A 57,671-nucleotide genomic window follows, 5' to 3' on the forward strand; every position below is an offset into this window, starting at 1 on the left:
GTTTCATTACCTAACACACCTGCATCCGCAGTTCCGTAGAGAGATGCAAAATCGTAGCAGGTATTTTGGGAACCAACTCTGTCGCCAACCAAACTCCGCCATTCTTCGCTGAATACTTCCCCAGCCATGACTAATTTAATTTGGTATTGCTGCCACTCTACACCACGGGCAATGCCAGTATCAATTACATCTTTAAGGAATGGTGGATATCCCAGCAACACAACCTGCTCAAAATTTGCACCCAGTTCTTGGACAACACGCAAAATTTCTTCTTTATTGTTTCCAGGAGTAATTACGGTGACGAGATAATCTTTGCTAGCAAGATAACGACAGCAGTTAGTAGTAAACATTCCCCCTACCCAAGTACCGAGGGTGAAACATATCACTGCTAAGGTACGTCTAGTATCTGCGTTAAAACTATCGTGAAATATCTGCTCAAAACGTGTAGCAATTTGCAGTTCATCTGTGAAGAAACGAGGCCAAAATGTTGGTTTACCTGTGGAACCAGAAGAAGCAGCAATCATATCACATGCTTGTAACTGCCCATCGCGGCATAACTCAGCCAAGGGATAACGCGATATATAATTTTCTTTAGTGATCGCTGGTAGTTGCTGAAAATCTTCAAAGCTTTGAATAGCATCAGGATCAATTTTTTGGGCTGCTAAAAAAGCCTTGTAAGCAGGTACATTGGCAGCCACATCGTAAAATAAACTTAAGGCTGCTGATTGGCTAGAAGTCTGAATATGTTTTTGGAGTAGTGTCTCTAAGGGGGTAGATACAAAATCTTTAAATGCTTTAATTGATCGTTGGCTTGGTAAATTGCAGTTCATAACGCTTGTTGCTTATCTTGAAGTAGAAACAACACCTTTCCCTGGGGGAATTAAAAATTAAAAATTAACATTCTCATAAATACAGCAAATTTCATTTGAATGAGGTACATTACGCTCGTCTCTAATCTCTAATCTCTAGTCCCTAGTCCCTAGTCCCTAGTCCCTAGTCCCTAGTCCCAACCCCTCTCTTCTTAAAAGACGTACTACACCCAACCGAGAAACGCTGTAAATTGACGCTCAAGAGGATGTCCGTAAATGAAACTGTATCCATTGTAGTAACTTAATAAAACCCATTCATCCTTCAGCACTATGCAGGTTTATTGCAGTAAACAACACGCAAATAATGGTATTAACCGCTTTTGTACTCATTGCGGTGAGCCATTACCTTTAGCTGTAGGGCAGGTTATAGATAATCGCTATCAAATTATACGTCATCTAGGACAGGGCGGTTTTGGTCGCACTTATTTGGCGGAGGATATTAATCAATTTCATCAAACTTGTGTACTGAAAGAGTTTGCCCCCCAAGTTAAAGAACCACAAGATTTACAAAAAGCTAAAGAATTATTTGAACGCGAAGCAAATGTTCTCAAAAAACTCCAACATCCCCAGATTCCCCGTTTTCATACCTCGCTGCAAGTAAAAGTAGGCAGTAAGGATTTTTTCTTGTTGGTGCAAGATTATGTAGATGGTAATGATTATTCTCAATTGCTAGAACAGCGTCAAAGTCAAGGAAAAACTTTTAGTGAAGCAGAAATTTTAACTTTATTACGGCAAATTTTACCAGTATTGGCTTACATCCACTCTTTAGATGTAGTCCACCGCGATATTTCTCCCGATAATTTGATTTTACGCAGTTCTGATCATTTACCAATTTTGATTGACTTTGGTGGTGTCAAGCAACTACCAGCTTCTCAAGGGTTTTGGTTCACAAAGTTAGCTGTGAATCACACTTTATTAGGTAAGAAAGGCTACGCGCCAGAGGAACAGTTAAGACAAGGAAAAGTATATTTAAATAGCGATTTATACTCTTTAGCGGTGACAACACTAGTATTGCTTACAGGCAAAGAACCGCAAAAATTATACGACAGCTATCAGGGACTGTGGTACTGGGGGAAAGAAATTAACGTCAGTTCCCAATTAGAAGCAGTGTTAAAAAAGATGCTAGCTTATAAACCGAGCGATCGCTATCAAAACGCTGAACAAATTCTCAAAGATTTACCCTTATCAACTGCGACTAAACCTCCAACTACTCAGATTACCAAGCTCAAAACAATGATAGTTGCGCCGGGACGAAAAAATGTCAATAATTTAGTCAGTAAATTCCACAACAAAACCCAAGCGGTAACTAAATCTATACCTTTGCCTGTTTGGATGCGCCCTTTTGCAGTTAGTCTTGGGGGAACAGCTTTAGTAGTTTTAATTGGTGCAGGTGCTTGGGCAGCAGTTAATGCCGTGATTCAGAGTGTGACATCAATTACTTTACCATCAATTTCATTACCGCAAATCCCACAGTTACCAAATCCTTTTGGGCAACCAGTAAGTGACAAAAATACTCAAGACAATGCCGAAATTTTCAGTCGTCGCCAACAGTTAGAAATTCCTGAAGTCTTCTTTATCAGAATGGTAGACGATTTATTTTATACTAAAAAACCAGAATTAAAAAGACGTAGCCTCACATCAAAATCAGAAGATGCCGCTTTACGAAAAGAATGGTACGAGACTGCCAGCAACTTACTAGATAAAATAGAACAAGCTAACCTCAGTACAGCAGTGCGTCAGCAACTAGGAAATTATAGTTCGCAAGATTACGAAACTTGGAGACAACAAGCAAGAACAGGACAATTAGGGAATTATACAATTAGTCAACTTAACAAAGAGACTAATGAAAAATTTGATCGCTTGTTTCCAAGACAGAGGCGTGGGAACATGAATCAACAAACTTTCGGTCAAATTTGGTATGCGATCGCAGCTGATAAAGTAAATCAAAAGGAAAGGGAGCAGGGAGCAGGGAGCAGGGGGAGTGGAAAAAGAACCAATCAAAAGTCATGAAGACCTAGAAGTATACAAAATGGCGTTTGATGTAGCCATGAAAATTTTTGAATTATCTAAGAAGTTTCCCCTAGAGGAAAGATATTCGTTGACTGACCAAATTCGTAGGTCGTCACGCTCTGTTTGTGCTAATTTAGCCGAGGCATGGAGAAAACGTCGTTATGAAGCTGCTTTTATTGCAAAGTTAAATGATTCTGAAGCTGAAGCAACAGAAACTCAAACTTGGCTTGAGTTTGCTGTCAAATGTAATTATTTAGACGTTGATATGGGCAGAGAACTTTATAGAGCTTATAACCGAATTTTAGGCATTTTAGTAACTATAATCAACTATCCATCACCCTGGCTCATAAAACGTTAATTTATAATCCCTCATGCCCCCTGCCCCCTGCCCCCCCCTGCCTAACTATGCATCCTCTTTATTGTTCTCAAGGACATGAAAATTCTCCAGGTAGTCGTTTTTGTCTCCAGTGTGGTGAAAAATTATTGGATACGCCCATGAGTTACGGTATTCAGCCAGGATTAACTTTAGGCGATCGCTATGTAATTGTACGTCAACTTGGTCAGGGCGGATTTGGACGCACTTATTTAGCTGAAGATACCAATCGTTTCCGCGAACTTTGTGTTTTAAAAGAATTTTCTCCCCAAGTTCAAACTGCTTACGTCGTCCAAAAAGCTGAAGAATTGTTTGAGAGAGAAGCTAATGTTCTTTACAAATTGCAACATCCGCAAATTCCCCGCTTTCGAGAATTGTTTCACATCAATCTTGAAGGCAAAGAATACTTGTTTTTAGTCCAAGATTATGTAGAAGGGCAAACTTATAACTCTTTATTAAATACTCGCCTTCAACAAGGTTTGCGATTTACGGAGGTAGAAGTTAGCCAACTATTACAGCAAATTTTGCCAGTTTTAGAGTATATCCACTCTATAGGTGTGATTCATCGGGATATATCTCCCGATAATTTAATGCTGCGCGCCGTTGATCAACTGCCAATGTTAATAGACTTTGGCGGTGTCAAACAAGTAGTGGCAACTGTTGCTTCTCAATATTACCAACCCGGTGCAGTTGCATCTCCCCCAGCACCAACTTTACTTGGTAAAGTGGGATTCGCCCCCCCAGAACAAATGCAAACTGGTTTGGTATCTCCCCACAGTGACTTGTATGCTTTAGCGGTGACAGTGCTGGTTTTACTGACAGGTAAACAGCCACAAGATTTAATTGATACTTATACCCTGACTTGGCAATGGCGACGGGAAGTTAATTTAAGTCCATTATTAGGACAAGTCATAGATAAAATGTTATCGCCTAGACCGGGCGATCGCTACCAATCAGCAACCCAAGTACTGCAAGCCCTCAACCCCCAGCCAGTTAACTCTTCTCCGACTTACTACCCTACGCCTCCTGCTTTAGATCCCACATCTGCGACTGTGGCTGTCTCTCCTCCCCCAATTCCCCAAAGTTTCAATTCTCCAACTCCTCCAATTCCCCAGCCTACAAGTTGGTGGACACCAACGAAAATCTTTGTAGCGGTGCTAGCTTTAGCCAGTACTGCGGGAATAATCTTGTGGGGATTAAATCGCGGTGGCGATCGCAATTCAGGAGTAATTGAGCCTACACCTACCCCGACTATTACTCAGCCTACCGATCCTTTAGCCAACTATTCACCAGAAGAACGCCAACGCAAAGAAAGATTAAGCGATCGCCGTCAACAATTAGGACTTGATCGAGGCTTCTATATTAATTTGGTAAATCAAATTTTCTGGGATAAAAATCCTAGTTTACAAGGACGCACTCTCAGCGATGAACCAGAAGATGAGAGTTTACGGGCGCAATGGGATCAAACCGCTGATCAATTGTTAGATAAATTGTCAGTACTGAGTACTAAAGCGCGGCGACAATTAGGTACTTATACTACAGCCGAACGCGATCGCTGGAAGGTGGAAGTCAATCAAATTAACGTTGGCAGTCGTTCTTTGTATGATTTAGGAGATGCTGCCTTTTTCAATCAATTTCCCGAACAGCGCGGCAAGACTTTTCTCGATCAACCCATCGGACAGGTTTGGTACGGGTTTGTTAGCGATAAACTCAGTGCAATCCTCGCTGGGAGTGCTTTCCAGAAACTTACCTTTGATCCAGGTGCTACGGGCAAAACAGTTAGTAGCACTCTGCAACCCGGAAGTGGCAAAATTTTCATTGCTGATTTAGCCAAAGAGCAATCTCTGGATTTAAAGCTACAAGCAAATTCTCAAGTTTTGTTGTCAGTTTATTCTCCTTCTGGCAAAATCACATTTTTAGAAGATTCCAAACGACGCACTTTATCAACTCAATTACCAGAAAACGGATTTTATGAATTTGTAGTTGTTTCTACAGCATCAGAACTTGTAGATTATCGACTCACCATCACAGCAGAAAGTCCTACACCCGAACCTACGCCTACACCAACTCCTACAGAAACCCCTACACCTGAACCTACACCAACTCCCACGCCTACACCGACTGAAACATCTACACCAATACCGACGGAAACAGAAACACCAACTCCAAGCAATTAAAAGTTCAATAAATGTTTGTAGTGAGTTAGCGCGGTCTTGGGGGTTTCCCCCATGAGCGACTAACGAACCCGTAGGGTGAAGACTTCAGTCCTCTCTAAGAGATGCGGCAAGTGCAACTACTTGACAAAAAGGCTTTAACCCTTACTACTAAAACATGTCGATACTTTTACGTTACTTAACATAGTTTGATTCCTACCAACTTACTAATTAGAATCTCCGCTACAAGTACGGCGATAAACTTAACCTAAATCCCAGCAAGAGATTTTCACCAGATAATACTGTAGGCAGGTTTCGCACTTCTACATCTTGCCCTTGACGATAAATTTCTACTTGTTGCTGTTGGGGATTAATCAACCATCCCAATTGCACCCCTGCATCTATATATTCTCGCATTTTGTCACGCAGCATTTGCAAATCATCCGTTGCTGACCTTAACTCAATTACAAAATCAGGCGCGATGGGGGGAAATTTGCGTCTTTGCTCTGGGGTAAGGGCTTCCCAATGTTGCTTTTGAATCCAAGCAGCATCAGGAGAACGATCAGCACCATTGGGTAACTTAAATATAGTGGAGGAACTGAAGGTATAACCGAGATTCGTTTGCCGATTCCAAATTCCCAAATCGATAATTAAGTCAGCTTCTCGATTGCCACTTTCACCGCCGACAGGTGGCATAATGATTAATTCTCCCTTGGCAGTTCTTTCAAACTGTAAATCGCGGTTGTGTTGACATAATTCATAAAACTGTTCGTCACTCAGATGAACCATATCTAAATTTAATGTCAAAGGAGTCATGACCTTGACTTCCTCATATTTAAGTCAGTAAATCAGCGCGGGGTTTGAAGGTTTCAATTTCTCGTAATTTTCCGTAAAGTTCTTGTTCTTGAGGACTAATGTTTTTGGGTGTAACTATTTGAATTTCTACCAATTGATCGCCACGTTTACCTTTGTCAGTGGGGTAGCCTTTATTCGCTAATCTCAGTCTTTGACCAGATCTGACTCCTGGGGGAATAGTCATTTTGACTGGGCCATCGAGAGTTGGGGCTTCTACTTGACCTCCCAAAACTGCTTCACTAGGAGTAACTGGTACTTGGCAGAAAATATTGCTGCCTTCTAATTTAAATAACGAATGAGGAATGACGGTAATTTTTAAGTATAAGTCGCCACCACCAATACCTTGATTTCGTAAACGAATAGTTTGACCTGTTACCATACCGGGGGGCATATTTACTTCTAGCGATCGCCCGTCTTCTAGGCGAATGCGTTCGTTACCACCTTGGTAAGCTTTTTCTAAAGGTAAGGTCAATCTAGCTTCGATATCTCGACGGGCTTGTTTTGGCGGGTTTTTAGGAACTGTGTACTCAACTCTGCTTTTAGGAGAACGAAATGGATCGCTACTAGTGCTGGTACTACCATTTTTAGTGTCTCTGCGACCACCGACACCAATAACTTGATTAATAAAGCTCTCAAAATCAGAATACTCGCTTGGGTCTACTGTCTGAGTGCTACTACGACTATTGGGGCGATTATCCCACTGTTTAGCTTTTGGTGCTTGTTTGCCAGCAAAACCTTTTTGCTTCCAGTAGCGACTAAACTGGTCGTACTGCGCCCGTTTAGCTGTATCGGAGAGGACTTCATAAGCCTCACCGATATCCTTAAATTTTTCTTCTGCTGTTTTATCCCCAGGATTGAGGTCAGGATGATATTGCCTTGCTAAACGTCGATAAACCTTTTTAATTTCTTCACCTGATGCTTCTTTCGGTACTCCCAAAATTTCGTAGTAATCGCGGAAATTCTGCAAATTTTGCATAGCCAGTTATTTAACTTTAAATTTTAGATTTTAGTTATCTAAGTTACGAGTTAGGAATTATGGGTTATGAGTTGAATTGTTAACTCCCAATTCCTAACTTCTAATTTCTAACTCCGAATGATTATTTCAGGAGTACTACAGCCAATCATCATCGTCATCCCAATTATCCTGATAGCTAGGACGAGATGATCTACGAGGAGGAGGGCTGTCATAGGAGGGATAACGGCTATCTCTGCCATAGTCTCTGCCATTATCTCTGCCGTAGTCTCTGCTGTATGGATCACGTTCTCGATATGGATCGCGGGAAAAATCACGTTCTCGTTCTTTTTCTTTTTCGCCTGTAAAGATGTCACGAATAGTACCAAATAAATCGTCGTCTTCGTCTTCAGCGTAATACTGACGAACTTCCCGATTTAGTTCATAGAGAGCATCTTGCAAGTCGGCGTAAGCTTGATCAATGCCGCGATCGTCGTTTTCTTGTAAACTCTCTCGTAATTCCCGGCAAATACTATCAATGCGTTGGCGGCGGTTACGGGAAAATTGCATCCCAAATTCCAGCGCTACTTCTCGGAGTTGGCGTTCTGCTTGTAAAATTAACGCCTCAGAACGCGTGCGTTTTTCTACTCGTTCTTTGCGTTCGCGATCAACATCAGCGTATTTTTGAGCATCGTGAATCATCTGATTGACTTCCGACTCGCTCAAGGTAGAAGCGCCTTGAATTGTGATACTCTGCTCTCGCCCAGTAGTTCTATCTAAGGCTGTTACCTGCAAAATTCCATTGGCATCTATATCAAACGATACCTGAACTTGGGGGATTCCCCGTGGGGCTGGTGGAATACCATACAGCTTAAATCTTCCCAAGGACTTATTATTTGCTGCCATTTCCCGTTCGCCTTGGACAACATGAATTTCCACAGTATTTTGATTATTTTCGGAAGTGGAAAAAATATCAGAACGACGAACTGGGATGGTGGTGTTGCGGGGAATCAATTTTTTCATCACGCCGCCAATGGTTTCTAACCCCATCGATAGCGGGGTGACATCCAATAGCAGGACATCTTTGAGTTCACCTCCTAAAATACCCGCCTGAATCGCTGCACCAACTGCTACCACTTCATCGGGGTTGACGTTTTCATTAGGTTCAATGCCAATTAAGTCTCGTACTAGCTGTTTTACCATTGGCATTCGTGTAGAACCGCCAACTAGTACAACTTCTTCAATATCTACGGGTGAAAGTCCGGCATCTTTGAGGGCGCGTTTAACTGGTGTACGTACTCGTCCTAGTAAGTCAACACATAAACCTTCAAACTGAGAGCGAGTTAAGCGAGTTTCTAGATGCTTAGGCCCGTCTTCAGTAGCGGTGATAAAAGGTAAATTAATCTCGGTAACACTCACAGCAGAAAGTTCAATTTTAGCTTTTTCTGCCGCTTCCATAAGACGTTGCAAAGCTTGGCGATCGCGTCTTAAATCTACACCCTCAGCTTCTAAAAATTGCTCTGCCAACCAATCTACTATTTGTTTGTCAAAGTCATTACCGCCAAGTTGGGTATCTCCACTGGTAGCTTTAACTTCAAATATGCCATCGCCAACTTCTAAAATTGACACATCAAAAGTACCACCACCTAAGTCAAATACCAAGATGGTTTCGGTGTCACCCCGATCTAAACCGTAAGCTAAAGATGCAGCAGTCGGTTCATTCAAAATCCGCAATACTTCCAAGCCAGCAATTCTACCAGCATCGCGGGTTGCTTGCCGCTGAGAATCGTTAAAATAAGCGGGAACTGTAATTACTGCGCCTGTAACTGGTTCACCCAGATAGCGACTGGCATCATCTGCCAATTTTTTCATTACCATCGCTGAAATTTCTTCTGGGGCAAATTCCCGACTCAAACGGGGACAGGCAATTTTAATATTTCCTACTTCATCTTTACGAATAGTGTAGGGTACACGCTTTGATTCTGGATTAAGTTCACTATATTTGCGCCCGATATAGCGTTTAACTGCGAAAAAGGTATTTTGAGGATTGAGGACAGTTTGCCGCCGCGCCATTTGCCCAACGACTCTTTCGCCTTCTTTACTAAAGCCAACCACGGAGGGGGTTGTTCGCATTCCTTCTGCATTGGCAATCACCACCGGCTTGCCACCCTCCATTACGGCGACTACTGAGTTGGTTGTACCCAAGTCGATGCCGACTACCTTGCCCATGCGTTACTCTTCTCCTAGTGCGACTTATACATTTATTATGATTGGGCGGGACTGCCTCTAGCAATTTGCTATTGGATAAAAACGCCTCAATGGTATAATAATCATCATTAAGGCCAGAAGTAGAGGAATTTAAGCTTGAGGAGCTACTTGCAAGACTAGGATAGCATTGACAATGCTTACTATGTCCAAGCTGCATCAATTTTCTATTCCAAATACTTACCGTCACAGTATCTTCGAGTTGGGAAATCCACCCTAATAAAACTTGCTTTTAATTGACTGAATAGATAACAAAGTTAATGTTGTGACTGTTTTAAACATTTGGATTTAAAAGAGCTATTACAAGTTCACCTCCTTGAAATAACGCGAGAACGCGACCCTTACATGGCAACAGCTGGACATTTTTTTGTTCAGGAATATATCCGCCAACAATTAACTCAATGGGGAAGTGTGGATTTCCACACCTTCCAAGTAGGCAGCAAAACCTGTAAAAATCTCATTTTAAATTTACCTTCTCAGTCTGTACAGAATAAAGCAAATTTACCACCTGTTTTAATTGGCGCTCATTATGATGCTGTACCTGGAACACCAGGAGCAGATGATAATGCCACAGGTGTAGCCGTATTATTAGAATTAGCCAGAAAATTTGCTGCTGAACCAACAAGATATCCCTTACGATTGGTTGCCTTTGATATGGAGGAATATGGCTTGCTAGGTAGCACAGAATATGCAGCCTTATTGCGTCAACAACAGCAACCACTTCGCTTAATGATGTCTTTGGAAATGTTGGGATATCGTGATGCTAATCCTGGTTCTCAAAGTTATCCATCACCTTTAGAACGTTTCTATCCCAATCAGGGTGATTTTATTGCTTTAATTGGTAATTTGCGGACAATTCCTGACTTAATTGGTATGAGTCGTAGGATTCGCAAAACTGGTATATCAAGTCAGTGGCTACCAGTACCGAATAGAGGTTTAATCGTGCCTCAAACTAGACAAAGCGATCATGCACCTTTTTGGGATGTGGGTTATCCAGCAATTATGGTGACAGATACAGCATTTATGCGAAATCCACACTATCACAAAGCTAGCGATCGCATCGCTACTTTGGATTTAGATTTTCTTACAGGCGTATGTGCAGGGTTAGAATTTGCTATTAGACGTTTATAAAAATTAGTCAATTATATAATTCAACACTAGGACTTAGACTAATTAAATCATCAATATTGCGTTTCATCGTGTTGCAAATTGCATCTAGTGGTAAGTCATTAGCATCATAACCAAAAGGGTTTTCTATCTCTAAACCGATAGCTTCAATACCAAATAAAGTAAAACTAATTAATGCCACAATTAATCCTGTCCACCACCCAAGACTTTCTACAACTTGAAAAGGTAATAGGCAACAATATAACAATAGTAACTGCTTGAGATGAATAGCGTAAGCTAAGGGTATTGGTGTTTTTAAAATTCGTTCACATGCTCCTAAGTTATCTACCAAATTATTTAATAGTTCTTGCATAGCTGTTAATTGGTAGCTATTTAAGCAATTGTGATTATACTGTCTTTGTAAATAATCTCCAATCCAGAAAGCCACTTCTAGGGGTGGATTATTCATATTCTTGAGTTTTCTATATTTAGAGTTAGGAATTAGTCCTTCTAACTCATCTGTTACCAACTCTCCGCGCAAATGTAATTTAGTCGCTACAGCAAAGGCTACTAATAAATGCAATGTAGCTATTTTGCCTTCTCTGTCTTCTGCGGATATTTCATCAATAGATACCCAAATTTGTCTTGCCAAATTTCGTACAGTATTTACTATCGCGCCCCAGCATTTTCTGCCTTCCCAAAAGCGTTCGTAAGCTGTATTGGTACGAAAAACTAGTAATAGACCTAAAACAATACTAGGAATAACACTTCCTAAAATTGGTTGGGATACAGATAAATTAAAGTAATAAAGTATAGAAACTAAAACACCAAACAAACCACAGACAATAACGCGTTTATAAATCGCTGAAATTACTGATCCTTTTAGCTGAAAAGCTATTTGGAACCATCTTTTTTTCTCGACTGTCATGCAACTAACCTAAAATAATATTTAGTGAACAGATCTACGAAACATCTGATAACTTAAAAATCATAACTCTGAAAGTAGTACAACTGTCATTGAAGAATTTACCATAACAATGGTATCAGAATCTTGTAAACTCAAAGAAAGTGGTAAGTATTTTAATGAGCGATTGGTGATTCATCAATTGTTATGAGAAAATCTTCATTCTAAATTGATGTAGCTGTGCGAATTATTTACTAAAAATTCGGAAATTATTGCTTTATGGCAATTACAGCAAATTAAATCGCATTGGCGAAGATGGGAATAACTCTGATGGCAAATGCACCGCTAGAAATAAAAGACGATGTTTTTAGCACAAACCAACTTCCAGACACCGTTTTATTCTTCGCCAAGGAATTTGACGATGAACCCTGAATTGCGTATTTAAATCGTTTTAACATTTCTGCTGTTGAAATTATGTTGCCAGAAATGCTATTACAAGTAGTTAATTGAGGTAGAGGAACGTTACAACACTCAAAAAGAGAAGTTAATAATTCTCAATATTGAGGCTGTTCGCTCCTAATTGTCAGCGGCATTTGATGATGGGATTTGTTTGTGTGCGATCATTTTCATGTACAGTTACCGCTATACCGCACATCAAAAGCGGGTATTTACCCTAGCACAGAGTATTTCTACTCAATCTTTAGTATCTCACGAAGTTAGTCTTTTAGAGAAATTTAATTATCCTGTTTTTGTCTCTCTGCTCTAATATATTGATTGGCTTGTTGTCTTAAACTCATCACACCTGCTTGGCTCAACGTCATTGCAATGATGTTGCCCATATCATCTTTTTCAAAGGAAATATTCGTATTCACAGCTTTAGCGAAAAACTCTAGCTCTGATGTGGGAAAGAACTGTAACGGTGGCTGCTGCCCACATTGTAGGAACAAATTCCCATCTTGACTCATTACTTTAAACTGTAATCCTGCTTTGGTTGAGTAAAACCCACAGTAGCTGTCAGTTTGTAACAAGGGAATAATTGTTTTTTGTTTAATAAACATATCAGGCCAATTATACTCAAGTGCGATCGCTTGCATTACTTCTGGTATCAGTTCAACTTGATTCGAGTTGAGCATGACTACAGCACCTTTGCCAATATGCGTGTAAACACGCATTAATGCTACAAATCCTTCATTTTTACCACTATGAAAAAAGTAGAAACCGTCGCCATCTCCACCACCTGCGAATAATCCCAATCCTACAAATAGTCCATTCCCTAATCCTACAAACTCCTTGTTAGCTCCTTGTATCTGCTCTGGCTGTTGAGGACGCAACATTTCTTCAATAGTCTCTTTACTCCACACAGCAGGAGATAAACCATGTAATACTCGCATAATTTCAACTGCGACTTTGGCTAAATCTGATGGGGTTGTCCACAAACCTGCTGCTGCCATCTCAGGATAAACGTGATGTTTGCCTTCGAGTGGGATGCCAGAAAAAAGATGAGCAGTTGCTGCCCTTGTTAAGCAATCATTCAACAATGGCTGTTGGTAAGTGCTATTTGTCATACCTAAGGGGTCAAGCACTAATTCGCGCATAATTTCTGGAAAAGGTTTGCCAAGCAAATCAACCAATACCTGTTGGGCAATTGTCGTGCCGCCACCCGAATAGCGATAATGTAAACCAGGAATAATATTGACCTCTACTCTATCGCTATTAGCTGGAGGTTCGCCGTTGAGAACTTGAACCGTATTTGGTAATGGGTCTGAATTTAGATAGCCACTAAAGCCATGTACAGTTAAGCCAGCAGTATGACTCAACAACTGGCGCAGAGTTATTCGGGGTTGCCAATCTGCGATCGCAGGCACACGCCATGAGGTGAGATAATTATTAACATCCTCATCAAGATTAAGCCGCCCCTCCTGCACAAGCCGCATAACTGCTAAAGCAAAAACAGGTTTGCTGATTGAGGCTGCTTGAAATAATGTGTTTGGTGTAATTTGACGATTTGTTCTGGCCTCACACACCCCAAATCCACGCGCCCATTCGATTTCAAAATTATTAATGACGGCAATACTGATGCTTGGTGTGTGGTAGTGCGCCAATCGCTCATACAAGTTTTTTGGTGAACCGAATTTTTCTTCTAGTGCTGTCGCTGGTAAAAGATTATTGATAATACTCTCAATGCGTTGCTCAACAGATTGCTGCATCAATATCACCTACTTCTTAGTTGAAAAGCGATCGCTGTTAGGTAAAATTAAGTGCGGCCATATTTACTTTTACTCAGTAGACTCAGCTGGAGGATGTTCTCCCATGACATACAAGACACGACGCAAGTTAACTATACCTTCCCGGTTCAACTGGAGTACTTCTACTGTGGCACGTCCTATTGGAGTCAACCCAATTACTAAAGTAAAAGTATCATTCCAAGCAAAATGTTCATTCCATAGTTGTTGGCGTGGATGATATAGCGACACAATATTACCACTGACTAGATCCTTAGCTTCAATCTTGTTGTACTTATGGTTGTTGCAACCTTGACAAGATAAAGCCAAGTTGTCCAAAGTAGTTTTTCCACCTCGACTTATGGGCGTTATATGTTCTATTGAAAATGCTTGAATAGCAAAACTTGCTTGACTTTTACAATATTCACAACATCCCTGAGCGCGTTTGGTAACAGCCTTTTTTTGTTGTGCTGTGACTCGATTTTCAGACATAAAGTTGCGTCTGAATACCTAAATTATCTATTAACGCCGTAAGCGAAATTCCACGTAAACGAGCTAACTCTGCTAAATACTCTATGCGTTGTGCTTGCATTTTTTCAATATATTCAGTTAAATTTAATAGCTCTTCATACTCCTTAGAGTTGAGGGTTTCATCTTCCCTTTTAGCAATTAACTCGTCGTAATAATTTTGAGTATCTGAGGGAATACTCTGATTGATTTTCAGTAACAATTCTGCTTCGAGTTGAGGTAAATTAAAAGCCTTTCGTTGCGCTTGTAGTGAAATGACTTGAGATACAAATTTTTCTAAATCAGCCTGACTTAATTGTTCAACAGCCTTTAGTAAGTCTTGTGGAGACATTTGTACTTCAATTTTTACTGTTGACATTGTTTACATCTCACCAGCTCATTTATTGATATTCTACCAGCATCGTGCTGTGTGGGATGTCATCTGCGATCGCACTTAGCATACTCTAATTTACAAAAAAGCTTAAGCTCATCCCACGAACTTTATACCAAAGTTAATTCGTGGAAAGAGCTTAATTTTGTATTCAGTCCAATATCTAACCAGTAGAATTAACCAAACCAGTGAGATGGTTCAGAGTCAGGTTGCACTGTTTCACAAAGATGATGGCTTATCCAATCTGACTTTTCTCGGAAGAGAGTATAAATACCTTGGTGAATCAAATTTTGTAAGTGTATTTGCTGTTCTAAAGCACTACGAGGCACTCTGTGGTTGATTGAACACTCTTCTTTTTCTAAGTTTTCCAGGGAAATTTGTTCTGCTGAGACTGCACTATAGAGACAGGGAATGCGGCTAAGGACAAAGGCAACTAACTCTTGACGCAAATCAGGAATTGCAAAAGCTTGTTGATAAGGATGATGCGGATACGTGTCTAAAACGTTTTCAATCTCTCCTATGACAGATTGTTGTGTTAAATTGACTACTGTTTTCATCAGTTTTTACTTCCTTTTTTATCCAGTCTATATTTGATTGATGCAGAGAAAAATACTCTAGATAGTCGTCTTTTGATGACAACTCATTTAGAAGTGATTTCAGTGATAGATACTCCGACTCTAAACGAACTTTTTATCTTGGTAGAATATGAGACATCTGGCTCTGCTGATTTGATACTGAGTGACAGTATGACTTTTGAAAACAACACTCAATAGATTTAGTGAAGCACCGATGTTTGATAGTTTTATTCTAATTATTTTATTTGTCTCAACAGAAAACTACACAAAATGCATCATAAACTCTGAAGGATCAATTTAAGTGTCAAATAAAACAATGTGAACAATAAAATCCCCGACTTTTTTAAGAAGTCGGGGATCTGAGAATAGTAATAATAATCAATCTAATGATAGATAAAATTATTAGTTTAAAATTGTGAAAAAATTCATATTAGGTAAAGTTAGCTGATGTAATTGATTGTTAATTGCCACCGATGCAGCCATTCCTGAAAGCATCGCACCTTCTATGAGATTGCCACCGCACCAATCACCACAACACACTAAAGGTAAGGAAGTATTCGCTGATAAAACAGCTGCTTTGAAAGGATTTTGAGGAAAGGCATAACGCCAGCGATGTACTTGCATCCAATCAGGCTGAGCTAGCCAAGGAAGCGTTAGAGTTTGGGCTGCACACTGTAACATTTCTTGTCCTACAGGTTGTAAATCTGGAGATTCTAAATGAAGTTGAGCAAAATGAGCGCTGCTTTGCACTACAAATATTGGTTGCTGGGGGGTAGGACGCTTGCTGCTATCTAAACCAACCCATCCCAAAACAGTGTGATCAATAAAATTGATTGCTTTCCATTGTGGAAGTGATTGTTCTGGAGTTTGATATCCTGCGATCGCAGTTATACAAGGGTCAAATTCTACAGAAATCAGGTGTTCTATAAATTCTTTGCTTAATAAACTTGCACCCAAAGGTTCCAAAAGCGTCAAAGCTTGAGGTGCAGGAATGGCAAATACTACAGCTTGAGCAATTAATTTTTCGTTGCTGGATTCTAGAGTCAAACACCAACTATTGTCGAGAGTTGGGTAAATATTGATGACACGTTGATTCAGCAGAATTTCTAAATCTTGAGCAAGAAATTTAGCGATCGCACTCATTCCCCCAGGCGCAACATAGCGAGGAATTAGGTTTTCTGGTTTATGTAACACACCATCTGCTGAAAGTTCGTAAACCTGATCTGTCCAGACTTCCAAGAGATGGCGATCGCTCAATAACTCAACTAAACGTCCTAACAACTCACCTTTTGGATTGAGGTAACATGCTCCATGATCTGCATAAGTTCCATACAAGCGGCGTGTAGCCACTCTTCCCCCTAAACCACGAGACTTTTCCACAACGATTACCGAATATCCCGCTTGACTTAACTGCTGGGCGCAGACTAAACCTGCCATACCAGCACCAACTACTGCAACATCGATCATCAGTTAATAGTCCTTTATTATTACTAGTCAACAAAGAGGCGGAGGGGCAGGGGGCAGGGAGCAGGGGGAGCAAGCCCTGCCTCAAAGACGTGGAGCAAAGCGGAACATGGAGAGAAGTCTGAGCGGAGGCTTCCTCCGCTCAGAACTTCGGGGTATGAAGCCCCGCCCTTACTTCGACTACGCTCAGCACAAGTACGCTCAGTAACCATATAGGACGCTCGAACTTAGGCACAAAGTACAAGCTCCATCCCAGCCTCTCACCCTTGCTCCCTGCTCCCCTGCTTCTTTTGACGCAAGTCCCTAACTGATAACTGATAACTGTTAAAAAGCTAATAGTAGAATAAGGTACAGGAAAGCTGTACGGAAGAGAGGCAGGAAAATTGGATGAGATGAGGGCAGCGCTGGAGTTAGCAACCGAAGAAGAATTGCAAGATTTAACAGCAATTCTATTTAGTCGTAAGTTTAATCCCTTAGATTATGTTCATACACCAGAACCCATCGAAGTGCAAAGCCAAGACCGCAGAGTTTGGCTAGACACCCTAGAAAATCGCTTTCGATTTTTGGCGGCAGATGGCATAACGGTATTGCGAGGACGCACAACTCAAGTAACTTACCGACAAGCGTTAATTCAAGTTTGTAAATATCTGAAAATTCCTTATTCAGATCAGTTAACAACTGTTGATTTAGAAGCAGAAGTATTTTTACATTTGTTAGGACAGGTGTGGAAAAAGTTACCAGAAAAAGAAAAACAAAAATTGACCGAGCAGGTGCAACGTCATCTAATAAAATCAGAACTTAAACAACCGTTACCGCTGTTATTGCAGCGTGACCCTTTAGGATTACTGTTTAAAGGTGGTAGTGCCTTGGCTGTAACATCCGTTCTTCAGCCGCTGGTTTTACAACAAATTGCCCGTCAATTTGCCATCCATTTTGCCACTTATCAAGTAGCTAAACAAGCGGCAATTACAGGCTCAGAAGTAGCTACAACGCAATTTCAAAGCTATGTAGCCGTGCAAATGGCGCGACGGGGCATGACTATGAGTGCAGCCCGTTATGGAGCAGTCCGTGGTGTGTTTGCTGTTCTCGGCCCCATGATGTGGACTTGGTTTTTTGCCGATTTAGGATGGAGAGCGATCGCTACTAACTATGGTCGCATCATCCCCACAATTTTTGCCTTAGCGCAAATTCGTTTGACTCGTGCTGAATGTTGGGAGCCAGCTTGAAGTTAGCTTTTTACCATCCTAATCCTGATTTACAAGCCCCTTGGGATTATGCCCAAATTGGACTGTTGATTTTTCCCTTAAGTCCGTTGTTGGGGGCTGTTGGTATCGGTTTTGCCATATTAATAACTTGGCTGCGTCAAAACCGCATAATCATCCACCGCCCCCTCAATTGGGGATTTGCTTCTTTAAGCGTCTTACTCATAATTAGCTGTGGGTTTGCTGGTGATAAAACAGCGGCTTTCCTTGGTTTATTTAATTTTTTACCGTTTTTTCTACTTTTTGTAGGACTCAGTGCCTTAATTCAGACAACTGCCCAATTACGACAAATAGCTTGGATTTTGGTCATAGGTTCTGTGCCATTAACCATTATGGGTTTCGGGCAGTTGTTTTTCGGATGGGCTTGGAAATTTCAATTTTTGTGGATTGTATTTGATTGGGCGATCGCACCTGGAGGAGATCCACCGGGACGCATGGCTAGTATTTTTATGCACGCGAATACTTTCGCTGCTTATTTAGCGATTGTATTTACCCTAGGGTTAGGCTTGTGGCTAGAAGAATGGCGCTTAGGTATTGGGTATCGTTTCAGGCGGATTAACAATCGCTTAGTTGCTGTTCCTCAACCCTCGCTTCCCTTGCTGTTTTTAAGTGTGGCAGTAGTTGCCAATTTTGCTGCCTTGATTTTAACTGACTCACGCAATGGATGGGTAATTGCGATCGTTGCCTGTTTAGCTTATGCATTTTATCAAGGTTGGCGCATTCTTGTCGGGGGAGTTCTCGGTGTCGCTACTAGCGCTCTTTTGGCAGCTTTTGCTCCCTTAGCAATTGCTAACATTTTTCGTCAGTTCGTTCCGGCTTTCTTTTGGGCGCGGTTAAACGATCAAATGTATCCAGATAGACCAGTGGTCTTAATGCGAAAAACCCAATGGGAATTTGCTTGGTCTTTGACTCAGCAGCATCCTTGGACAGGTTGGGGCTTACGTAATTTCACAACACTCTACAAAGCACAAACGCAGATTGATTTGGGTCATCCCCATAACTTGTTTTTGATGTTATCTGCTGAAACAGGACTGCCGAGTACGATATTATTTTTTGGTTTACTTGGTTGGATATTTTTTGCAGGTATGCAACTGTTAGGAAAATCAAACGGTATAGCAAAAAAAGATAAATTGATATTTTTCAGTTATCTTTTGGTGTCTGTGGAGTGGTTACTATTCAACACAGTAGATGTCACTCTTTTCGATTTTCGGTTGAATACACTCTCATGGTTACTATTGTCGGCTATTTGTGGAGTAGCGTTTTATTACAACCAACCTAATAAGCTTGTAGATGCAAAAAAGTAGCTTAGAGGTTGATTTTTAAGAGCGATCGCATTAATTACAGGCAAAAATTTTTCAGTGCTTACACTGGGGTCGTTTCTAAGTTTTAGTTAATAAGATTACTATATTCACATTTGTGACTGTGAGTGTGGTTAATCTAAAAAGTTAGCCACTGTTGCTGATAGTTGGGAAGGTGTAGGGACAACCCTTTTGGGTTTTCCTGCATGACGGGCATCTAGCTTTAGATGCCCTTTTATATTATTTAACCCTCTTTTGTCACTCTAGGCAGAGGAAAAATAGAAATAAGAGATATTGAAGTTTTGAAAAATTGAGCAAGTCAGATTATTAACAATCATTTGAAGTTGAAAAAATCCCTCAGATAGCTTAGGGACTGTAAAGACCGCTAACCAAGGTTTAATTAAGTTAAATAATGTAAATGGCTGAAGTATCAAACGGAGGTTATTCAGAATACTATTCCAACCATTGCCTTGATTCCACCCAGGATGTGATGAAAATCTAGATTCAGATTGTGGTGGTAATTTTAGCAGTTGTTCGGAATGAAGACTAACCAACAGATAGGCACTAAAAACAATTTCCCACCACTTCTCTATTTGTGAATAATGAGTTAGGCGAAAATCTGCCCATCCTAATTCATTTTTACTTTGTTTTAAACCATATTCTACCCAAGTTCTTAAACCATAAAAATTGCCCACATCTCTTGGAGTAATCTCTGGATATTTACTCATGACATACCAAGTCGTGTTTTTTGGAAGAACTTCAATATCCGTTGTTATTTGCCAATACCTTACTTCCGATTTTTTGCCACATATTATCTCTCTAATATATCTATTCTCTGAACTTAAATCCGAGAAAACACGCTTGAATCTTTGCCAATCTGAGTATTTTACTTTTGAGTCTGTAATTCCCCATGCTCTATGGTTTGAGCGAATCGCTACAATAAAATTAAGATTTAATTCATTTAGTACGCTTAAAAAACTTTTACTACTTTCACCATATAAACTATCCGCCAGCACCAGATTGAATCTAAACCCCATCGACCGCAATTTTCTTATCATTATCCCGGCGATTTCGGGTTTGGTTAAATATTTCTCTCCTGGTTGTAGTCTTTCCCTCGGTTTATATACTTCAAATATTAGAGGAAACGTCATTCCAGATAAGACTGCATATGCTGTAACCGCCACAATACCGTTATCTGTTTTACCTAAATTTCCAATGTACTGTCGTTTCACATAATCAGTCGTATTTCCTTTTTTCTTATCCCCTGTCTCATCAATTATTAGTATGATTGGGCGACCTTGAAGTATATATAATATTAATTCTAACCTTTGCCTCCTTAATTCTTGTACATCCCAGGGTGATTCTGTTAAAAAATGGTGTAATGCTTGATGATTATCTAGCCCTACAATTTTCGCTATTTCCGGTAAAGTTTTACGTTTTATATCAGAAACACATCCCATGTGTAGGTACTTAAAAGCTTCAAAGCTTCTAACTTCTGGAAAGAGGTTTTGATACAAATGGCAGTATTCGTCCACAAATTTTACTGTGGGTGCGCTTCGGCGAGGCTCAACCATACTCTCTGTCTGGTGTTTTTGCGATCGCTCCTAATTATACTTTGTCGAGAGTGATAAAAGAGGGTTAAGTTTTTATTAGTTAAGCACGCCGACTGTTGCCGCGTTTTTATTAATTCGCCTCTACATGGTTAGTAAAGACAAGAATGTAGTAGAACTTATATTTTCAAAAGCGTTGTATTGCAGACACAACACTTTTATTTTGCTACAAAGTTTGCATTAATTCGTCTTTACATGGTTATACCAATTCGCAATTCGCAATTAAAAAACCTAAATGCAGCAAAGCTTTCAGGGTTTGGATCTGTATCAGATTTTTCGTGAAATGGTATAACTAGAAACTGCTGGGGTTTAAAAAACTTTTAATACAAGAATTATAGCCCCTATTTTCGTAAACTAATCCAAAAATATTGTTTCAGCGATCGCCTGTCAACTTTACTCTTTCACATAAGTATAGATGTAGTGCGATCGCTATTCTTGTTTCTATATTTTAAGTTCATAATTACTAATTAAGTTTTTTAATTCTTTATGTACATCATACATAAGAGTAGCTTTCTCCAAAGAAGTAAATTTTTGTCCTGTAATATAATTAAGACAATTTAATACTCTAGCTTCCCAAGCTTTCTTATTATTAGTCTCCCATCTTTTAAACACTTCAATTTCTTCTAATCCTAATATATTATGAAATAAACTATTTCTTTCCTTTCTGGTAGTCTCATTAAATATTTTAAAATCGACATTTTTTTGCCAGTCTGGTAATTTTGATATTAGTTGGTGAAGAGATTCTTTACTGCTTCTATTTCTATCTCTAATCAGCCCTTCTACAGCGCGAAAACTATGAAATAGTGCCTCAACAGTATTGCCTTGCTCTAGCCGTACCATTCCTAAATAAGCTGCTTCATAACCTACCCACCACCACTCATCTAAGCGTTCTTTTGCAAGTTTTTCTCTAGCTTGTGCAAACTTTTTAAAATCTGCACAATTCCAGAGAATAGCCATATCTAATAAATCTTTAATTTTCTGCTCTTGAGAATTAACTTCTCCTTCCCAAAGTTGCTTTAATAAACGTTTGACACCTGAATAATCAAAGCGTTCTAGTAAAGCTTTTGCTTCTTGTAACTGAAGTCCTTTTAAATAGATAGGACTATCAATAAAGATAGGTTCCCTAGGTTCATATTCATTACTTACTAAAAATTTAACTTGCTTGCCAAATCTAGCTAAACTCATAAATTGAACAGCTGAAGATATTGCTGGTGTTCCAGCTTGATGACTAACATAAACTGTTTTCAGAAAATTACAATCTAAGGTACGAAATTTTTCTTGTACTAAAACAAGAGTTTGATTCCAATTATCTATACCTCTATCTGTGGTTTTTGGTGTTAGATATAAAAATTCTGGATGAGAGTCAAACTTGTATTTAAAATACCACTCCAATAGAGGGGTAAGTGTACAAGTGTCTTGCCAAAAAGGACATTTTTCGTAAAGTCTTTGGTCTTCATCAAATATTTCAGCTTGGTCTGTAAGCAGAATAACTATTCTTTCTGGCTTAGTTTTTTTATCTAAAAAATGTTGGTAATAAGTATCTAATAGAGGAAACTCTAAATCAGACTTGTATTCATCTGATTGATTGCCATAGACTAAACCTAAAATTCTGGGAGGTACTGTATATCCTGCCTCTTTATTATATGGATCTTTCTGAATAGGTGAAGCAAATTCTGTACATTCCAAATCATATCTGACTTCACTATATAAATTTCCCCAGTTCTTGTCATGTTTGAGGATAATATCACTATTGCCTGTTGTCACAATCCACATATTCATATTTATTTGCCCCAAAGTTTGGTAAAGTCGCTAGTTGGTAAGAAAGTCAAAAAATCCTGTGTTATTTCATCTTTTTTATCAGGAAAAATCGTCAGTAACTCTACATACTCTTTGCCTTTACGCCTGATTTCTCCTTCTTTAGTTTTGATATAGCGCGGATACATGCGATGCCAAAGTCTGCCAATTTGACCTAGCTTACCTGTAAGGCTTGAACCTTTAATTGATTTGACTCCTTGATAATTACCGTGAAACCATCTCACGGCTAAACTGTCATCTTCATCTTGGGCAATGCGTCCCCAAACTTGCACTTTTTGAGGATGAAATGATTCACGCCAATAACTTACTTGATTACTAGGAATTTTACCTTTTAATTGCAACCAATTATTTACAGTTTTATGAATATCATTCAGGATATTTGTAATATGGTTAATGTTATTTACGGGAAAATAGTATTTATTTGATTGTTGCGTAAATTGCCAATGACAACCTATTAGATGTTTCTCATATTCTGGAAAGAAGAGACGATGGTCAATGCGTCGCCACGATTTACCAAAACTACCAAGCAGCATCGCAAATCTGAAAATTTGTGTTGCTAATGTCCTCAATTCTTTTTTGTATTCTGTTGAGATATCACCCATGCTGAGAATATTGAGAGTTCCTGCATTTAATTCATAAATAGGCATGGTATTTCGACCATACCGATATTCATCCATCTCTAAATCAACAGCATTAAAAGCAATTCCTAACTGTCCTACAACAGCACCGTTTTTACCAGCGAAACCTCCCCAAAGTTCTCTAGTTAATTCTTCGGCTGTATTTTCGTCGGTGACACCACTAAATAACCGCAAAGTGTGACCGCGTAAGGCGGCTTTAAAAATGTTGGGTCGAAATTCACCACTTTTATCGATTAACTGTGATGCTAAACCTTGTCCACGTAGGTTAAAAGTGACTAACTTGGTTTCGGGCTGATTTATCGGTTGACCGTAACCAGCACTGACTCTAGAACCTATACCTTTTTCTATGGCTTTATCCCAAATATTCCAGATGATTTCCCATTCGCTGGGTTCTAGTATTTTGGTACTGGAAATGCCGAATACTAATGTGGGTTGATAAAGGGATATCTGAATAAAGGCTGAATGGCTATCGTTATTTTTAATTTGCCAATCTTGTTGAGGATGAACTACATCGATTAATGGTTGTTCAACCCAAGTTGCATCTTTGGGATAACCACCATGAAAGCGTAAACTTCCCGGTTGGGTATCGTCGTTAGTTAGTTTTCCGCCGCAATATTTTTCACGTTGTTCTGAGGTGCAAGCGCGTGAAAAAGCGCCTTTCATACTTGCACCTGGGTAAAAGGGAAATCCTTTTGCGGCGATGACTGGACGAATGATATCTTCGTCTTGTCCGCTGTTAGAAACAAAGCGCCAAGTTATTTTATACTCTTTTGTTTTGATGTTGGTGTGAAATGTAGGAGCATCGATTGCAGAACCTTCTACCCATTCATCAATCCATCTTTCTGACTGTTTGGGATTTTTGATGTATTGAATTTGTCCGCGTCCTGCAATTTGTGCTTGAAACATTAAAGGAACTTCGTTACTGTTGGTCATCATCGACTCCTAATTTTTTATAACGCTGAGTCCACCAAACCAAGCTGTCGCAAAATTGAGTCAGAACAGCTAAACAAATTCTTTGGTCTTCTGGGGGAAGTTGCCATAATTTAGTGGCAATTTCTTGAATTTTTATGGTGTCTTTGTTGCTGACATTTTCCTGGGGAAGTTCAATTCCCGCTTTTAGCATGATTTTGGCAAAGCTTTTCCAGGTATCGCGCCAATATTCGCCTTTGGGTGGTTCTTTGTCTAAGAGGCGTAATTGTTCTCCCCAAAATCTTTCTAAACCGAATGCTACGGTGATTCGCATTTTGTGAGATTGACCAATGACTCCTTTTTGGTCGCGGTGCTTGAGTATTAAGCGTTGTGCTTCTTGGTCGAGGTCGTATGATTTCCAGGTCATAAGTTGATGAATGTAGAGGGAACAGGGAACAGGGAACAGGGAGGGAACGGGCAACGGGGGAATCCCCGTAATTAAAATTAGGGAACTTTGATAAGGAGGCATGAATGTAGAGGGAACAGGGAACAGGGAACGGGCAACAGGGGAATCCCCATAATTAAAATTAGGGAACTTTGATAAGGAGGCATTAATTAAGGGGCTTGCATCCTTTTTTGGTAGCTAATTTCTCTCTCTGGTCATTTTTCTAGTTTTTTAATAAGAGAAATAATCATTCGACTCTCTTCTCGAAGTAAATAAATAATCGATTCTATATCCGTTTGGCTACATATTCCTACCCTCTGAGATAAAATCATGTGTGTTTCTAATTCGTTAATTGAGCCTTGAGCAATATTAAGAAATCTGATATACTCAGCGGTTGACCTTCTTCCATAACCTTCTGCTATGTTAGCTGGAATAGATGCCGCAGATCTCCTGATTTGTTGTACCATTCCATACAACTCATCTTTAAGAAAAGTTTTAGTCAAGAAATAACATTTTTAAACTATATCCATACCTTTTTGCCAAATTTTTAAATCTTTAAAATCATTAATTTCTGACATTTAAAAACCTCTTATTTTATTCATTTTTTCCCTACTCTCTTTAACAACTTATTCATCTGTTCCCTGTTCCCTTTAATGTTAAATTGCAGTGACCAAAGCCGATGGATTCTAAGCCTCCAAGGTAAATATCTACGTTGTGAGTGTTATTGAGAGGTTCCCATTGTTTACCTGATTTGTCGTCTCTAATGGCGATGGGAAAAACTAAGATGGTTCCTTCTGGTAAGGCTTCGGTGTTGAAGAAGCCACCGCCATCTACTACTTTTTCGGCAGGTTTTAAGCGGACTCGACTTTGACGATATAGCGCCATGTCATGAATTATCGAAATGTCGCTATCTTCTACTATGACTGCTGGCTTTTCTTTTCCAGATGGGAACCAAGGAGATAAGTCTGCGGTTTTGTTGATGGTCAAAAAACCTAAGTTGAAAAATAAGGTTTTTTTACCTTGAGATTCTCTGGCTTTTAAGTTTTTTGAACCTGTGTAAGGGTCGGGTATTTCTATTTCTTTGAGAGATTTACCGTTAATTGTGACAGTATCACCGGCGATTCTTTGGTAGCGTTGGAGTAAGCGCGGACTAGTTACCCACACAATTGGTTGACCAGGACAAAAGACTGGTAGCCAAAGAATGGAAGCGTATTCAAATTTGATGATAGATTCGCTGTTGATTTCTGATTGTTCTGAGTCTGCACCATTACCATACCAATAACTGGCGGCTTGTTCTCCATCGATGAGGCGCATTTCGGAACGCAAACGACCGCGAATTGAACTACCAGGAAGTATACCTGTTTGGGTAAATTGGTCACGGAAAATTAAGTTTAAATTACCGCTTTCTTCTCCGGCGGTTGCACCGACATGGAGTGGTGCTAAGGTTTCAATAATTCCATAAGCTTTTTTATACATTTTTAAGCTACTCCTTTAATTTCTGTTGGTAAACATAGACCACATCCTACTTGTTTAAGGCTGTAACCTTCTTTGGGAAACCATGCTTCATCCCATTCACACCAAGGTTTGTTTAGAGGTGCTGCTAAAACATACACGCTACCAGCCGGAACTGCGTAACGTCCTCTTCCTAAATTGCCTTTGGCGCGGTAACGGTAAGGTATTGGTTTGTCGGTTAGCATTTGTATGGTTTCGGGAAAGTTTTCGTGTTGGGGATGGCGGTGAGAAAAGCGGTTAGAACCCCAAATTGCTGGTGTAATTAAAGCGAAGGTGCGTTTTATTGGTTGATTTAATAGGTCTAAGAATTTCTTATTTTTAAGTTCTTCGCACTCGATTTCGACAACGTGGTTTTCACCGCCAAAGCGATACCAACCGGGTTCGATGGAATAGGTTGAGAGATAAACTAAACAGGTATCATCTGACATTTGAACGGAGTTTTCGAGAAATAATCCGTCGGAGTCTTGTACACATCGTTCTGAATGTTTGATTTTGGGATGGAGAAAGGAAACGTATTCCCACGGATTATCTGCAACAGATTGATTGGACTTGAGTATTCTTGGTGCAATTCCCCAAGAGTTGATAGTTTGCCAACGATAATCAGGTTCTAGTTTTTCACTTTTATTTTCTAACTCCCACTGTCCATTTTTCAATTGCCATTCATCTACTGCTTTTTTGGCAATGATTTTATGCCAAGGAATGGGAATATAAAAATTTTGCTTGTCTTTGATTTTTGCCCAAAAAGGGCCAGCTACAAATAATTTATCACTTAGCTCTTTTTTGGGAATTTTTTCAGTAATTTTGTTAATGCTAAAAATTAAACCTGAAAGTGTTGCGGCTTCTGGGGGAAATTTAAAGCCAGAAAGACCAACTAAGTTATCAGGTGAAAGAAATGCACCTGCACTTCCATACATGAATCCTAAGGGATTGATGGTGATTAGGTATTTGAACATGGCTAGCAAGGTTTATAGTTAGGAATTTCGTCTTTTTTTGAGGACTGAAGTCCTCACTACGAAAAATTTATAAGTTTTTAGATTGGTTAACATATTTGAATTTATTCTCATTTAATCAGGACTTACGCAAAAATAACGTAACTCCGTCATTACGAGCGATAGCGAAGTAATCTACCCTAACGCTGGGATTGCTTCCCTACACTCCGTTCCGGTCGCAATGACAATATCGGCTTTGCGTAAGTCCTATTAATTACTTAAATGCCAGCCTATTTTAATTAAGTCACTTATCCAGTTAACTGTGGCTTCTGCTCGTTCGTAACTATCATCTTCGTCACTAAAACCAACCAGATATTTAGCATGTTCATAATTTAATAATTTCTCGCCTTCGCCTGGGAAGTAAATATTAAAAAACTCAATGGCGAATTTTTCGCTAAAAGTTTTTTTGTCAATGTTAAAAGCACGCCGGGATTGCAGTTGAGCTAAATCTTGATAAATATGACTCCAGTTTGATTGTTTCTCTCTGTCTTGATATTTGGTCAATATATCTAGATAATTCCAAGGACAAGTCCACTGGACATATTGACCACTGTTAAAAACTATGCGAATGGTGACTCGTCCACGTCCTGAAGATTTGGCTAACTTTTCGGCTTCACGACAATGTTTTAAAATATCTCTTTGAGGAACGCTAGAACCAGCCCAAACAAAGCCAACACTTAAGCCTATCTTTTGGTCATGTTTTTCCCAAGTTTGGGGTAGGGTAGTTAACCATGCAAATGCTTGTTTGGCTGTAATAGGTTCTTGGTCTTTCTCTCGATAAATTGCGCCTAAAAAATCGTCACCACCTGCATAAACTACTCGACCAATTTCTTGAGGAAAATCTCTGGTAAAATCTTTTCCCCAAAGTCGCATAGCTTGACTAAATTTTTTTAGTTCATCATCACCATTTTCTAATTCTGCTAATTTTTTTAAATGTTTGCCTACTTCATCGCCGTCACCCATAAACCAACCTGTCCAGCGTCCTTTACCTTCCTCATTTTTGGCTTTAAGGCCACGATAAATTTCACTGAAGCTTTCTAGCTTAGACATGCCTAAGTTGTGGGCAATTTCGGGAAGTGTGACTAAACGCTTAACCAATTCGGGAATACTTAATTTCTCATGAAGTGCAAAAAATTTGCCTTCTGGTTCTGCATCTTGAGGAAGATTTTCTAATACGCAAGCGAGGCGTTGATAAAAAGTTTTAATATCATCTTTTTCTATTGTCCACTGGCGATTTTTAGGCTTTCTCTCTACCCCGCCTAAGCCGGGAAAGGCAATTCCATCTGTACCAGTTAAGCTAGAACTTTCGCCTATCCAGTTAACCGCAGTCCACCCACGAGAAAGTTTGCGGGTTTCTAAGTTATCCATCGCCGCTTGAATACTATCGCCTTCCGCCCAAAAGATTTCCCAGGCGTGGTTTCCCCAGTTTGTCCATTCTCTATCCCAGAAGTATTTATAGTCAGGTAATTTCTTCTCTATCCAGGTGCGACATTCTTGTAATATTCCCTTCCATGCAGATAACAGGGTTTTTTCTACCTGTGATTGAGAAAATTCTCCCTTAATTAGGATGCGATTGGGCATTCCTTTTTGGACATTGGGAAGTGCTGGAGAAATAACTGTTGTGGTTTTTTCAGCTTCTTTTACTAGCTGTTGGCTGAGATAAGAGAGAATCAGGGATGCACCATATAAGTCTCGGAGTTTGCGGGATTTCTCAATGAATCCTTGTACGGGAGCAAAGGTAGTTGCTGTATATTTGGCCACGTTTACCATAGTTACTGGATGCGGTCTTGTCTAAATTACAGGAGAATTTTGAACTTTGATTCAGTAGTTATACTTTGTAACAATTTTGCTCTGTGGTCAGCCTTTAGGTGTTTGCACAACGCACCTCTAGTAATAAGTAGGTCGGAGTAAATATTGTTGGGACAAGGCAAGGGGCAGGGGGCAGGGAGCAGGAGGAAAAAGAGTTTTAGCCTCATTTACTTTTCTTCACACAGTTTGGTTTTATTGCACCGACTTACTTATATGCAAGCTTGGAGTTATGTAACACTGGGTAAATTACTGTGACATTTACATCTTCTCGGAAAAACTGAGAATGTAAATACCTTTTCGTGCGAATGACGAAATTTGTTTGGATGTCTGAGTGATATTTTATTTAAGGTGAGTTTGATCAACCTCTCCCCAACCCCTCTCCGACGCGGAGAGGGGCAGAATGTTTCTTAGTTTTGAACCAAAAAATAAAGGTTTCAAAGCCTCTCACACCGTACGGGAGAGGTTTTGAGAGGGGTGTTTTAGAGCCGTCGAACTCAGGTTATTTAAGGTGTTGCAGATTTGTGAGATAATTTATCGGGCTATACCCCAGCTTTGCTAACACGCAGAGGCGCAGAGAAGATGAAGAGTTTTGGTGTTAAGAGAGAGTTTCAGATGTTCATCGACGCACCTCGCCGAATCGCTGAAACCCTATGTTTTTCGTTCTAGTGTGTCGATGCCTTACAGGACAAGGGTTTGAGGTATGTATTTTACTTATTTTCGCACAACATATATGATATTTTTAAGAGATGCGTCGATTTGGCGGCTGAAAGCCTTACGGGGCAAAGGCTCCTAGACGAACTCTTTCCCGATTACTTCAAATCGGAATGAATGGAAACTTTGGGGATATCTGCCGGTAATCGAAAGTTATGAACTTTCCCGATTACTTCAAATCGGAATGAATGGAAACTTCACCGCTACTTTATGGTGAACGATTTTCTAACAGCGAGGCTTTCCCGATTACTTCAAATCGGAATGAATGGAAACCCTCCAGCGCACCACGAACCCAGACTTTCTCCTGACTTTCCCGATTACTTCAAATCGGAATGAATGGAAACCTCGATCCCCATCTCCGTCCACTTGCGAGAAATTCTTTCCCGATTACTTCAAATCGGAATGAATGGAAACGTTTTTACTGTTGCACCATACACCGACCTAGAACCACAACTTTCCCGATTACTTCAAATCGGAATGAATGGAAACAAACAGGAGATATTGGTTTGAAGTCTAACGTGGGTCTTTCCCGATTACTTCAAATCGGAATGAATGGAAACGGTTCATACCAGGCAACCACCTCATTTTCAACTTTGACACTTTCCCGATTACTTCAAATCGGAATGAATGGAAACACAAAGTGCCAATGCTGAAGTAAATAAACCAACAGGAACTTTCCCGATTACTTCAAATCGGAATGAATGGAAACACTTGACCTCGAAGGGAAGGATTGTAATACATTTTCCTTTCCCGATTACTTCAAATCGGAATGAATGGAAACACCCCATCGTCAAAGAGGGGCAATGGGGATTCAGACTTTCCCGATTACTTCAAATCGGAATGAATGGAAACTGTAGCATTGGTCTGCATTAATCATTTTTCTACCCTTTCCCGATTACTTCAAATCGGAATGAATGGAAACATTTTGGTGAAATATCTTGGAAACAGTTGCTTCGGCTTTCCCGATTACTTCAAATCGGAATGAATGGAAACCTTGGAGTCGGGCTTGGTGCTGGACTTGGGGTCTTTCCCGATTACTTCAAATCGGAATGAATGGAAACTATAGCAGTCCACATAAGAAAAACACACAGTTCCAACCTTTCCCGATCGCTTAAAATCGGAATGAATGGAAACTTAGAATCAACTTCAGAAACACCTGCATCTTGTAGGTCGTCTTTCCCGATCGCTTAAAATCGGAATGAATGGAAACCCTTGAGGCATGAATAGCCCGTTGGCCTCCGCCTGAGGAAGTCTTTCCCGATCGCTTAAAATCGGAATGAATGGAAACTCTCCGCACCATGCGCCATTGAAACCCATTGCGTCTACTCTTTCTTGATGGAAACGCGCTATGATTGCGATCGCCTGAAATCGGAAAGAATGTAAACTCATTAAAAAGACAAATCCCCGACTTTTTTAAAGAGTCGGGGATTTTGTTTGTCAGAATGCTAGCTTTTCAATTAGTTACTGCATTAAAATCTGACGAATTAAAATACTCATCACCTCGCCAGGGTTGGCGGTTGGTAATAATGGACTCCAGTCTCCAGTGCTGGCGTAACCAATCACTTGCAGATAGTGAATGGTACTAGTAACAGCTTTGGGAGAACCAATCAATAAATGTTTAATCGGTTCTCTTTTTGGCAAGAGATTTTCAGAAAATTGATTAAAGATGAGTATATTTAAGCTTTCGTCACCCAAGTATTGTTGCAGTTGTAAGAAAGCGAAATTTTGATTGTCTACAAACTTTTGAACTTGTGCCATGATGGTAATTGTCTCCCAGAATGGGGGTTTACAGAAAGGCGATCGCAGATTCTTGGCAGAGGGCGATCGCCTTTCTTATTACTACTTTAAAGTATAATTTTATACTTGTCAACCACTTAAGCAAAAGTAATAGATTAGACTTGACAAATATCCTCTATACCCCATCCCCCAACAAGAATATCTTTCATAACTTCACTTAAACTTCATATTTTGACTAAATTTAATCAGCAAAAGCCGTAATTATTTGCTCAAAATGCTTAAATGCTTTCTCAAAAGGTTTAAATGCTTTTTCGTTTTGGTATATTCAGCAAGTCAAAAGGCATTTTGCTTTCTCAAAAGGCTTAAATACTTTCTCATTTCGGTAGATTTAACAAGTCAAAAAGCATTTTACTTTCTCAAAAGGCTTAAATACTTTCTCATTTCGGTAGATTTAGCAAGTCAAAAGGCATTTTGCTTTCTCAGAATGCTTAAATGCTTTCTGTTTTGAGTAGCTTCTACCAATTCTCTAAATTTATTAATTACGAATTATTTCGTTGTTCGCTTGAAAACCCTAGACAATAAACAAATAACAGCTAAAAGTGAAAGTAGAAAAACTTGGCTCTACCATACTTGTTATGCTAAATTCGCAGCTGATACCAATTCACTAAAAGTATGATACAGATAAATTAGGAATAAATATGAACGGGTAAAAATGGTTGGAGTCACCAAAGTCGAAATAAAAGAATCAGTCCAACAGTTGCATGAACTGCTCGTCAAACAGAAAACAGCATCAAGCCGTGAACGAGTTCAAGCTTTGTATTTACTGAAAATGGGGCAAGTAAGAACGGTACAGGATGCAGCTTTTGTCGTAGGCAGAGAAAGAGTGACAGTGCAAAGATGGTTAAAAACATATACAGAGTCGGGAATAAACGGTCTATTGTCAACAAAAAAAAGTCCAGGGCGACCGCCAATTATTGATGGTTCGACCAAAGAACAACTTTTAAAAGAACTTGAACAGCCATTTGGATTTAAAAGCTATGAAGAAATCCGAACATGGTTGAAAGCGGTTCAAGGTGTGAGAGCGTCGTATAAAGTAGTACATGATACAGTACGCTATCGAATGAAAGCGAAGTTAAAAGTACCAAGAGCAGTAGGGATAAAACACAATGAAGAAGCAGAATTAGAATTTAAAAAAAACTGCCACAATACCTAGAAGTTATAAAAAAACACGTCATAGAGCCAAAAGATAAACATAAAGAAATTAGATACTGGTGTGGTGATGAAAGCCGTGTAGGATTAAAAACAGAATTAGGAAGACTGATCACGCTTTGTGGCATTAAACCTATTGGCATCATGCAATGGAAACGAGAAAATTTCTATTTATATGGTTTAGTAGAGCCGTTAACTGGTGAGTATTATATTTGGGAATTCTCTCATCTCAACACAGCTTGCTTCAATATCTTTTTAGAACAGTTTGCAGCTACGTATCCGGAAGATATACACATACTTCAATTAGACAATGGTGCTTTTCATTTAAGCCAGACTCTTAAAATTCCAGAAAATATTATTTTATTATTTCAACCTCCACATACTCCCCAAGTCAATCCCATTGAACGTTTATGGGAAGAAGTAAAAAGGAATTTAAGTTGGGAATGCTTTGCTAATTTGGACGAGTTAAGAACAGTTATTTGGCAACGTCTTGAGGAATTAAACACATCAATTGTTGCGAATATTACAGGTTGGGGTTTTATTCTGGATGCTTTATTTGTATCAGGCTTTTCGTGAAATGGTATGACTAAGAGGGAACAGGGAACGGGGAACAGGGTAAAGAGGCAATATAAAGCGATTATCTTCGTTAATAAGATGATTTCCCTTATATATCTACCTTTTCGAGATTTCGCTACGTCAACTTAGCATATTAACTACTGAGGAACCAAAAACTTTTAGCGTTGAACTGCTGATGATTTGTCACTTTCTTATTGGTGTACCGGGTAGCGGTAAATCCACCTTCGCTGCCGAGTTAGCAAAACTAGGAAATTACCGCATTGTCTCTACTGATGTCATTCGTCAGCAACTTTACGGTGATGCAAATATCCAAGGTGATTGGGTAGAAATAGAAAAAGCAGTTATCTGTGAAATTGTAAGTACATTAGCTCAAGGTGATGGCGTAATTTATGATGCCACTAATGCCAAGCGCGTTTGGCGGATGGATTTGTTAAAAAAGCTCAATGGCGTTGAAGTTCAGTGGATGGGGTGGTATCTGCGAACCCCCATTGCAACTTGCAAATTATGGAATCAAAAACGCGATCGCCAAGTTCCAGATATAATCATTGAGAACATGCATAAATCTCTGCAAGAGTTCCCCGCCGTCGCAGCAGAAGGTTTTGCAGTCGTTAAAGCAATTGATGTTACTGGCGACAACTTCAACATTCAACAAATCTCAACCCAAATACAACAGCTTAACCGCACCCTGACTAACCGTGCAAATCGCAATCGTCACGTAACTCTGCATTTATATAGTCAGCTGCTAAATTTTGAACGCCTCATGTATCTAATTTCCCTGATTATCCACTATCCGGGTATGGGAACTTTGCAAATCACTCACCCTAGTTTGCTAGAAAGTATTTTTGGTTATGTGCCTCAATTTGCTAACTCCCTAGAAGAAGTTACCGCTTTTATGGGTAAATTACACGGCAAAATCTATGCTGATGCTCAGGCGATCGCATTTGATTTAGACTGGTTACAGCAAAATTCTCTCATTGGATCTAATACTGTTTTTTTCTCTTCTCCTATTACTTCACCACTTCATCATTCTGTTACACCATTTTGTTTTGCAACTCATAACTATTCTGATTGGTACACATTTCAAAGGTTAGTGCAAATCATTCGTTTTATTCTTCATCAACCATTATTACAAAATACAGGTAAGGGAAGTTTGCCAACTCTTATCTCTGCACTCCAACAGCATGAGATTATTGATAGTAATGGCTTAGATACTGTCCGTAAAGATATTGAAAAGGTGCTGAAGCCTTATAAAATATTGCCGGAATTTCCCCTCAGAGATGGCTATTTTGCAGGAACAGCGATTTTGTCAGTATATGAATTAACTAAAGTGTTTAATGTTCTCCAGTCTCAGGCTAAAAGCCTTGATGATCCCGTGGCGCTGGATATTTATGAAACTTTTGCTACGCGGATGGTGCAAAGTAAAATGAGCATAAATAAAGTATATCCGGCACGGGCGATCGCCAACCGTAATATGATTGACCCAGAGTTTTTACCAATAGATGCTTTATCTAAGAATTTACAGCAAATTGAAGAGGCGATCGTTAAAGGACAACTACTAGAATTAAATCGTTTTCCTGGCGGCGGTAAATTTGCACTTGATGAAGAAAGTTTCTTCCTAGCATTTCCCTTACAAATCGTTTTTTATAACCAAGCATGGTATTTAGGTTACGAATGTGAAGGAGGAAAATATACAGGTCTTTTGCGTTTTGAGCGTTTAGATAGATTATTTATCGGTCAACTTCAAAACAGAGTCCGTTCACGACAAGAACAAGAAAATTCATTACAAAAATTACAAAAACTTTCTGCTAGTAGTATAGGTGTTTTTCTTGGGTATAGCGCCAGTGACCAAGATAAATTTCTTAGTCAGAATAAACAAGAAGGTTCCCAGGTTTGTGTAACTATAGAAATGTGGTTTAATGATGTTATTTTTCGATTTATAACTGAAGGTACTAAGAGATTTCCATCACAGCAAATGAAGATGTCTTTACCTGTCGAAAATGTTAGGTCAACGTTACCCAAGTCGATTTTTTGTCTCAAAAAAACGCAAGATAAATGTTTTCCTAATCGCTTTCGATTAAAATTACCTAAATGGTATTTAGATGATGTAGAGTTTTTGAGGTGGATTGTTGGTTTTGGTGGAAATGTTAAGGTTGTAAAACCTGAAGAGTTAATAATTAAAGTTAAAGAAATGGGTAGGGCAATTTTAGCCGTTTATGAGTAAAAATATAAAAGAGTAAATTTAAATATATTTAAAAAAGGTTGAGATATTTATCTCAACCTTTTTTTTATTAATGGAGTTTTCTATTAATAAGTTTCCATTCATTCCACTTCATTAAATAGAAGCAACAAGATGGTACGATTCCCGACATTACTATCAGTGAAACGTTTCCATTCATTCCACTTCATTAAATAGAAGCGGCTTTTTGGATCTTGAAGAACTCACAGCAGAGATTACGTTTCCATTAATTCCACTTCATTAAATAGAAGCGGCCTGGGTTACTTCAGGATGAACCTAAGGCTACAGTAGGTTTCCATTAATTCCACTTCATTAAATAGAAGCGGCCTCAAATATCTGTTTGAATGCCATGCATAACACGGTGGTTTCCATTAATTCCACTTCATTAAATAGAAGCGGCCGCGAAAGAATGGGGTGAAGATAATCCAAAAACCTATTCAGTTTCCATTAATTCCACTTCATTAAATAGAAGCGGCCTAGTACCCAATGTCGAGTATGGTTCTTTAGTTACGAGTTTCCATTAATTCCACTTCATTAAATAGAAGCGGCCATAAATACAGAAGTCTATTTTTATCCTAATGGATTGTTTCCATTAATTCCACTTCATTAAATAGAAGCGGCATAAAGTAGCTTTGCTTCTGCATCCTAGAAAAAGTTGTTTCCATTAATTCCACTTCATTAAATAGAAGCGGCTCCTTGTACTTTAAACCCTTCCACAGCCGAATGTCCTGTTGCCATTTGCGGCCGGGTCGATGAACATAGTAATTTTTGCGTCAACTAAGAGAAATAAAGCAGCTGAAACCCTTACACAGAAAGACATCGGCCGCATCAACGAGAAAATAAGCATTTCCATCTTTTACCCACCCCGTCGCAGAAAAATTAGAGCAATGTTAAAAATTCGTCATTCGCATGAAAACCGTAGCAGAATCTCAAATCAGTCTTTACCTTAAGACATAGAGCAAATTCGCACAACCATAAACCATAAAAATTATGTATATTTCTTCCTGCGCTGCATTAGTCCGCAATTTAGGCGTAGCCTTACTCAACGGTACTATCACTCTTATTATCTTATTAATTGCACCCCTTGGGTTAGCAGCCGTAATCATCAACACAATATTAGTCACAGTAGCTAGTTTTGTTAACGCCACAGCAGGTGATGCAATAATCAACTTTCTCCAACCATCTCAAATCAAAACATTACTTGCTGAAGTCATTTCTCAACAGTCACAACTTACCAAAGAAAATAACAAATAACTAATATTTTTATCATCTATCTTAAAAATTTTATGCGTACCCTTTACGTTTCACAACAAGGTTGTTACATCACCCTCAAGAGCGAAACCTTAATTATCAAACAAGGAGAAACTATTCATGGCGAAGTACAACTACCATTATTTAATACCAATTCAAAAAATGTTTGCGACACATGTAGGTTGGGTTAAGCGCAGCGCAACCCAACATGGATGAAGGTGTTGGGTTTAAATCAGTACGTTGTTCTTTTTGCTGCCAGTATAAAAAAGCAGCGCAACCCAACATGGATGAAGGTGTTGGGTTTCCTTACGTCAACCCAACCTACATTCACATCATATTTTTTGTGAAGTGGTATAAGTTAGGATATATCATCTAAAGGTTGAACATCGTGGAAATTTTTATAGTCGATATAGCGATTTCCATCAGGTGTATGGTGAATAATATCGACAAAACGACTATTCCATAAAATATCATTAGCGCCATAAGTATGACGAGCATGAACTACTTGTGCAACTGTTTCATCGATACCACTCACAGAAACAATTAATAAAGCGCTTGTCTGAGTTAATGATTCTGGAGTCACTCCATACAAAGGACTAAACTCATCAATTACATGCATCACAGACCAAGTTAATGTAAAGCTAGGCGTTTGACTTCTGAGTAATTTCAGGTCGTAAATTCGGCGCATGAATTGCCCTTCGGCAGTTACTTCATCGCGCATTAAATAAACCCTCATTTGTGCCTCTAAAATCATGTTCCGGCGCTTGTTAGCAGTGCGAAACATCAAAGTAGGTACTCCCTCGTGAGGTATAATCACTACAACTCGGCTAAACACTACGCGAGCAGTTGGTTTAGAAAACCTCGCAAATGCTAGTCCTGTCATCACAGCAATTCCCACCAAGCCAATCATCGCTTCAATTGTCACAACGACATTGGCGTAAGTTGTTTTCGGATACATTGCACCGTAGCCGATAGATGCTAGGGTTTGCACGCTAAAGAAAAAGACATCTAAAAACGAGCCAGGTTTAGCATTAGCAATACAATCTCCTCCTAGCCAATAAGCCACAGCAAACAGGATATTAATAGTTACGTAAGAAATACAAATTAGACTGATAAAACCAACCCAAGGAATTGTCAGCAGCAAATGGTAAGGATCACGCCAGTAAGAGTACCATGCACCCATACCCATAATCTCAAATAATCCATTTTGATGGACTTTAATATGCACTCGTGGAATTGAATGCTGTTTTTGCTTTCGTAAAAATTTCGGCAGTCGAAGTTTCATTGAGAGTAGCCAAAAAAACGGCGAGTAGGTAGTATGACTAAAGCTGACTAATCGTTAACTCAAAACTTGGTGGTTATAAATCGCTGATGAATCGAAATTTTTGGATTACCGCCTTAATTGCTTTTATTAACTCCCTCAGTTTGACAATTTTAATTCCTATTATCTATCTTTATGGCAAACGATTTGGCCTCAGTGATTTTCAGACTAGCTTGTTATTTTCGATTTACTCTGTAGCTCAATTTTTTGCCACGCCTGTAATTGGTAAACTTTCTGACCGTTTTGGGCGTAAACCTTTATTGATTATCAGTTTAGCTGGGACTGTAATTGCTAACTTGATCGCTGGAACTGCAACAACAGCAGGTCTTCTGTTCTTTGCACGATTTTTAGATGGTATCACTGGCGGCAATGCTTCGGTGGCTCAGGCAATTATTTCAGATGTCACCACCTCCGAAAACCGAGCTAGAGGATTTGGGGTTTACGGTGCAGCATTTGGTTTAGGTTTTGTATTAGGGCCAGCTACAAGTTTGCTAGCACAGCAGATTTCTTTGGGTGCGGCTTTTTTAGTTGCGGGTGCAGTTGCATTTGTAGGACTTTTAGTTACACTTTTCTTTTTACCTGAAACTCTGCAAAACAAAGCTGATAAAGCACAAAATATCTTTGACTTAGGTTTAGGTAATTTAATTAGCGGTTTAGCTATGCCAAAAGTTGGTGTACTTTTAATCATCAACTTTTTTATTGGCACTACGTTCACCATTTTTACCTATGCTTTTCAACCTTACTTTATTAATGTGTTGGGTCAAAATAGCCAGACTTTGACGCTGATGTTTCTTTTGTTTGGAGTTTTGGGCGTAATTATGCAGACTTGGGGTGTTTCAATTCTCAGTAATAAATTTAATATAGTAAGTATATTATTTTTAGGTTTATTTATTCGCAGTTTATCGTTTGTTCTCATGCCAATTTGGCAAAATATTATTTATTTTGTGATAGTTGCAATATTATTTTCTCTCTTCAATTCTTTAGTTCAACCCATGATTAATACATTAATTTCTTTGAATGCTCAAGCAAAAGACCAAGGAACTGCTATGGGTTTAAACGCATCTTATTTAAGTATCTCTAATGGTGTTGGCCCCGTGATTGCGGGAACGCTGATTCATCAATCGCAGCCCATAACCTACGGCTATCCTTTATATTTAGCCGGAATCCTGACTTTTTTAGTGTTATTTTTAGCGATCGCTAACCGCAAAAGATACGCGCCTCAATTACAATAAATAGAACTAGTCCTTTCAAGGTAACTTGTAAATCTTCTTTTCTGTCTCAGCGTTCTCAGCGCCTCTGCGGTTAAATAAATACTTATAAACCGCAGAGGACGCTGAGGACACAGAGAAATAAACGTTGTAGTTTAAATAACAAATATTACGGCGCAGGACTTCTAGCAAGAAAACCTAAAATTCAGCATTTTTCACTAAACTCTGACAATCTTCTACTGAAGCACGTTCTCGCATGGCTTGGACTAAGGCTTCGTAACTAGACCGATTTTCTTGTAGCAAATTCTTCGCTTGCAGGGTATGAAAGCGCTGTTTTTGCTGACGAGTTGATTCCGACAAACCTAAAGCTGATAAGACTCTTGCTAACTTAGTTTTATCATCACCTCCACCTTCAGCATTTTCAAATACCAAAGTTTCCGCAGCAATTCCCGCCATCCAAATAGTGCAGTAACGATCTAACATTTGAGCGCTGATTGTACCTTTTTCTAGTTGAGATGCGAGTTCACCATCATCAAAAGTAACGCCACCTTGCCCAGGTTGTCCTTGTTTCCAGGCTTCCCAAGCGCTGAGGGTGTAGCCTGTGACAGGAATATCTAATAGATGAGCAACGAGAAAATGTCCCGCTTCATGGTGGATAATGCGATCGCGGTATTCAGGAGAAAACCTCGCAATCCAATCTAAAAAGATAGTACCTCCCTTACCTTGCAAACCAAAGTTATCTAATGTGGCTATGCCCAAAATAGTGAAGGTAGCAAGGGCTGGCACTGTCGGGGATAAGTTGATTAATGGCCCTAACAGTACTGATAGAGTCATGAGAAATATCGATATGGCGACTAAATTTAGGGCAGTTTGGCTCATTATGAGTTTGTTAAATCTAGCTTAATATTTCTTTATTATGAAGCAAGATTCGCTTTAAGGGAAATGGGACTACATAATGAGTTGACAAGAGTGAGTGATTTAGTACACCTCATTGTGGGTTCCGAAATCAAGGAGAAACGAACCGCTAAGGACATAGCGAAAAGTTGTCATAGCGTAGCGGTAGCGAGTCTGCGAACGTCGGAGGGTTTCCCTCCGTAACAAACTTTTCAAGACAAAGAACACTAAGTTAAGAAGGTTTTAGATAGTTCTTGTGTAAGTCTTAATCAAGTAGAATAATGACTTCACTATTCATCCAGAGACTGGCGCAATACTGTAATGACATCTTCAGCTGACTGGTGTTGAAATTTGCCTGTTCGGAAATCAGCTAAGGTTTGTTGAGCATCCGTAGCCATTTCTGCACGACGACTCTCGTGGTGACGATTTTGCAGAATCTCGATCAGCATTTCCTGCTGTTCGTAAGGCAGTAGCAAAGCACTTTCTAGGACTTGATTGAGGGTAGTCATAGAATTAGGCCGTCAACTCTGAGGTTAAAGTAATTTAAGTTTACGAAGTTGAGTAAATTTTAGCGCTCAAATATTCTGACTAAAAATTATTTCTAGTTCGTTCTGTATCTGCTCAAGTTCTTGGCGTTTGTGGCAAATCCGCGCTTTGTCAGCCTCATGTTGTTCTAGCGTCTCGTTGTGAGTTTTTTCATGCTGTTCTAGGAGATTTTCGTAAAGTGCGATCGCTTAAATTGACTTAAAATTGTAAATTATAGTGAATAACAGCAAATAATTATGCATCCCATATTAAAGGTTGATATTTCAGAATTAAGTGTATCCGAGCGAATACAACTTGCAGAGGATTTATGGGATAGCATTTTGACTGATACTAATGCAGTTTCTCTGAGGGAGGAGCAAAAGCAAGAACTGGATAAACGTTTAGAAATACATCGTCAAAACCCAAAGCAGGGTTCGTCCTGGGAAGAAGTTAAGCAGAGACTGGGTTTTTCTGAATAATTTACTAGTTAATTATTAGCCTAAAAGCGATGATATTTAAGCCATGAACAGTCAATCAAAATCTATTATGAGTAATTTAGAACAAGCCCATAGTCAGGATATTGAAACAATTACTCGTTTGTTAGCGAAGATTTCCAACCGTAGTCCATTAGAGATTAAGCCTCACTTGAACACCATGCTTGAGCAGCTGGTGCAATCATCAACAGAACCCCCTTTCTATGAAACCGCAACAGCAGAGGAGTGGGTAACAGCTTTCCGGGAATGGGCAGCAAGTCACCACCATGAGACACCTCCCCTTTCTGACTATGCGGTCAGCCGATCAAGTATGTATGAGGACGAGAGGCTCTAGTGGCTTATCTGCTCGACACCAATGTTCTGCTGCGGAGCGCAGACCCTAACCACCCAATGTACAACTCGGCGACCAATGCAACTTCCTTGCTGCGGAATCAGGGGGAAACACTCTGCATCGTACCGCAGAATCTCATCGAGTTTTGGAACGTGTATACCCGTCCAGCTAATAAAAATGGGCTAGGTCATACTGCCTCTGAAGCCTCTGAAGAAATCAGACGGCTGAAGGCTTTCTTTACTTTTCTGACGGATACCGCAAGCATTTACAACGAGTGGGAGCGACTTGCCATGCAGTATCAAGTAAAAGGGGTCAATGTCCACGATGCTCGACTGGTTGCAGCAATGCTGGTGCATGGGTTAACCCATATCCTTACATTTAATATTAGTGATTTTGCCCGTTACTCAGAAATTATTGCTGTTAATCCAACTGCGATCGCACCTTAGTTCTCTTATTTAACTTGATTGTATCGTTGCGATCGCGCCTACTAAACCAAGCTTTTTTCTTAAAAATACTTATAAAACTTTTTTAATCACTGATTTTTGAGTTACAGGAATTTCAATAACCATTTCTGTACCTTGTCCAATTTTAGAATTACAATATAACTTTCCAGAATGTCTATTAGTGATAATTTGATAACTAACTGATAATCCTAAACCTGTGCCTTTACCTACAGTTTTAGTAGTGAAAAAGGGGTCAAATATTTTGTGTTTGATAGATTCATCAATACCAGTGCCGTTGTCAATAACGTGAAGTCCTATCCATGATTGGGAAATTACTTCAGTCCGAATACAAAGATTGCTGATGTGATTACTTTTTTGCTCAATCATGCACTGCAAATATCGTTCTTCTAAAGCATCTATTGCATTACTCAAAATATTCAGAATCACTTGATTAAGTTCACTAGAATAACACTCGACTAATGGCAGCACAGCATAATCTTTAACAAGGCAAATTTTACACTGATTATGATTCGATTGTAATCGATATTGTAACATCAACAATATACTATCAATACTTTCATGGATATCAACTTCTTTAAGTTCGGCCTCATCTAAACGCGAAAAAGTCCGTAGCGATTTAACTATTTTCTCAATCCTATTTACACCCTGCATCATCGAACCAATAACTTGAGTATAATCTTGGCGCACAAAATCTAAATCTATATTTTTAATTGCTATTTGAATTTCTTTAGGGGGAGTAGAATAATGCTGCTGATAGATGTCTATTAACTTAAATAAGTCTTGTATAAAAGTTTGCGTGTGTTTTATATTACCCAAAATAAAATTTAGCGGGTTGTTAACTTCATGGGCAATACCAGCTACCATTTGACCTAAAGAAGACATTTTTTCTGCATGAATCAATTGTGTTTGAGTTTGTTGCAGCTTTTTAACAGTTTGTTTAAGTTGAATATTTTTATCGCTTAATTCTTGTGTTCGCTGTTTAACTCGTAATTCTAACTCTTGATTAGCTTTCATTAAAGCATGTTGTGCAATTTGTCGAGCTTTTAAATACTTTTGTAGTAAGCGTAGTACAATGATCCATAAAGGAATGAGTAAGATTAAACTTATTACAGCAAAAGCAATAGAAAAAAACATCTGTTTACGGTATAACGTAATATCCTCTTGTAATTCTTTTGATATATAATATTTACTAGTCTCAATACCTGCCCCTAATTTAGTTTTCTCTGTTTCATATTGAACACTAGATAATAAAATTTGGGCTTCTGATTTTTTTCCTTGTTCGACTAATACAAAAGATTCTTCTTCCATTTTGACTAATTTTTGATTAGCAATATCAATTGTTTTAACACGTTCAGTTAAAAAACGATGTTGCGCTAATTTTCTAAATTTGTTCAGTTCTAAATCTAATTCTGAGCCAAATAATGTATATCTTTGTTTCCACTTTACCTCACCTGTATTTGCATACATTTTTGCTGACATAGTGAGTACTTCATCTAGGTAAATAATTCTTTCAGTTAATGAGTTTAATGGCATTTCATGCTGGATTAAATAATCAAATTGCTGGTATTCTTGTTTTGTTATCCAAGTTACAGGGAGAAATAAGAAAATAGTCAAGACAACTGTTGCCACTACAATTGATGTTGGACGAAATATATTCATAAAAACAAAAAATGCTAAGTACACTTAAGTAAAATATCACAGTATTCTGTAGTAAAAGATCAGTAAAAATATTGAGAATACAAGAATTGATTGTTGATGCTTCAAAACTATTCGTAATAATAAGAAAATATATCCACTGCCAACGTCAAGCTGAGGTCAAAAATTACCAAAGGGCAGTGCTAAAACTCCAACTCTCAACACAGTATGTCAGAACAACAGCAGTGGAAAATCACAGCAACAGAACAACCACCCAATTGGTTCATCGAAGCGGTGAAACAGCACACACCAGCATCAAGTGGACTACATGCAGCACAATTGTTGTGGCAACGCAAAATTAAAGATCATCAACAATTAGCAGCTTTTATCAACCATAAAGCTTATCAAACGGCGAGTCCTTTTGAATTTGGGCAAGAAATGCATCTAGCAGTAGCTAGACTGCAACAAGCACGTCATGCGGGTGAAAAAATTGCTATTTGGGGAGACTTTGATGCTGATGGTATTACTGCTACATCTGTGTTGTGGGATGGTTTAGGACTATTTTTCGCTCAAAATACTCAGTTAACTTTTTATATTCCCAATCGGCTGAAAGAATCTCACGGACTCAACCATCAAGGTATTGACAATTTAGCTCAACAAGATTGTAAGTTAATTGTTACTTGTGATACGGGTAGCACCAATATTAATGAAATTATTTATGCTAAAGAACTAGGTATAGATGTCATAGTCACAGACCACCACACTTTACCTGAAGAACGCCCAGCAGTGGCAGCAATTATTAATCCTCGTTATTTGCCAAGTGAACATCAGCTATTTCATCTTTCTGGGGTAGCGGTGGCTTACAAATTAATAGAAGCCTTATATCAAACTTTGCCTGATGTTCCCAAACATCCATTAACAGATTTATTAGATTTAGTGGCTATAGGTTTAATTGCTGATTTGGTGCAGCTAAGTGGAGATTGTCGTTATTTAGCGCAAGTAGGAATCCAACGACTGCAAGCCGACTTTAAACAACCACCAGCAGCACGACGACGACCAGGAGTAGGGCGATTATTAGAATTGTGCCAGAAAAGCGGCGATCGCCCCACAGATATTTCCTTCGGTTTAGGGCCACGCATTAATGCCGTCAGCCGCATTCAAGGTGATGCTAGTTTCTGCGTGGAATTATTAACTAGCCGAGATATTCAACGTTGTCACGAACTAGCCGAAGTCACAGAACTTGCCAACGCCCGCAGGAAGTCTTTACAAAAAGATGTGCAAGCACAAGTAGGACAAAAACTCACTCAATTAGATTTATCCACCACTAGCGTTATTGTTTTAGAAGATGCCCAATGGCCAGCAGGTGTGTTAGGTTTAGTCGCCGGACAAATAGCACAAGAAACAGGCCGCCCCACCATCTTATTAAGCACAGAAGACACTACTAGCCCCCAGCCCCTAGCCCCTAGTCCCTCTTTTTTAGCCCGTGGTTCTGCCCGTTCAATAAATTCCGTCGATTTATACCAATTGGTGAAAGAACAAGCACATCTATTACATCGCTTTGGCGGACACCCCTTTGCAGCGGGTTTGAGTTTGCCAATAGAGAATATTCCTTTATTTACAGCGGCGGTTAATCAGCAGTTACGACAATCTTTAGGCGGCACAACTCTCACGCCCACAGTGCAAGCAGATTTAACGGTGACAGTTGCAGACTTGGGCAAAGAGTTATTTTTGGAACTGAAACTTTTAGAACCTTGTGGGATGGGAAATCCTGTCCCGAAACTATTAATTCAAAACTGCTGGTTTGACAATGCTTGGCATCGCAATCAACAAGATTCGCAAGGGAAGAAAGTACAATATATTAAAACCGACTTTGATATTCGAGATGATTCTAGTAGAAGTCCTTTTCCTGGTATTTGGTGGGGACACTATAAAGATGAATTACCGATAGGACGATGTGATTGTATCGCCGAACTCGACTACAACACCTTCAAAAAACGCTATGAAATTAGATTAATTGCTGTGCGTCCTGCTGCTAACTTAGAACTGACAACTCAGCAATCGACATCTATATTAGACTGGCGAAATCAAAAAGATTCAACACTCAGCCTTAATAAATCAGTATTAACTATTCAAGATTGTCCCACAAACTGGGATGATTTACGCGCTTGGTGGAAGCGATCGCTTTATCATCAACAACAATTAGCGATCGCTTGGTCTAAACCCAACCATCAACCACCTAACGAAATTTGGCTAACTTTAGTTGGGATTGCTAAATATCTCAATCGTACCAATCATACAGTTACCCGCGTTCAACTTTTACAAAAACTTGGCATTCGTGACCAAACTTTATTTTTAGGATTCAAAGCTTTAAAATATTTGGGATTCACAGTTAAATTACAAGACCATGATTTACGCATCAACCACAATCCCAAAAATATATCTACAACCTTAGCTGATAATGCTGCCGCCAAATTTTTAGCTGCCATCAGTGAAGAACAATTTCAGCGAAAGTATTTTGCAGAAGTGCCTTTATCTACTATTGCCGTGATGATTAAGTAAGTCGGCGAGAACAAATCAAACTAATGCGGTATAAATTGAGATTATTTACAAAGGCTTAAGATATATTCTTTGCGTCTTTGCGCGGCAGTCGCTACCCTGCGGGAAGCCGCAGAAGCGTCTACAAGTCGGGAAACCCGCCCACGGCGCTGTCTCCCCAACGCGCTGCCTTGCCTTTGCGTGTTAGCGAAGCCCGATAAAAATCATCCCGAAATTCAGCAAAGATATTTCATGTCTATGCTTGTAGTCAAAATCTACCACACATAAAGTAAAACTATGCCAAAAATCGCTGCTACTCTACTTTTAGTTGATAGATAAAATCAAAGCTATGTTAAAAGTCTTTGCAGACAGAGGTGGCACATTTACAGATATTGTGGCTGTAACTGATGATCAGGCAATTATAGACAGACTTTCAAGACATCAGTCACAGTTTTTAATCATGCCTGTCCCTAAACAACAATGGGTAATAGTCTATAAATTACTGTCCGAAAATCCTGAACAATATGAAGATACAGTTATTCAGGGTATTCGGGATATTTTCGGTTTAAAAAATCATCAACCTATTCCCTATACTGCAATAGAAGTAGTCAAAATGGGAACAACAGTTGCAACGAATGCACTGTTAGAAAGGCAAGGAGATAGAGTAGTTCTGATGATTACGAAAGGGTTTAAAGATGCACTGCGAATTGGCTACCAAAACCGTCCTGATATCTTTGCTCGTCACATCATTTTACCAACAATGCTTTATGAACAAGTTATTGAAGTAGACGAACGTTATGATGCTCATGGAAATGAATTAAAAACCGTTGATATTGCACAGATAAAACAAGATTTACAAGCAGTTTATCATACAGGAGTTCGTAGTTGTGCTATTGTGCTTATGCACAGCGATCGCTATCCCCAACACGAGCAACAAGTAGCAGCAATTGCTGAAGAAATTGGCTTTACACAAATTTCTATATCTCACCAAGTCAGTCCATTAATGAAATTAGTAAGTCGAGGAGATACAACTGTTGTAGATGCTTATTTAACTCCAATTTTGCGCCGCTATGTCAACCAAATAGCAAGTCAATTACCTCATGTAAAATTAATGTTTATGAAGTCTGATGGAGGCTTAACTGATGCTGGACAATTTCAGGGTAAAGATAGTATTTTAAGTGGCCCTGCTGGCGGTATTGTTGGTGCAGTGCAAACTAGCAAAAGAGCAGGTTTCGATTTAATAATTACCTTTGATATGGGGGGAACAAGTACAGATGTTGCCCATTTTAAAGGAGAGTACGAACGTCAACTAGATTCAGAAATTTCTGGGGCGCGAATGCAAGTTCCTGTATTATCAATTAATACGATCGCGGCTGGTGGCGGTTCAATTTTGATGTTCGATGGTTCTAGCTATCGTGTCGGGCCAAAATCGGCTGGTTCTAATCCCGGTCCTGCTTGTTATCGGCGAGGTGGTCCTTTAACGGTCACAGATGCTAATGTAATGTTAGGTAAGATTCATCCTCAATATTTTCCTTCTGTCTTTGGCAATGATGGCAATTTACCATTAGATAAAAATATTGTCTTAGAGAAATTTACCCAATTAGTCGAAGAAATTGCAACTGTTACAGGAAATTATCGTACCCCCGAACAAGTAGCAGCAGGATTTATTGCTATTGCTGTGGAAAATATGGCAAATGCAATTAAAAAAATTAGTCTACAACGTGGTTATGATGTCACAAAATATGTACTTTGTTGTTTTGGTGGTGCAGGCGGACAAGTTGCTTGTTTAATTGCTGACACTTTAGGAATGAAACAGATATTTTTACATCCTTATGCTGGTGTTCTTTCAGCCTATGGAATGGGATTAGCTGATGTGAAAGCCACCAGAGTAAGAGGATTAGAACAGCCTTTAAATCAAGCCTTAATTCCTCAAATAATGCAGTTGATGGAGTCTTTAGAAACCCAAGCTAGAAGCGAAATCACTCAAGATAAAAGCAGCGCTGAAGCAGAAGTAATTCAAAAAATGAATTTGAAATATGAGGAAACTAATTCTATTTTAAGCGTTGATTTTAATGAAGATATCATGATGTTGCAAACAGCATTTACAAATGAACATAAATCTCGCTATGGTTTCATCCAGCCAGATAAATCCTTAATTGTGGAATCTATTTCAGTAGAAGTAATTCAGAAAATGGATACTCCTGAAGAACCTTCAATTACTCATACCCGTCCTGTAAATTCAGCTCTTCAACCTCTAGAAATAGTCAAAATGTTCACTGCTAATAAATGGCATGATACGCCAGTTTATCGCCGTGAAGATTTGCAACCGGGAGATTGGATCAATGGTGCGGCGATTATTGTCGAAAAAATTAGCACGGTTGTAGTTGAACCTAACTGGCAAGCCAGATTAAATGAGCATAATCATTTAATTTTACAACGTCTTCCCAAAGCAGTCGAATGACCAAGCTCACCGGACGCAGATAACCTTGGCAACCTAATCAACCCACTTACAGCGTTCCGGTGCAGCAACTTTTTATGCCGCGATCGCTCACCAACAAGTTTATCCAATAGATTGCCAATCCGACGCTGTAATAAACCGAGCAAGATGAGCAACATTCGTTGTTGCAACAATCACTTCTGCCACCTTACTTCCGAGAAGACGGGCTTGAGCAGACAAAATTACATCCCCATCTAACGCTTTAGCATCTGCGGTAGGTTGTCCGGTTTTTCTCGCTTCTGCCCACAATTCAGCCGCCAGAAGCATGGTATCGGTTTGGATCGGAATATAGTCGAGCGTTTGCTTCAAGTTGTCCAGCCGACGCAAACTTCTCAGCAATCCTGCTCAGAGGAGTTCGCGGCGAACTTCATAATCTGAAATTTCGGGAATAACCACCCTTTCTCCGCGTCGTAAGAGGGATTTTAGCCATAGTTGACAATCAAGGGGAATGCCTGTGGCTTTTGGATTCGTGACCATTCCCAGTAGTCCAGAATCCAGCAAAATCGGACGAGTCATGGGAATAAAGGGCGATCAGACAATCGATCTTCATCTAGAGCCGTTTTCAAAAAGTCCCAAGCTTGCTGATGTTCCGATGCATCCTCAGTCTCACCCAGCCATGAATCTAGAAGGTCGATCGCTGCTTGATTTTTTCGGGCTTGCTCTGCATCAATAACAGGTGGAGCAGTTGATGGAATTTTTTGTCGGAACTGGCGTAAAGCATCCAGCAAATCTGCCCAATATTCTCTAGGCGTTGCTTCGATTTCATGAAGCAGCAATTCAAGAGAGGTTGGAGGTGAGCTAGAACGGTCTGCCATATCTGCAAAGCTTCTATAGTTATATCAATTCAGTGCAAGCGATCGCTTACTTGTACTTTACTTTTAGTTTCATTGTACCTGAAGCACCAACTATAAACTCAATCAGAACACCATCAACATCTGAAGATAGACCAACACCAGCTTTCTGAGACACCTTCACAGAAGTATTATATGGAATTTTTCCGTGTATCCCTTGGTGTTATCTCAGTTCTGTGCAACAAACTTATAAGGCAACCTCAAAAAGTAGGAGTTAAAAATGTACACAAAATTGCAACCCGATCCCGTTCGCTTAGAAATATTCAAAAATCTCTATCAATTTATCGCCGAACAAATGGGAATTGTGCTGCAAAATACGGCAGCATCGGTAAATATCAAAGAAAGACTAGATTTCTCCTGTGCTATTTTCGACTCTTCTGGATTATTAGTAGCTAACGCTCCTCATATTCCTGTACATTTAGGCTCAATGAGTGAAAGTGTTCGCAGTTTAATTAATGCTCATGGTGACACAATTAAATCAGGAAATGTGTATCTATCTAATAATCCTTATAACGGAGGAACCCATCTGCCAGATGTGACTGCAATTACCCCTGTATTTCTGGAAAATGAAGAAAAGACTACATCTGCTACTGCCATTTTTTATGTTGCTTCTCGCGGACATCAAGCCGATATCGGTGGAATAACTCCCGGTTCCATGCCTCCCCACAGTACCACCGTAGAAGAAGAAGGAATTATTTTTGATAATTTTCTCTTAGTTGAACAAGGAAATTTTCGAGAAATTCTAGTGCGAGAATTACTCTTAAATCATCTGTATCCGGCTCGGAATCCTGACCAAAATATAGCTGATTTTAAAGCACAAATTGCTGCCAATCAAAGGGGAGTTCAAGAACTTCTAAAAATGGTTGAGCAATATGGATTGGAGACAGTGCAAGCTTATATGAAATTTGTCCAAGCCAATGCTGAGGAGTCAGTGAGAAAAGCGATCGCTGTTCTCAAAAATGGCTCATTTATTTATAAAATGGATAATGGCGCACATATTCAAGTTAAAGTGACTATTGACTACAGCGATCGCAGTGCTACCATTGATTTTACTGGAACATCTGAGCAACTTAAGAGTAATTTTAATGCTCCTAAAGCTGTGACTCAAGCAGCAGTCTTATACGTCTTCCGAACTTTAGTAGATGATCGCATTCCCCTCAATGCTGGATGTCTCAACCCGTTAAAAATCATTATTCCCGAAGGCTGTATGCTGAATCCCACCTATCCAGCAGCAGTAGTGGCGGGTAATGTCGAAACATCTCAAACTATTGTCGATGCTTTATATGGTGCTTTGGGCGTAATGGCAGCTTCTCAAGGAACAATGAATAATTTCACTTTTGGTAACGAGCGATATCAATATTATGAAACTATCTGCGGTGGTTCTGGGGCTGGAGCTAACTTTGATGGTACTGATGGCGTTCATTCTCACATGACTAACTCTCGCTTAACTGATCCAGAAGTTTTGGAAACTCGCTATCCTGTGCAGGTAGAAAGTTTTGGTCTTCGTCTCGATAGCGGCGGTAAAGGAAAACATTCAGGTGGCAATGGGGTGATTCGTCGTATTCGTTTTTTAGAACCTATGACAGCCAATATTCTTTCTGGACATAGATTTGTGCCTCCCTTTGGGTTAAATGGTGGCGAAGCCGCAAAAGTAGGACGCAACTGGATACAACGTCAAAATGGAACTCAAGAAAATTTAGATAGTACAGCAACAGTAGAAATGAAACCTGGGGATATTTTTGTTATAGAAACTCCTGGTGGTGGAGGATTTGGTTCAATTGAAAGCGGCGAGAAACTCCATCCCTTCATGGGTGGAGAGGGATAGGTGTCCTGCCGCTTGGGGCATGGGGAAGAATTTATTTACCCAAATTTACCGCTGAGATATTCTTTAGTTGCTTGGGCTTGGGGATTACTAAAAACTTTCCCTGTTTCGTCATATTCTACTAAGTAACCGAAGCGGTTTCCTTTGTCTGATTCTTCAGCATTGAAAAAAGCGGTGTAATCTGACACCCGTGAAGCTTGTTGCATGTTATGGGTGACGATAATAATTGTATATTCTTCTTTGAGTTCGTGAATTAATTCTTCAACTCGCTGAGTAGAGACAGGATCTAGAGAAGAACAGGGTTCATCCATCAAGACTACTTCTGGTTTAAGGGCGATCGCTCTGGCAATACATAAACGCTGTTGTTGTCCACCAGAAAGGGATAAACCATTTTCTTTAAGTTTATCTTTAACTTCACTCCATAAAGCAGCTCGTTGGAGCGATCGCTCGACTAATTCATCCATATTTTCCTTACGGTTTTGAATCCTAGCTCCGTAAGCAATATTTTCATAAATTGATTTGGGGAAGGGGTTGGGTTTTTGAAATACCATACCAATCCGCCGCCGCACTTCAACCGGATCGATTTTAGGTGAATAAAGATTTTTATTCCGGTAGAAAACTTTACCTTCTACTCGACATTTATCAATCAAATCATTCAGACGATTAAAGCAACGCAGTAACGTACTTTTGCCGCAACCAGAAGGGCCAATAAAAGCAGTTACTCGTTGTTTTGGTATTTCCATATAAACATCACGGAGCGCCAAAGTATCACCGTAGTAGACGCTGAGTTTTTCTGTTTGCAAAACGGCTGTAGTTTCGCCTGGATTTTGAGTATTTCGATGATTATTAGTTTGATTTTGAGTAGACATTTTTAATCCTGTATGAAAATAATTCGTAATGACGCTCGCGGACTCGCTACCGCTGCGCTAACGTAATTCGTAATTCGTAATTAAAATGCAACTATAAATTACTTTGATTTTTACTCATTTCAATAAGTACTTTTAAGTGCTGCTAATCGGGAAAGAATGCTAGTAATTAGCACTAATAAAACTAGAATGAGTGAAGCTGCCCAGGCAAGTTCTTGTTGATTTTGATAGGGAACGGTGGCAAAGTTATAAACTAATACTGATAAAGTAGGAATTGGTTGCCAAACACTTCTAGGCCAAAATTGGGAAAATAAAACAGTAAAAATTAAAGGTGCAGTTTCACCAGCCGCACGAGCGATCGCTAAAGTTGTACCTGTTAAAATTGCTCCCATCGCTGACGGTAAAACTACTTGTAAAACGGTTTGAAAGTTAGAAGCGCCTACCCCTGTTGATGCCCAACGTACTTCTTGAGGTACTAATTGTAAGGCTTCATCAGCAGTTCTTACCACTATCGGTAGCATCAAAACTGCTAAAGCAAAACCCCCAGCTACGGCTGAGAATTGATTTGTAGTTGCAACCACTACACCATAAGCAAATAATCCCACGATAATTGAGGGTACACCACTCAATACATTAGTCGCAAAACGAATCCACTTAACTATTGTGCCGGAACTAAACTCTGATAAATAAACAGCTGCTAAAATCCCAAAAGGAATGCTCAATGCTGAAGCAATTCCTACTACAATTAATGTTCCGACAATAGCAGCACCAACACCGCCACCTTCTTGTAAGGCAACTGGTATCTGTCCAGTAAATAATTCTAGATTAAATTGACTAGCTCCTTTAAAAATAACATAACCAAGCACTAATCCTAAAGGCAAAATTGCAATACCCAGCATGAGAAATGCTAATACCGTCAGCACAGTCCCAATTAATGTTCGACGAGTAGCATAAGAAAATTCCATGCTTTCATCTATATTTGCAGAGTTTCTACCTTTATTAGTAGATGTCATAATCGCTTACCTAGACTAAAACTTACTATTTAAATTTTCTCTCTACTAAAACTTTTTAACTCGACGCACAATTACTTCGGCTAGCATATTAACCACGAGTGTAATTACAAACAAAACTAAACCAGCATAAAATAACGAAGCTCTTTGTAAACCACTAGCTTCTGCAAATTGATTGGCTAGCAAAGAAGCAATTGTATTTGCAGGTGCAAGCACAGAAAAGTTTAAATCGTTGCTGTTACCAATTACCAATGTTACAGCCATTGTTTCTCCCAAGGCTCTACCCAATGCCAGCATAACTCCACCTACAATTCCCGAAAAAGCTGCTGGAATTAGAATGCTAAAAATTGTTTGCCAACGAGTTGAACCTACACCATAAGATCCCCAACGCAGTTCCGAAGGTAAAGAAGCCAGAGAATCGCGGGAAATGACTGTAATAATCGGTAAAACCATAATGGCTAAAATGACCCCAGCAGGTAGCATTCCTGGCCCTATATACCGACTAGAAAACAGAGGTATGTAACCAAAGTTATCGTGAAGCCAATTACCGATAGGTTGCAAAAATGGAATTAAGACGTAAATACCCCAAAGTCCATACACAATACTTGGAATAGCTGCCAATAACTCCACTAAAAAAGTGAGTACAGTCCGAATTGATAGTGGTAAAAAATTTTCACTTAAAATGATCGCACTGGCTAAACCAATTGGCACAGCTAAAAGCAGAGCAATTAATGAACTCAAAAGTGTTCCGTAAATCATCGGTAACACTCCATAAATATTTTCTACAGGGTTCCAAGCACCTTGAATGAGGAATTGTAAACCAAACTCTCGAATAGCAGGTATTGAATCTATAGCAACTTGTATGGCTATCCAAAGTAAGACTGCTGCAACAGCCAGAGCTAATATGCGCGTACCCCATAAAAAACTGTAATCTATTGTTTTTTCGGTCTGCGATCGCGCTGTTTGAGAATCTATTTGAGATTCGTCACTAGCTGTTAGAGTCATGGATTACCTCTATATATAAACTAAAGCTAACAATGTATTTTTTTAAATTAAAAAATATCAATAAAAAACAAATATTTCAGATAACTGTATTTATTCACACTTTAAAAATATGAGGAAGTAAATATAGCTACTTCATTATTTTATTTCACGTATTTTAATGATCAACACGTAAGTATTTTATAAGTTGATTGGCTAATGATTTTACAACTTACGATAGATTTAGTTTTAATAATTAAGCTGAAAGCTTCTCTCTTAAGGTTGAATTTTTATCAAATATATTTAATATAATTATTTATTAAACAAATCATAACCTTTAGTTTAATTTTATTTAATAGTGGATCAACATAATATTTAAACGTCTATCTATGAGGTATTTGGAAATACCCTTTCATTTTATGAATTTTATTATGTAAAACTAAACGCAAATCATACCAAATTGCATTTAGTGTATTTCAGCAACCCACTAGTTCTTCGATAACGCTGGCATTATTTGGCAATGCGCCTGTTAAGACTTCGCTACCTTCTGTCGTGACTAAAACATCATCTTCAATGCGGATGCCTCGCACATCAGCAAATTGAGATAAGCGCTGCCAATTTACTATGTTCTGATATTTTGAACGCAGATTCACATCATTTAAAATTGCTGGTACTTGATAAAAACCAGGCTCAATTGTCACTAACATTCCTGGACGCAAGGGACGATTTAAACGCAAGTAACCTAAGCCAAAGCGATCGCTCCTTGTCCGTCCTTCTTCATACCCTGCTAAATCACCCAAATCTTCCATATCATGAACGTCTAAACCTAATAGATGTCCGATACCGTGGGGGAAAAACAGCGCATGGGCATCCATTGCTACTAAGTCTTGGGGGTTGCCTTGTAAAATACCTAAATCTACTAAACCTTCAGCTATGACGGCAGCAGCTAGCAGATGAATATCTCCATACTCTATACCAGGGCATATTTTAGCAATGCAAGCATCATGAGCAGCCAACACGACATGATAAATGTCTTTTTGAGTCGGTGAAAATTTGCCAGAAACAGGCCAAGTACGGGTAACATCTGCTGCCCAGCCCATCTCAGTCTCTGCCCCCACATCGGCAAGTAGTAAGTCACCTGATTGTATAGGATGATGATATTGCTCGTTATGTAATACTTCGCCGTGGACAGTAACAATACTGTTGTAAGAAGTAGTCATATTATGGGCAATGATTACTTTTTCCATTGCTGCCCGAACTTCTGCTTCTATTTTGGCATTGGGTGTTGCTGCCATACCAGCTTTGTGGGCTGCGACAGTTACAGCAGCAGCCTTTCGCAACTCAACTAATGCCCCCGCATCATGGGTGAGGCGTAGAGTCACAATTGCCTTGACTAATTCTAAGTCAATTCCTTGGGGAGGATTTTGCGGTAAAATCCATCTGTTCAATAATTGCGATTGCTGTGTCCAAGTAGCAGCATCCTGGTTGGCAACTGTCGCTGCACCTTCTAGCCAGGACTCTAATTCTGTCATTGGTTTAGCAGTATCCGCCCCTATTGTCTCGGCTATTTCGTCACGCGTTGGCATTTCTCCATGCCAAAGGGCGCTGTTAGGTTGGGGATCATCCATGAATAGTTCAAGTTTGCCAGATTCTAGACGAATTGCTGCGTTTGGCAGTGGTAGCCCGGCAAAATAGAGAAAATGACTGCTAGCGCGAAAAGGAAAATGATTTGCAGGAAAATTTCGCGGACTGATGCTTCCTGACCAGAGAATTGCTGGAAAATCAATCAGGCTAGCTAATCGTTGCCGTCGGGAGTGTAGGATGTCAGCTAGTGAATTAAAAGTTTTGTGAATAATCATAAAATGAGACTCAAATCAAAAGTGATACTGCCTTTATTTAATCCTGATCATCGTCTTTTTCATCATCATTCCTGCGATCGCTTTCTTGTTCGTCATCATCCTCGTCATTTTGGTTAGACCGTTCGTTTGGTCTTTGTTCTTCGTTAGGAGTAAATGGCTGCTTTTCTTGGACACCGCAACTGACCAATCCTCCAGAAATGACTCCTAAGTTGATAACAGCCACAAGACTTGCGATGAATCTGCCCTTTGTGTTTAACATTAGCTCTAGCTTGGAGAAATTGTATGACTAATATCTAAGGTACAGCTATAGCTTCTTAATGATGCTAAATATAGTTGCGTAGATTTCTAACTTACTCTTGATAAGTATACAAAGTTGTAAATTTGCCGATTCAAATTCTAAGGTAAATCTATGGGACAAATCATTACTCAAGTTGATGCTTTCACTGATACACCTTTTGCGGGGAATCCTGCGGCTGTCTGTGTTTTGCCCATTGCTCAAGATGATAATTGGATGCAGAACGTAGCTCAAGAAATGAATTTATCTGAAACGGCTTTTTTAGTCAGACAGGATAATGGCTTTAATCTACGCTGGTTTACGCCAACGGTGGAAGTACCACTTTGTGGTCATGCAACCTTAGCTAGCGCCCATGTACTTTGGTCAGAAGGGCATTTATCCTCTGACGAAGAGGCGCGTTTCTTTACTAAAAGCGGAATACTGATCGCCAAAAATCAAGGTGAGTGGATTCAATTAGATTTTCCTGTGAATCATTCACGAGTAGTAACTGCTACCCCAGAACTCAGCGAAGCTTTGGGAATACCATACAAATCTGTTTTTCAGAACTCTTTAGGCTACTTAGTTGAGGTGGAGTCTGAAGATTTGGTGCGACAAATGCAGCCTAATTTTCAGCAAATGAAAACATTACCTATGGCGGATGTAATTGTCACAAGTCTGACTCGTCTTGATTCCCAATATGATTTCATTTCTCGCTTTTTTGCTCCAGGAGTAGGTATTAATGAAGACCCAGTAACTGGTGCTGCCCATTGCTGTCTTGCTCCTTTTTGGCGCGATCGCCTGGGCAAAGATGAGTTCTTGGCTTATCAAGCCTCTAGTCGCGGTGGAGTCGTGAAGGTGCGCTATAGCGGAGGCGATCGCGTTTATCTAGCTGGTCAAGCAGTCACTGTGATGCGAGGCGAATTAATTCATGCTTAATTATGAATGTTTGTAAATAACGGTTTAATTTGTGACTAAGTAAAAATTTATCACAGTAAAAGTTAGGAGTAATTGACAACTACCGAGTTTTAGGGAAATTAACTACCATGAAATTATTCTCCTATCCATTGAATTGGTTATTGTTAATTTTCTCCAGACAAAATGTTTTAGGGGATGTTTGCGATCGCTCTGCAACTGAATTGCAAATTACTGGAACTGAGAAGAATGAAATTTTAGTTGGTACTCGATACGCAGATACCCTCAATGGTGCAGCCGGAAACGACATATTAATAGGCAAAGCCGGAAACGACGATCTTAATGGCGGTGAGGGTAGGGATTGGCTATTTGGTGACGCTGGAAACGATACTTTACGGGGCGATCCTTTTGTTGACTTATCATTTCAGTCAGATAATCCTTATAAAGATGATTATGATTATCTTGAGAAACTCTACCGCCAAGGTCAGGATACTTTACTAGGTGGTTCTGGTAATGATTTCCTAGAAGGTGGTGCTGG

The 57,671-nt window shown here is 39.4% G+C and carries 51 protein-coding genes and 1 CRISPR repeat array (2 of these 52 cut by a window edge); of the genes, 20 read left to right on the forward strand and 31 right to left on the reverse strand.

The window, feature by feature from the left end:
- Positions 1–830 carry the 5' portion of a phenylacetate--CoA ligase family protein gene (locus QI031_RS21010; RefSeq protein WP_281481580.1) on the reverse strand. 688 nt of this gene lie to the left of the window's left edge, so the window shows 830 of its 1,518 coding nt (coding positions 1–830); it begins with the start codon at positions 828–830; its stop codon lies off the left edge, out of view.
- Between the two features lie 309 nt (positions 831–1,139).
- Between QI031_RS21010 and QI031_RS21015 the strand changes: the two genes are divergently transcribed.
- Genes QI031_RS21015 through QI031_RS21025 form a run of 3 tightly spaced genes read left to right on the forward strand, consistent with a single transcriptional unit; the run spans position 1,140 to position 5,429 of the window.
- On the forward strand, positions 1,140–2,879 hold the full coding sequence (locus QI031_RS21015) for a protein kinase domain-containing protein (RefSeq protein ID WP_281481581.1): 1,740 nt from the start codon (positions 1,140–1,142) through the stop codon (positions 2,877–2,879).
- A complete protein-coding gene (locus QI031_RS21020; RefSeq protein ID WP_281481582.1) occupies positions 2,851–3,237 on the forward strand; it encodes a four helix bundle protein in 387 nt (128 codons plus the stop codon). Before QI031_RS21015 ends, QI031_RS21020 begins: the two co-directional genes overlap by 29 nt.
- Before the next feature lie 47 nt (positions 3,238–3,284).
- Positions 3,285–5,429, forward strand: coding sequence for a protein kinase domain-containing protein (locus QI031_RS21025; protein WP_281481583.1), 2,145 nt, complete (start codon positions 3,285–3,287; stop codon positions 5,427–5,429).
- Between the two features lie 219 nt (positions 5,430–5,648).
- Here QI031_RS21025 and QI031_RS21030 read toward each other — a convergent pair whose 3' ends face one another.
- From QI031_RS21030 to dnaK, 3 genes are all read right to left on the reverse strand, one after another.
- On the reverse strand, positions 5,649–6,221 hold the full coding sequence (locus QI031_RS21030; RefSeq protein WP_281481584.1) for a Uma2 family endonuclease: 573 nt from the start codon (positions 6,219–6,221) through the stop codon (positions 5,649–5,651).
- 19 nt (positions 6,222–6,240) lie between these two features.
- Positions 6,241–7,236 carry a DnaJ C-terminal domain-containing protein gene (locus tag QI031_RS21035; RefSeq protein WP_281481585.1) on the reverse strand — a complete coding sequence of 332 codons (996 nt, stop codon included), beginning with the start codon at positions 7,234–7,236 and terminating at the stop codon, positions 6,241–6,243.
- 135 nt (positions 7,237–7,371) lie between these two features.
- On the reverse strand, positions 7,372–9,441 hold the full coding sequence (gene dnaK / locus QI031_RS21040; RefSeq protein ID WP_281481586.1) for a molecular chaperone DnaK: 2,070 nt from the start codon (positions 9,439–9,441) through the stop codon (positions 7,372–7,374).
- A gap of 318 nt (positions 9,442–9,759) precedes the next feature.
- Between dnaK and QI031_RS21045 the strand changes: the two genes are divergently transcribed.
- Positions 9,760–10,608: a M28 family peptidase gene (locus tag QI031_RS21045; RefSeq protein WP_281481587.1), complete on the forward strand. Its 849-nt coding sequence runs from the start codon at positions 9,760–9,762 to the stop codon at positions 10,606–10,608.
- 7 nt (positions 10,609–10,615) lie between these two features.
- Here QI031_RS21045 and QI031_RS21050 read toward each other — a convergent pair whose 3' ends face one another.
- The 5 genes from QI031_RS21050 to QI031_RS21070 form a co-directional block, all read right to left on the reverse strand.
- Entirely contained in the window at positions 10,616–11,512 is an 897-nt protein-coding gene (locus QI031_RS21050; protein WP_281481588.1) for a bestrophin family protein, read from the reverse strand.
- 710 nt (positions 11,513–12,222) lie between these two features.
- Positions 12,223–13,695 (reverse strand): serine hydrolase domain-containing protein, encoded by a 1,473-nt coding sequence (locus QI031_RS21055; RefSeq protein WP_281481589.1) that lies wholly within the window; start codon positions 13,693–13,695, stop codon positions 12,223–12,225.
- Positions 13,696–13,764: 69 nt separating this feature from the next.
- Positions 13,765–14,202 carry an HNH endonuclease gene (locus tag QI031_RS21060; protein ID WP_281481590.1) on the reverse strand — a complete coding sequence of 146 codons (438 nt, stop codon included), beginning with the start codon at positions 14,200–14,202 and terminating at the stop codon, positions 13,765–13,767.
- Positions 14,195–14,596 (reverse strand): STAS/SEC14 domain-containing protein, encoded by a 402-nt coding sequence (locus tag QI031_RS21065; RefSeq protein ID WP_281481591.1) that lies wholly within the window; start codon positions 14,594–14,596, stop codon positions 14,195–14,197. The genes QI031_RS21060 and QI031_RS21065 overlap by 8 nt, the downstream gene beginning before the upstream one ends.
- 188 nt (positions 14,597–14,784) lie before the next feature.
- Complete coding sequence (locus QI031_RS21070; protein WP_281481592.1) at positions 14,785–15,165, reverse strand: hypothetical protein; 381 nt, start codon at positions 15,163–15,165, stop codon at positions 14,785–14,787.
- A 33-nt stretch (positions 15,166–15,198) separates the two neighbouring features.
- Here QI031_RS21070 and QI031_RS21075 point away from each other — a divergent pair, with 33 nt between their 5' ends.
- Positions 15,199–15,381: a hypothetical protein gene (locus tag QI031_RS21075; protein WP_281481593.1), complete on the forward strand. Its 183-nt coding sequence runs from the start codon at positions 15,199–15,201 to the stop codon at positions 15,379–15,381.
- Positions 15,382–15,585: 204 nt separating this feature from the next.
- Here the strand turns inward: QI031_RS21075 and QI031_RS21080 are convergent, their stop codons facing one another.
- Entirely contained in the window at positions 15,586–16,650 is a 1,065-nt protein-coding gene (locus QI031_RS21080; protein ID WP_281481594.1) for an NAD(P)/FAD-dependent oxidoreductase, read from the reverse strand.
- 380 nt (positions 16,651–17,030) lie between these two features.
- Between QI031_RS21080 and QI031_RS21085 the strand changes: the two genes are divergently transcribed.
- Both QI031_RS21085 and QI031_RS21090 read left to right on the forward strand, forming a co-directional pair.
- Positions 17,031–17,873: a YaaW family protein gene (locus tag QI031_RS21085; RefSeq protein ID WP_281481595.1), complete on the forward strand. Its 843-nt coding sequence runs from the start codon at positions 17,031–17,033 to the stop codon at positions 17,871–17,873.
- Positions 17,855–19,213: an O-antigen ligase family protein gene (locus QI031_RS21090; protein WP_281481596.1), complete on the forward strand. Its 1,359-nt coding sequence runs from the start codon at positions 17,855–17,857 to the stop codon at positions 19,211–19,213. Before QI031_RS21085 ends, QI031_RS21090 begins: the two co-directional genes overlap by 19 nt.
- 257 nt (positions 19,214–19,470) lie before the next feature.
- On the opposite strand, the gene QI031_RS21095 is transcribed toward QI031_RS21090, so the two are convergent.
- From QI031_RS21095 to QI031_RS21135, 9 genes are all read right to left on the reverse strand, one after another.
- Positions 19,471–20,781 carry an IS701 family transposase gene (locus QI031_RS21095; protein WP_281481597.1) on the reverse strand — a complete coding sequence of 437 codons (1,311 nt, stop codon included), beginning with the start codon at positions 20,779–20,781 and terminating at the stop codon, positions 19,471–19,473.
- Positions 20,782–21,258: 477 nt separating this feature from the next.
- Positions 21,259–22,596 (reverse strand): hypothetical protein, encoded by a 1,338-nt coding sequence (locus QI031_RS21100; RefSeq protein WP_281481598.1) that lies wholly within the window; start codon positions 22,594–22,596, stop codon positions 21,259–21,261.
- Between the two features lie 2 nt (positions 22,597–22,598).
- The gene (locus tag QI031_RS21105; protein ID WP_281486089.1) at positions 22,599–24,203 is read right to left on the reverse strand and encodes a hypothetical protein; all 1,605 of its coding nucleotides are present in this window, start codon (positions 24,201–24,203) and stop codon (positions 22,599–22,601) included.
- The gene (locus tag QI031_RS21110) at positions 24,190–24,606 is read right to left on the reverse strand and encodes a hypothetical protein (RefSeq protein WP_281481599.1); all 417 of its coding nucleotides are present in this window, start codon (positions 24,604–24,606) and stop codon (positions 24,190–24,192) included. Before QI031_RS21110 ends, QI031_RS21105 begins: the two co-directional genes overlap by 14 nt.
- Before the next feature lie 233 nt (positions 24,607–24,839).
- Positions 24,840–25,127 (reverse strand): four helix bundle protein, encoded by a 288-nt coding sequence (locus QI031_RS21115; RefSeq protein ID WP_281481600.1) that lies wholly within the window; start codon positions 25,125–25,127, stop codon positions 24,840–24,842.
- A 127-nt stretch (positions 25,128–25,254) separates the two neighbouring features.
- Positions 25,255–26,100, reverse strand: coding sequence for a type III-B CRISPR module RAMP protein Cmr4 (gene cmr4, locus QI031_RS21120; RefSeq protein WP_281481601.1), 846 nt, complete (start codon positions 26,098–26,100; stop codon positions 25,255–25,257).
- A 2-nt stretch (positions 26,101–26,102) separates the two neighbouring features.
- A complete protein-coding gene (locus tag QI031_RS21125; RefSeq protein ID WP_281481602.1) occupies positions 26,103–27,089 on the reverse strand; it encodes a type III-B CRISPR module-associated Cmr3 family protein in 987 nt (328 codons plus the stop codon).
- 246 nt (positions 27,090–27,335) lie between these two features.
- A complete protein-coding gene (locus QI031_RS21130; protein ID WP_281481603.1) occupies positions 27,336–28,895 on the reverse strand; it encodes a Cas10/Cmr2 second palm domain-containing protein in 1,560 nt (519 codons plus the stop codon).
- Positions 28,896–29,734: 839 nt separating this feature from the next.
- A CRISPR array of direct repeats spans positions 29,735–30,933; the repeat unit is 36 nt; unit sequence CTTTCCCGATTACTTCAAATCGGAATGAATGGAAAC.
- Between the two features lie 173 nt (positions 30,934–31,106).
- Positions 31,107–31,403 carry a hypothetical protein gene (locus QI031_RS21135; protein ID WP_425525979.1) on the reverse strand — a complete coding sequence of 99 codons (297 nt, stop codon included), beginning with the start codon at positions 31,401–31,403 and terminating at the stop codon, positions 31,107–31,109.
- 691 nt (positions 31,404–32,094) lie between these two features.
- On the opposite strand from QI031_RS21135, the gene QI031_RS21140 reads away from it, so the two are divergent.
- The 4 genes from QI031_RS21140 to csx18 all read left to right on the forward strand — a co-directional run bounded on the left by QI031_RS21140 (position 32,095) and on the right by csx18 (position 36,657).
- Positions 32,095–32,595, forward strand: a complete 501-nt coding sequence (locus QI031_RS21140) for a helix-turn-helix domain-containing protein (protein ID WP_281480997.1) — start codon at positions 32,095–32,097, stop codon at positions 32,593–32,595.
- Positions 32,596–32,642: 47 nt separating this feature from the next.
- Positions 32,643–33,167: an IS630 family transposase gene (locus tag QI031_RS21145; protein ID WP_281485908.1), complete on the forward strand. Its 525-nt coding sequence runs from the start codon at positions 32,643–32,645 to the stop codon at positions 33,165–33,167.
- Positions 33,168–33,342: 175 nt separating this feature from the next.
- Positions 33,343–35,388, forward strand: a complete 2,046-nt coding sequence (locus tag QI031_RS21150; RefSeq protein ID WP_281481604.1) for an AAA family ATPase — start codon at positions 33,343–33,345, stop codon at positions 35,386–35,388.
- 1,005 nt (positions 35,389–36,393) lie between these two features.
- Positions 36,394–36,657, forward strand: coding sequence for a CRISPR-associated protein Csx18 (gene csx18 / locus QI031_RS21155; RefSeq protein ID WP_281481605.1), 264 nt, complete (start codon positions 36,394–36,396; stop codon positions 36,655–36,657).
- Between the two features lie 355 nt (positions 36,658–37,012).
- Here the strand turns inward: csx18 and QI031_RS21160 are convergent, their stop codons facing one another.
- Entirely contained in the window at positions 37,013–37,939 is a 927-nt protein-coding gene (locus QI031_RS21160) for an ion channel (protein ID WP_281481606.1), read from the reverse strand.
- Between the two features lie 86 nt (positions 37,940–38,025).
- On the opposite strand from QI031_RS21160, the gene QI031_RS21165 reads away from it, so the two are divergent.
- The gene (locus QI031_RS21165) at positions 38,026–39,207 is read left to right on the forward strand and encodes an MFS transporter (RefSeq protein ID WP_281481607.1); all 1,182 of its coding nucleotides are present in this window, start codon (positions 38,026–38,028) and stop codon (positions 39,205–39,207) included.
- 174 nt (positions 39,208–39,381) lie between these two features.
- Here QI031_RS21165 and QI031_RS21170 read toward each other — a convergent pair whose 3' ends face one another.
- Both QI031_RS21170 and QI031_RS21175 read right to left on the reverse strand, forming a co-directional pair.
- Positions 39,382–40,062 carry an ATP-dependent Zn protease gene (locus QI031_RS21170; protein ID WP_281481608.1) on the reverse strand — a complete coding sequence of 227 codons (681 nt, stop codon included), beginning with the start codon at positions 40,060–40,062 and terminating at the stop codon, positions 39,382–39,384.
- Between the two features lie 305 nt (positions 40,063–40,367).
- On the reverse strand, positions 40,368–40,586 hold the full coding sequence (locus QI031_RS21175; RefSeq protein WP_281481609.1) for a hypothetical protein: 219 nt from the start codon (positions 40,584–40,586) through the stop codon (positions 40,368–40,370).
- 273 nt (positions 40,587–40,859) lie between these two features.
- Between QI031_RS21175 and QI031_RS21180 the strand changes: the two genes are divergently transcribed.
- From QI031_RS21180 to QI031_RS21190, 3 genes are read left to right on the forward strand one after another with little or no spacing between them, the layout of a single operon-like run.
- Positions 40,860–41,081 (forward strand): addiction module protein, encoded by a 222-nt coding sequence (locus QI031_RS21180; RefSeq protein WP_281481610.1) that lies wholly within the window; start codon positions 40,860–40,862, stop codon positions 41,079–41,081.
- A 43-nt stretch (positions 41,082–41,124) separates the two neighbouring features.
- A complete protein-coding gene (locus QI031_RS21185; RefSeq protein WP_281481611.1) occupies positions 41,125–41,430 on the forward strand; it encodes a hypothetical protein in 306 nt (101 codons plus the stop codon).
- Positions 41,430–41,873 carry a type II toxin-antitoxin system VapC family toxin gene (locus QI031_RS21190; protein ID WP_281481612.1) on the forward strand — a complete coding sequence of 148 codons (444 nt, stop codon included), beginning with the start codon at positions 41,430–41,432 and terminating at the stop codon, positions 41,871–41,873. The genes QI031_RS21185 and QI031_RS21190 overlap by 1 nt, the downstream gene beginning before the upstream one ends.
- Positions 41,874–41,942: 69 nt before the next feature.
- Here QI031_RS21190 and QI031_RS21195 read toward each other — a convergent pair whose 3' ends face one another.
- Positions 41,943–43,550, reverse strand: coding sequence for a sensor histidine kinase (locus QI031_RS21195; protein ID WP_281481613.1), 1,608 nt, complete (start codon positions 43,548–43,550; stop codon positions 41,943–41,945).
- A 204-nt stretch (positions 43,551–43,754) separates the two neighbouring features.
- Between QI031_RS21195 and recJ the strand changes: the two genes are divergently transcribed.
- Complete coding sequence (gene recJ, locus QI031_RS21200; RefSeq protein WP_281481614.1) at positions 43,755–46,085, forward strand: single-stranded-DNA-specific exonuclease RecJ; 2,331 nt, start codon at positions 43,755–43,757, stop codon at positions 46,083–46,085.
- A gap of 325 nt (positions 46,086–46,410) precedes the next feature.
- Positions 46,411–48,522, forward strand: a complete 2,112-nt coding sequence (locus tag QI031_RS21205) for a hydantoinase/oxoprolinase family protein (protein ID WP_281481615.1) — start codon at positions 46,411–46,413, stop codon at positions 48,520–48,522.
- 99 nt (positions 48,523–48,621) lie between these two features.
- On the opposite strand, the gene QI031_RS31595 is transcribed toward QI031_RS21205, so the two are convergent.
- The 3 genes from QI031_RS31595 to QI031_RS21215 form a co-directional block, all read right to left on the reverse strand.
- Positions 48,622–48,825 (reverse strand): hypothetical protein, encoded by a 204-nt coding sequence (locus QI031_RS31595; RefSeq protein WP_343217810.1) that lies wholly within the window; start codon positions 48,823–48,825, stop codon positions 48,622–48,624.
- A gap of 78 nt (positions 48,826–48,903) precedes the next feature.
- Positions 48,904–49,074, reverse strand: coding sequence for a hypothetical protein (locus QI031_RS31600; RefSeq protein ID WP_343217811.1), 171 nt, complete (start codon positions 49,072–49,074; stop codon positions 48,904–48,906).
- Positions 49,071–49,373 (reverse strand): hypothetical protein, encoded by a 303-nt coding sequence (locus QI031_RS21215; protein WP_281481616.1) that lies wholly within the window; start codon positions 49,371–49,373, stop codon positions 49,071–49,073. Before QI031_RS21215 ends, QI031_RS31600 begins: the two co-directional genes overlap by 4 nt.
- A gap of 256 nt (positions 49,374–49,629) precedes the next feature.
- Here QI031_RS21215 and QI031_RS21220 point away from each other — a divergent pair, with 256 nt between their 5' ends.
- Positions 49,630–51,234, forward strand: coding sequence for a hydantoinase B/oxoprolinase family protein (locus QI031_RS21220; RefSeq protein WP_281481617.1), 1,605 nt, complete (start codon positions 49,630–49,632; stop codon positions 51,232–51,234).
- 35 nt (positions 51,235–51,269) lie between these two features.
- Here the strand turns inward: QI031_RS21220 and pstB are convergent, their stop codons facing one another.
- From pstB to QI031_RS21245, 5 genes are all read right to left on the reverse strand, one after another.
- Positions 51,270–52,100 (reverse strand): phosphate ABC transporter ATP-binding protein PstB, encoded by an 831-nt coding sequence (pstB, locus tag QI031_RS21225; protein ID WP_281481618.1) that lies wholly within the window; start codon positions 52,098–52,100, stop codon positions 51,270–51,272.
- 119 nt (positions 52,101–52,219) lie between these two features.
- Entirely contained in the window at positions 52,220–53,110 is an 891-nt protein-coding gene (gene pstA, locus QI031_RS21230) for a phosphate ABC transporter permease PstA (protein ID WP_425525980.1), read from the reverse strand.
- Between the two features lie 45 nt (positions 53,111–53,155).
- Positions 53,156–54,112 (reverse strand): phosphate ABC transporter permease subunit PstC, encoded by a 957-nt coding sequence (gene pstC, locus QI031_RS21235; protein WP_281481619.1) that lies wholly within the window; start codon positions 54,110–54,112, stop codon positions 53,156–53,158.
- Positions 54,113–54,564: 452 nt separating this feature from the next.
- The gene (locus tag QI031_RS21240) at positions 54,565–55,947 is read right to left on the reverse strand and encodes an aminopeptidase P family protein (protein WP_281481620.1); all 1,383 of its coding nucleotides are present in this window, start codon (positions 55,945–55,947) and stop codon (positions 54,565–54,567) included.
- Between the two features lie 37 nt (positions 55,948–55,984).
- Positions 55,985–56,206, reverse strand: a complete 222-nt coding sequence (locus tag QI031_RS21245; protein ID WP_281481621.1) for a hypothetical protein — start codon at positions 56,204–56,206, stop codon at positions 55,985–55,987.
- A 150-nt stretch (positions 56,207–56,356) separates the two neighbouring features.
- On the opposite strand from QI031_RS21245, the gene QI031_RS21250 reads away from it, so the two are divergent.
- Positions 56,357–57,157: a PhzF family phenazine biosynthesis protein gene (locus tag QI031_RS21250; protein ID WP_281481622.1), complete on the forward strand. Its 801-nt coding sequence runs from the start codon at positions 56,357–56,359 to the stop codon at positions 57,155–57,157.
- A gap of 107 nt (positions 57,158–57,264) precedes the next feature.
- Positions 57,265–57,671, forward strand: the 5' end (the start) of a protein-coding gene (locus QI031_RS21255) for a calcium-binding protein (protein WP_281481623.1). 961 nt of this gene lie beyond the right edge of the window; only the first 407 of its 1,368 coding nucleotides appear in the window; its start codon is at positions 57,265–57,267; its stop codon lies beyond the right edge, outside the window.

Source organism: Halotia branconii CENA392 (assembly GCF_029953635.1).
GTDB classification, from domain to species: domain Bacteria; phylum Cyanobacteriota; class Cyanobacteriia; order Cyanobacteriales; family Nostocaceae; genus Halotia; species Halotia branconii.

Coding starts and splice junctions, on each gene's coding strand:
- QI031_RS21165 (WP_281481607.1), top strand. CDS start 38,026: ATGAATCGAAATTTTTGGATTACCGCCTTAATTGCTTTTATTAACTCC.
- pstC (WP_281481619.1), bottom strand. CDS start 54,112: ATGACTCTAACAGCTAGTGACGAATCTCAAATAGATTCTCAAACAGCG.
- QI031_RS21050 (WP_281481588.1), bottom strand. CDS start 11,512: ATGACAGTCGAGAAAAAAAGATGGTTCCAAATAGCTTTTCAGCTAAAA.
- QI031_RS21150 (WP_281481604.1), top strand. CDS start 33,343: ATGATTTGTCACTTTCTTATTGGTGTACCGGGTAGCGGTAAATCCACC.
- QI031_RS21055 (WP_281481589.1), bottom strand. CDS start 13,695: ATGCAGCAATCTGTTGAGCAACGCATTGAGAGTATTATCAATAATCTT.
- QI031_RS21245 (WP_281481621.1), bottom strand. CDS start 56,206: ATGTTAAACACAAAGGGCAGATTCATCGCAAGTCTTGTGGCTGTTATC.
- QI031_RS21130 (WP_281481603.1), bottom strand. CDS start 28,895: ATGGTAAACGTGGCCAAATATACAGCAACTACCTTTGCTCCCGTACAA.
- QI031_RS21125 (WP_281481602.1), bottom strand. CDS start 27,089: ATGTTCAAATACCTAATCACCATCAATCCCTTAGGATTCATGTATGGA.
- QI031_RS21015 (WP_281481581.1), top strand. CDS start 1,140: ATGCAGGTTTATTGCAGTAAACAACACGCAAATAATGGTATTAACCGC.
- QI031_RS21220 (WP_281481617.1), top strand. CDS start 49,630: ATGTACACAAAATTGCAACCCGATCCCGTTCGCTTAGAAATATTCAAA.
- QI031_RS21205 (WP_281481615.1), top strand. CDS start 46,411: ATGTTAAAAGTCTTTGCAGACAGAGGTGGCACATTTACAGATATTGTG.
- QI031_RS21180 (WP_281481610.1), top strand. CDS start 40,860: ATGCATCCCATATTAAAGGTTGATATTTCAGAATTAAGTGTATCCGAG.
- QI031_RS21070 (WP_281481592.1), bottom strand. CDS start 15,165: ATGAAAACAGTAGTCAATTTAACACAACAATCTGTCATAGGAGAGATT.
- recJ (WP_281481614.1), top strand. CDS start 43,755: ATGTCAGAACAACAGCAGTGGAAAATCACAGCAACAGAACAACCACCC.
- QI031_RS21065 (WP_281481591.1), bottom strand. CDS start 14,596: ATGTCAACAGTAAAAATTGAAGTACAAATGTCTCCACAAGACTTACTA.
- QI031_RS21110 (WP_281481599.1), bottom strand. CDS start 24,606: ATGACCTGGAAATCATACGACCTCGACCAAGAAGCACAACGCTTAATA.
- QI031_RS31595 (WP_343217810.1), bottom strand. CDS start 48,825: ATGCTTCTGGCGGCTGAATTGTGGGCAGAAGCGAGAAAAACCGGACAA.
- QI031_RS21025 (WP_281481583.1), top strand. CDS start 3,285: ATGCATCCTCTTTATTGTTCTCAAGGACATGAAAATTCTCCAGGTAGT.
- QI031_RS21185 (WP_281481611.1), top strand. CDS start 41,125: ATGAACAGTCAATCAAAATCTATTATGAGTAATTTAGAACAAGCCCAT.
- QI031_RS21135 (WP_425525979.1), bottom strand. CDS start 31,403: ATGGCACAAGTTCAAAAGTTTGTAGACAATCAAAATTTCGCTTTCTTA.
- QI031_RS21160 (WP_281481606.1), bottom strand. CDS start 37,939: ATGAAACTTCGACTGCCGAAATTTTTACGAAAGCAAAAACAGCATTCA.
- cmr4 (WP_281481601.1), bottom strand. CDS start 26,100: ATGTATAAAAAAGCTTATGGAATTATTGAAACCTTAGCACCACTCCAT.
- QI031_RS21105 (WP_281486089.1), bottom strand. CDS start 24,203: ATGACCAACAGTAACGAAGTTCCTTTAATGTTTCAAGCACAAATTGCA.
- QI031_RS21240 (WP_281481620.1), bottom strand. CDS start 55,947: ATGATTATTCACAAAACTTTTAATTCACTAGCTGACATCCTACACTCC.
- QI031_RS21090 (WP_281481596.1), top strand. CDS start 17,855: ATGTTGGGAGCCAGCTTGAAGTTAGCTTTTTACCATCCTAATCCTGAT.
- QI031_RS21170 (WP_281481608.1), bottom strand. CDS start 40,062: ATGAGCCAAACTGCCCTAAATTTAGTCGCCATATCGATATTTCTCATG.
- QI031_RS21060 (WP_281481590.1), bottom strand. CDS start 14,202: ATGTCTGAAAATCGAGTCACAGCACAACAAAAAAAGGCTGTTACCAAA.
- csx18 (WP_281481605.1), top strand. CDS start 36,394: ATGTATATTTCTTCCTGCGCTGCATTAGTCCGCAATTTAGGCGTAGCC.
- pstB (WP_281481618.1), bottom strand. CDS start 52,100: ATGTCTACTCAAAATCAAACTAATAATCATCGAAATACTCAAAATCCA.
- dnaK (WP_281481586.1), bottom strand. CDS start 9,441: ATGGGCAAGGTAGTCGGCATCGACTTGGGTACAACCAACTCAGTAGTC.
- QI031_RS21195 (WP_281481613.1), bottom strand. CDS start 43,550: ATGAATATATTTCGTCCAACATCAATTGTAGTGGCAACAGTTGTCTTG.
- QI031_RS21100 (WP_281481598.1), bottom strand. CDS start 22,596: ATGAATATGTGGATTGTGACAACAGGCAATAGTGATATTATCCTCAAA.
- QI031_RS21215 (WP_281481616.1), bottom strand. CDS start 49,373: ATGGCAGACCGTTCTAGCTCACCTCCAACCTCTCTTGAATTGCTGCTT.
- QI031_RS21030 (WP_281481584.1), bottom strand. CDS start 6,221: ATGACTCCTTTGACATTAAATTTAGATATGGTTCATCTGAGTGACGAA.
- QI031_RS21175 (WP_281481609.1), bottom strand. CDS start 40,586: ATGACTACCCTCAATCAAGTCCTAGAAAGTGCTTTGCTACTGCCTTAC.
- QI031_RS21035 (WP_281481585.1), bottom strand. CDS start 7,236: ATGCAAAATTTGCAGAATTTCCGCGATTACTACGAAATTTTGGGAGTA.
- pstA (WP_425525980.1), bottom strand. CDS start 53,110: ATGACATCTACTAATAAAGGTAGAAACTCTGCAAATATAGATGAAAGC.
- QI031_RS21095 (WP_281481597.1), bottom strand. CDS start 20,781: ATGGTTGAGCCTCGCCGAAGCGCACCCACAGTAAAATTTGTGGACGAA.
- QI031_RS31600 (WP_343217811.1), bottom strand. CDS start 49,074: ATGACTCGTCCGATTTTGCTGGATTCTGGACTACTGGGAATGGTCACG.
- QI031_RS21250 (WP_281481622.1), top strand. CDS start 56,357: ATGGGACAAATCATTACTCAAGTTGATGCTTTCACTGATACACCTTTT.
- QI031_RS21140 (WP_281480997.1), top strand. CDS start 32,095: ATGGTTGGAGTCACCAAAGTCGAAATAAAAGAATCAGTCCAACAGTTG.
- QI031_RS21080 (WP_281481594.1), bottom strand. CDS start 16,650: ATGATCGATGTTGCAGTAGTTGGTGCTGGTATGGCAGGTTTAGTCTGC.